Source organism: Pseudomonas sp. PvP089, assembly GCF_017875165.1.
GTDB classification, from domain to species: domain Bacteria; phylum Pseudomonadota; class Gammaproteobacteria; order Pseudomonadales; family Pseudomonadaceae; genus Aquipseudomonas; species Aquipseudomonas fortuita.
Genome location: NZ_JAGGME010000001.1, coordinates 393,938 through 451,608 on the forward strand (window position 1 = coordinate 393,938; position 57,671 = coordinate 451,608).

Consider the following 57,671-nt stretch of genomic DNA (forward strand, 5'->3'; position numbering starts at 1 on the left):
ATGATCCTGCTCACCCAGGTGGCCATGCGCCGCAGCATGAGCCGTGAAGAAGTGGCCCAGCTCAAGTTCCCGGTACCCTTCTGGCCTTATGGCCCAGCCATGGCCATTGCGTTCATGGTGTTCATCTTTGGCGTGCTCGGCTACTTCCCGGATACCCAGGCGGCATTGATCGTCGGCGTGATATGGGTGGTGTTCCTGGTGGCGTCCTACCTGCTGTGGTGCAAGCCGCGCGCAGGGCAGGGCCAGCCAGTAGCAGAGCCGGTCGAGCTGCACCGCTAGCAAAGGAGATTGTGCATGAGAACCCTCTGGCAGCATTGCCATGTGGCAACCATGGCCGAGGGCCGTTATTCGGCCATCGAAGACGCGGCTATCGTCACCAGCGCCGGCCTGATCGAATGGATCGGCCCACGCGCCGAGCTGGCAGCGGTTGACGCTGACCGCACGGTGGACCTGGGCGGCGCCTGGGTCACCCCCGGGCTGATCGACTGCCACACCCACGCGGTGTTCGGTGGCAACCGCAGCGGCGAGTTCGAGCAGCGCCTGCAAGGCGTCAGCTACGCTGAAATTGCCGCGCAGGGCGGCGGTATCGCCAGCACCGTGCGGGCCACCCGTGCGGCCAGCGAGGACGAGTTGTTCGCCAGTGCCCGCCAGCGGGTGCAGGCGCTGATGCGCGATGGCGTAACCACCCTTGAGGTCAAGTCCGGCTACGGCCTGGACCTGGCCAACGAGCGCAAGATGCTGCGCGTGGCCCGGCGCCTGGCAGACGAGCTGCCATTGGCGGTGCGCGCCACCTGCCTGGCTGCGCATGCCCTGCCGCCGGAGTATGCCGGCCGGGCCGACGACTACATCGCGCACATCTGTGACGAGATGCTGCCGGCCCTGGCCGCCGAAGGCCTGGTGGACGCGGTGGATGCCTTCTGCGAACACCTGGCGTTCTCCCCGGCCCAGGTCGAGCGGCTGTTCATCAAGGCCCGCGAACTGGGCCTGCCCGTCAAGCTGCACGCCGAACAGCTGTCGTCGCTGCATGGCTCCAGCCTGGCGGCCCGCTACCAGGCGCTGTCGGCCGACCACCTGGAGTTCATGACCGAGGAGGACGCCATTGCCATGGCTGCAGCCGGCACGGTCGCCGTGCTGCTGCCGGGCGCCTTCTATTTCCTGCGCGAAACCCAGTTGCCACCCATGGATGCACTGCGCCGCCACGGGGTGAAAATTGCCCTGGCCAGCGATCTCAACCCCGGTACTTCGCCAGGGCTGTCGCTGCGGCTGATGTTGAACATGGGCTGCACCTGTTTCCGCATGACCCCGGAAGAAGCTTTGGCCGGCGTCACTGTGCATGCCGCCACGGCGTTGGGCCTGGGGGACAGCCACGGCTCGCTGGAAGTGGGCAAGGTAGCCGACTTCGTCGCCTGGCAAATCGAACGCCCCGCCGACCTGGCCTACTGGCTGGGTGGCGACCTGCCCAAGCGCGTGGTGCGCAAGGGCCACGAAATCTCCAACTGAGCGAGGCACGATGGACAAGGTTCTGAGTTTTCACCAAGGCCGCTTGCCGCTGTTGATCAGCATGCCGCACGCCGGCCTGAAACTGACTCCCGCCGTGGACGAGGGGCTGGTCGATGCGGCGCGCAGCTTGCCCGACACCGACTGGCACATCCCGCGTCTGTACGATTTTGCCTGGGAACTGGGTGCGAGCGTGGTGGCGGCGGAGTATTCGCGCTTTGTAATCGACCTGAACCGGCCTGAAGATGACCAACCGCTGTATGTCGGCGCGACCACCGGGCTGTACCCGGCCACGCTGTTCGACGGCGAGCCGTTGTTCAAGGAGGGCAAGGCACCCTCGGCAGCCGAGCGCGCGAGCTATCTGGAACGTATCTGGCGGCCGTACCACGACACCCTTCATGAAGAGCTGCTGCGCCTGCGTGATCAGTTCGGTTATGCACTGCTATGGGACGCCCACTCGATCCGCTCCCAGATCCCGCACCTGTTCGAGGGCAAGTTGCCGGACTTCAACCTCGGTACGTTCAATGGCGCCAGTTGCGATGCGCGACTGGCAGAGCAACTGCAAGGCGTTTGCGCCGAGGCGGTGGATTTCAGCCATGTGCTGAACGGGCGCTTCAAGGGCGGCTACATCACCCGTCATTACGGCCAGCCATGCGACGGCATCCACGCCGTGCAGCTGGAGCTGGCGCAAAGCACCTATATGCAAGAGCGCGAGCCGTTCGCCTATTGCGAACAGCTTGCGCACCAAACCCAGGGTGTGCTGCGCAAACTGCTCGAAACCATGCTGGCATGGAAGCCGGCCGCTTAGGGCCTTGAACCAGGTCACTCGCTCGAGGAACGAGGCCTGCGATCAGGGTCGGCCCAGGCGGTGAGTTCGCGGATCAAGTGTAATTCGCGAGCCTGCCGTCTTCTTTCCAGTGCGTTGAACTCATCCGCCAGGGTGTCCAGTGACCGTTCTGGATAACGATCCTGCAATTCGATCACCTGGCCCCGGTAGCTGTCTTCGATTTGCGCGAAGCGCTCCGGGTAGGCCTCGCGCAAATGCTGGACCCACACTTCATTGGCGGAGGCAAAGCGCAGGAGGTCCTCCCCGAGCTCGCCGCGCTGAACCTGCACCTCGGCATCGATCAATTCGTCGATACTGGGGTTGATCGCATAGCGCAGCCTGTCGACAGGCAGGCCTAGCTGCAGGGGCGCATTCAGTTCACGCAGGTAAGTCAGGCGCACTTCGGCTATATCCCGGTCCCCGGCTTCGCGGGTCGCCAGTTCATCCACCGCATGCACGCGGTACAGCCGGCGCACTTCACGGTAGAGGTTGGCCTGGTTGTCCGCGCCTTCGAACTGCAGGTACTCACTGGCGATGTAGAACTCGATGTTCTTGAATGTCAGCAGTGCACCGTCGTGACAGGTTCGGCTGCCATTTTCCTGCGTCAGGGCTTCACTGGCCTGGATGTTGAACAGTGCCCGCTCGTCCGGGTTGAGCAACGCCCTGACCAGCACCTGTCGCACCCGCTTGCAGAACGCCACGCGGGTTTCGTTATTCTGGTAGGTGGAGGTGTTTTTCAACCGGCCTATCAGGGCAAGCAGGTCCTGGGCGTCGCCCGACGCCTGAAGTTGCTCCCAAATGTCGCGCAGGGCTTCGTTTTCAGGCTCCGAGGCCTGGAGCCAGTCCGTGAGCACGGGGGCGTCGTCGATGACCTGTCCGCCAAAGTTGCGGAAAAATTCGTCAAGCAAGTCTTGGTCCCATTCGTCTGGGGCATCGTACCTCAGGGTGAAGCTGCCTTCGCTCTCCGATATCCCTCGTGCGCGGTGAACCGCTTGCTCCGACAATGGATTGCCGCCCAGGTCGATCGTGCTGACGAGCACGTTGTTGTGAAGGTTTTCCTGAATGTGCTGTGGCAGCTCCCTGATATGGTTATGGCGTAGGTCCAGCACCTCCAGGGGCAACAGACGATCCACCCAGGCGGGCCACTGCTCGAGGTCCGCCCGGGAAAGATCAAGGCGTCGCAGCGACCCCAGCGCAGGTGGCGCACTGACGATCGTGCCCAAGCGGTTGTTGCTGAGGTCCAGCACTTCGAGTCTTTGCAGGGGTGCCAAGGCATCCATGAAACGCTGATCGATCTCCAGCCCGACATTGTTCAAGGACAGAGAATGAAGTTCAGAGGACCGCTGCAGTGCCATCGGCAGGTCTTGTTGAGCCCGGACGAAATTATCTGCAGTCAAGCGGACCAAGTGCGGGAATCGACCAAGCAGGTCTTGCAACTGTGCTGTGGTGCCGCTGACATTGTTCAGGTAGAGGGTATGTACGCGTTCGTTGAGGAATGTGGGCAGACGAGTCGGGAACAGCTCCAGTGCAATGCCTGACAGGTACAGCGCGGGGCTGTACTGACGCGTCTCCTGAGCAATCCAGAACTGATTCAAGGCATTCTCGATGCGCATTCTGCCCGCCAATACAGCCTGGCTGACCACTGTGGTGGAGGAGGAAGCGTTGACATAGTTGTCCAGAAGGTCGTGCAACTGTTGACGCATCTGCAGGTGCTGGTCAAGGAGCTCACGAAAATCGGCTGGCTGGTCCCACTCGAAACGTGTCTGAAATTCGTCTCGGCGGAGCATCACGGTCAGCATGTCGTCATAGCTGATCGGGTTGCCTTGCAGAAAGAGCTGGGGATGTCGGGTAATACCGACAATGTGTTGCAGCAGGAAATGGGGCAGTAAGGTGATCCGGTTGTTGCGCAGGGAGATTTCGCGGATTTCGTGGGCAACGTGCCAGCCAAGCCCGTTGGGCCAATGCTCCAGCTGCATGTTATCGAGGCCGAGATGAGTCAGCTCCAGGCGGTTGAAATCGGGCGGCGAGTCGTCGGAAAAGCGATTTCCGCTGAGGTCCAGGCGGCGCAGCTCGCCCAAGGCCGTAAGGCTGTCGATATCGGAGGTGGCAATTACCATATTCTGGTTGATCAGGCTCAGCGATTGCAGTGAGGGCAGATGCTCTGCGATCAGGGGCAAGCTGGACTGGAACGGCGAAGGAGGCGCCTCAGGCCGGTAGGCGCGGCTGATCTCCAGCGTTGTGAGATTGGCGAATTGCCGCAGCAGGCTGTTCAGGCGTGAGGTGTGTTCGCCTAAGCCTTCAAAGCGCTCGGGCTGGGTCTCGAGCAATTGCAGCTCACGTACGCCTGCGGTGAAGAACGTCGGTAACTCAAGGGGGAAATCCAACAGGGACAGGCGCTGCAGCCGTAACGGATTGCCCGGATCGGGGCTTGCTGCGAAGGCTCGATCATACCAGTGCTGCAAAATGCTACCTGCCAACTGCTCGAATTCGTTCGCACTCTGGTGGGTCAGCGCTTCGCCCCTCTGCCGCCAGTTGTCAAGGCTCGACTGCAACTGGTGGCGTTGCTCCAGGAGCGTGTCGAGCAGGTCGTTGATCGCACTGCGGTCCAGGTTACGGCTTTCCAGCGTTGCCAGCGTCTGTTCGGCGGGGTGGGGCAGGGGGAGGTACAGGCCGATCTGCCTGATTCTGTTGAGCAGTGTATGCCGTGAAAAACTGGTGGCGCGCGGGCGGGCTCCGCCCAGCGGGTAGCCGAGACGGCCATCGGCCAGGCGCATGGGCGAACGGAATTCAGGCTTTATCGGCTGCATGCCCAATACCTGCCTCAGTGCTGGGCGTGGCAGCCACTGGGCGTGTACCACCAATGCCTTGAGTGCCGCCTCATCGTCGATCCCCAGCGCCGTGCGCTGTGCTTCGCTGAGGGCTTCGAACAGGGCGCCATACAAGGTGGCATGGGCATTCAAGGGGGCATCGGGTGTTTCGCTGTGCATCAGCAAGTAGCCAGCCCGGGCACTGATGATCGTCGGATTCTGCGCCGCATCAACGGGACCGATCCGGGCGCTCTGGTTGGGCGAGTGCATGCGCTGTTCCAGGGTGATGCCGGTATCCGCCGGCCAGTCGGGCAATCGCGCAAGGGTATGCAGGACCAGGCAATCGGTGTCCCAGTTGCGCAACTGCTCAAGGTACAACCCTTCGTAAGCACGGTTGAGCCTGAGCTGTTGCTGGAGCAGGCGAACTTCGTCGGCCAGGCGCCTGGGGATCTTGCCATCGCCCAGGTCGGCCAGTTCGCTGGCGGTAGCATTGTGTAGCAGCTCTTCGATGACCGGGGAAGGGAGCTGCCGATAGCGGGTGCGCAGCAGGTCTGCCCCCGGCGCCTGGCTGGCAGGAAGGCGCTGGTACTGCTGGTAAAAGTCGCGTTGAATCTGACCGGGTAATGCCTGGGCGTTCGCCTGCTCAATGGCCCGGTACAATTTGAAGCGGGTGAAGGTATCTTCCAGCTGTCCAGGCAGGCGCTGGCTGTCGCACAGCACCTTGCGCAGCACATCCTCGCTGATGCCGCTGACCCGCAAGATGCGCTGCGCGGTGTCGTCGTCAAACCCTTCGTTGGCTGTTCCGGAGCGACGCAACAATTGCTGTTCCTGCCATTGTTCGGGATGTTCCAGTGGGTGCAGCCAGATGTCGGCGCCGTTGTGACGCAGTGGTGGCTGGTAGGCATTCGCCCGGGTTGGGTGTTCGATGCGATATCCATCGCCCTGGGGTGAGCGCCTGACCGCGTAGGTCTGGCCGTCCAGCTTCAGCCAGGTTCTACCTTGGTGATGATGCAGGCCCAGCTCGTCTGGTCCGAGTGTGTCGGGTATGTTGATGGGCTGGGCATAGGGCGCCAAGTCGGGTTTCCAGAGCTTGATCTGGCCCTCGGGGAGTTCTACATCGTCGAGCTCTTCGATGAAAGAAGGGGTCTCAACGGGCATTGGCTCTGGTAACACCGTTGGCTCGCCCGGCCCGCCAGCAGCGGCCCTCACGCCGCCCTCGGCCGCTTTGATGGCCAGGCTGAATGCGGCCATCTGCGCAACGTTTTGCACCACGTCCAGCAGGTACTGGTAAGCCTGCTGCTTATCGTCGTGGGCCCAGCTTTCGATACCTTCATAAACCTCGTAAGCCAGTTGCAGTGCGCAGATCCCCAGCATGACCTCGCCGATCGCAGGCACGAAGAACCCGGCAATGTTGAGCGTGGTCAGTGCTTTTTGCAGCAGGTGCTCGCGGTGGCTTACCGCACTGATGGTATCCATGAGCGTTGTGGGCAGGGCATGGAAGGCGACGTCTTCTTCATGGCGAAACACCTTTTCCGTCACCAGCCCCTGTAACAGGGAGCCACTGAGCTGGCGTGCCTGCAACAACACCTTGGCATGTGGGTCTGCGGTGCGCTCATGGGCGCCCGTTACCGTCAGCGTCAACGGCATCAGTCGGTCGAGCAGCCGGACCCTCAGGTGGGCCTTGTCTCGTTCTTTCATGCAGTGGTCGAGGTAGTGAATGTCGCCAAGCAGGCGATCGCGCAGCCATTGCTCGCATTCTGTCTGCGACGCAAATTCCTTGAGCGGTGTTTCAGGATCGTCCGGAATGTAAAGCGCCACTGATGGGTGCCCGTCCGTTGCCTGGTAATCGAACAGGCGCAGTCGGGTCAGCTGCACATCCCACAGCGAAAGTGCACTGAACGTCAGGCTGGAGGACTGCACTGGAACATCCAGGGGCAGCGCCAGAGCGGTTTCATAGAGAGCCTGGCTGATGTCATTCTGCAGCCGGGCGAGGTGCAGGCTTTGCGTGAAAGTGCAGCGTTCGAGCTCGGCGAGCTTGTCGAAGGTTGCCGGGTTGCTCGCACCGGTCTTGATGTCGCTGTAGTAGATTGCCTGCAACTTTGCCTGGTACTGGCCACCGATATCCAGCTCGCGGCACAGACGGGCGAAGCGTTCGGGTGCGATGTCGAGGGAATTGGGGATGGGCACTGTGCCCATGAAACCTTTGTGGTCAAGGATCACCGATTTCTTCAGAAGGGCATTATCGTTGTCCATGCCACCGGGCTCTGCTGCGCTGGCCTCGAAGTTGTGCAGCGCACTTTCCAGCAATGTATGGGTGGCATGTTTGTAAGCTTCCAGCGCTTGTCCGGGTTGCTTGTCGAGGTGACGGACGTCCAGCAGATAGCTGTTGCAGACGTCTACCTCAAACCCGAAGGTTTGCTTGATGGCTGTGCTCAATTGTTCGCTGGCGAATGCTTCCAGGTTCGGCAAGGCACGATACAGCGCCTGCACCTCGGCCATGGCCGCCTGCAGCCGCGCATGCTCGCTTGTCAGCGCGCTGGCGATGGCCGGTTGGGTCTGGCATGCCTGCTCCAGTGCAGTTGCACGGGTGCTCATGACCTGCTTCATGAGGGCGTGGGTCGATGGCGCCGCGGTTTTCAACCAGTTGGGGGTTTTACCTGCGATCAGCGCATACGGGAGGCGGGTGTCTTGTTCCATGGTCATATGAACCTGTGTGCAGTGAAAGGCTCAGCGACTATGGCTACATGGCCAGGGAGAATGTGGTAGATATTCGTACGGTGGTCCTCGAACTTTCATGTTCGAGGGTACGAGAACATGCTCAAAGCGCAATTCAGGTTTATGATGCCCAACGGCAGTCAATATCCTCACACGGAGTGCGCAATGCAGACCCTCTACCCGCAGATCAAACCCTACGCCCGGCACGATCTGGCCGTGGAAGCGCCGCATGTGCTGTATGTCGACGAAAGTGGCTCGCCCGAAGGTCTGCCCGTGGTGTTCATCCATGGAGGCCCGGGTGCTGGCTGCGACGCCCAGAGCCGCTGCTACTTTGACCCCAACCTGTACCGCATCATCACCTTCGACCAGCGTGGCTGTGGTCGCTCCACGCCCCATGCGAGCCTGGAAAACAACACCACCTGGCACCTGGTCGAGGACCTGGAGCGCATTCGCGAGCACCTTGGCATCGACAAATGGGTGCTGTTTGGCGGCTCGTGGGGCTCGACCCTGGCCCTGGCCTACGCCCAGACCCATCCCGAGCGTGTCCATGGGCTGATCCTGCGTGGCATCTTCCTGTGCCGGCCGCAGGAGATCGAGTGGTTCTACCAGGAGGGTGCGAGCCGCTTGTTCCCCGACTACTGGCAAGACTACATCGCACCGATTCCGCCGGAAGAGCGCGGGGACCTGGTCAAGGCCTTCCACAAGCGCCTGACCGGCAATGACCAGATTGCCCAGATGCACGCTGCCAAGGCCTGGTCAACCTGGGAGGGCCGTACCGCCACCCTGCGCCCGAACCCGCTGGTGGTCGACCGCTTCTCCGAGCCGCAGCGGGCGCTGTCGATTGCGCGTATCGAGTGCCACTACTTCATGAACAACGCCTTCCTCGAACCGGACCAGCTGATCCGCGACCTGCCGAAGATCGCCCATCTGCCAGCGGTGATCGTGCACGGTCGCTATGACGTGATCTGCCCGCTGGATAACGCCTGGGCCCTGCACCAGGCCTGGCCGAACAGCGAACTCAAGGTCATTCGTGACGCTGGCCACGCTGCGTCCGAGCCGGGCATCACCGATGCGCTGGTGCGTGCCGCCGACCAGATGGCCCGCCGCCTGCTTGACCTGCCCCTGGAAGAAGCATGAGGGGCTTGCTGCAGCGCGTGCGCGGTGCGCGGGTTGAAGTGGCGGGGGAGGTTGTCGGCGCCATCGACCAGGGTTTGCTGGTGCTGGTGGCAGTCGAGCCTGAAGATTCCCGCGAGCAGGCCGACAAACTGTTGCACAAGCTGCTGAACTACCGTGTGTTCAGCGATGAGCAGGGCAAGATGAACCTGTCGTTGAAGGACGTCGGGGGTGATTTGCTGCTGGTGTCGCAGTTCACCTTGGCCGCAGACACCCGCAACGGCATGCGCCCGAGCTTCTCGACGGCAGCGCCGCCGGCCCTCGGAGCTGAATTGTTCGACTATCTTTTGCAGCGAGCGAAGAGCCAGCATGCCAACGTGGCGAGCGGGCAGTTCGGTGCGGACATGCAGGTGCATCTGGTCAATGATGGCCCCGTAACATTTATGTTACAAATATGAGGTCAAAAACCCTTTGTTTATAAGAAAACAAGGGGTTTTGTACGATAAATAGTTGGTTCAGCCTGATGCGTTGTCACGCGACCTGCTGGATAATCGCGCGCTGCATGGACCTGCGTTCGCAGGTTCGTTTCACTCTGACTCGAGCATTGTCTGGATCCGTTTGGGGAATCATTACGCCCTCACGGGGTCCGAACAGTGCTCGCCAACCCGGCATTTGTCGCTGGCCGTTGGTTTCATGATCTGTTTTCGGCGAGGGTTGCTCGTGATTGTTAGTCCCCAAAAAGCATCAAGAATCCCCGGCATCCGGCTACGCAAGGCCCTGATGGCCAGTGTGGCACTGGTCGGCCTGATGAGCGCGGGCCAGCTGTGGGCATTCAATCTTGACGATGTTGCAGCCAAGGCAAAGGATCTGGCCGGCCAGAAGTACGACGTACCCAAAAGCAACCTGCCGGCGGTGTTCCGCGACATGAAGTTCGCGGACTACCAGAAAATCCATTTCCTGCAGGAAAAGGCCGAGTGGGCCAAGGACAAGACCCCGTTCAAACTGTCGTTCTACCACCAGGGCATGCACTTCGACACCCCGGTGAAAATCAACGAAGTCACCGCTACCAAGGTCGAGGAAATCAAGTACGACCCGAGCCGCTTCGAGTTCGGTGACGTGCCCCACGACCCGGAAACCACCAAGAACCTGGGTTACGCCGGTTTCCGCGTGCTGTACCCGATCAACAAGGCCGACAAGCAGGACGAGATCATGACCCTGCTTGGCGCCAGCTATTTCCGCGTGGTCGGCAAGGGCCATGTCTATGGCCTGTCGGCCCGTGGCCTGGCCATCGACACCGCGCTGCCGTCGGGCGAGGAATTCCCGCGCTTCACCGAGTTCTGGGTCGAGAAGCCCAAGCCGGCCGACAAGCATCTGGTGATCTACGCCCTGCTGGATTCGCCGCGCTCTACCGGCGCCTACAAGCTGACCCTGCGCCCGGGCAACGACACCGTGGTCGACGTGCAGTCCCGCGTGTTCCTGCGTGACCAGGTCAGCCGCCTGGGCATTGCCCCGCTGACCAGCATGTTCCTGTTCGGCCCCAACCAGCCGTCCAAGGTCCTCAACTACCGTCCGGCCCTGCACGACTCCGAAGGCCTGTCGATTCACGCCGGCAATGGCGAGTGGCTGTGGCGCCCGCTGAACAACCCTAAACACCTGGCCGTGAGCAACTTCAGCGTCGAGAACCCGCGTGGTTTCGGCCTGATGCAGCGCCAGCGCGCGTTCAGCGACTACGAAGACCTCGACGACAACTACCAGAAGCGCCCAAGCGCCTGGATCGAGCCGAAGGGCGACTGGGGCAAGGGCACCGTCGACCTGGTCGAAATTCCGACCGCCGACGAGACCAACGACAACATCGTAGCCTTCTGGAGCCCGGAGAAACTGCCGGAGCCAGGCAAGCCGTTCGAGTACGCTTACCGCCTGCACTGGACCATCGACGAGGCGAAGTTCCAGGCCCCTGAGCTGGGCTCGGTCAAGCAGACCCTGCGTTCCACCGGTGACGTGAAACAGTCCAACCTGATCCGCCAGCCAGACGGCAGCGTGGCCTTCCTGGTCGACTTCGCCGGGCCGGCCCTGGCCGCATTGCCGGAAGACACCGCGGTGCGCAGCCAGATCAGCGTTGGCGACAATGCCGAGGTGGTCGAGAACAATCTGCGCTATAACCCTGAGACCAAGGGCTGGCGCCTGACCCTGCGCCTGAAGATCAAGGAAGCTAACAAGTCGACCGAAATGCGTGCCGCGCTGGTGCGTGATGTGCCGGCCGAAACCGCCAAGCCTGCCCAGGACGCCAAGCAGGACAAGGCCGCAGCCAAGCATGCCAAGGCCGAGAAAGCCGTCAAGGCTGAGCAACCTGCCAAGGCCGAACAACCTGCCGCCGATGCGGCGCCCACCAACGGGACCCCGGCCACCACCGAGAAGGTGCTGACCGAGACCTGGAGCTATCAGTTGCCTGCCGATGAGTAACTCAAACGCAAGGCCAGTATCGCTTGGCGAGTACCTGGCTCACCTACCACTGAGTGACGAGCAACGGGCGGAACTCGCCAGCTGCACGTCGTTCAGTGAGCTGCACCAACGCTTGGCGGCCAACCCGGCCGCCAACGCTGCCGAGGCCGTGCAGGCCTCGGTGGGCCCGCGCCTGACCGTGGGCAGCGCCGCCGAGCTGGAAGAGGCCGAAATGCTCGGCGTCGACGGCAGCGGCCGCCTTTGCCTGAAGATCGCCCCGCCGATCAAACGCACCAAAGTTGTGCCCGAGCCTTGGCGCACCAACGTGCTGATCCGCATGTGGCGGCGCATGACCGGCCGCACCAACGCGCCGCAGCCGCCCAAGCGCGAGCTGCCGCCGGCACGCTGGCGCACGGTGGGCTCTATCCGCCGTTACATCCTGCTGACCCTGATGATCGGCCAGACCATCATCGCCGGTTGGTACATGAAGGGCATCCTGCCGTACCAGGGCTGGTCGTTCGTCGACCTTGACGAAGTCCTCAGCCAGCCGCTGTGGGATACCGTGGTGCAGGTGTGGCCGTATGCCTTGCAAACTTCCATCCTGATCCTCTTCGGTATCCTGTTCTGCTGGGTGTCGGCGGGCTTCTGGACCGCGCTGATGGGCTTCCTTGAGCTGCTTACCGGGCGCGACAAATACAAGATTTCGGGCAGCAGCGCCGGCAACGAGCCGATTGCACCCGAGGCGCGTACCGCACTGGTGATGCCGATCTGCAACGAAGACGTGCCTCGCGTGTTCGCCGGTCTGCGCGCAACGTTCGAGTCGGTGGCCGCCAGCGGCAACCTCGACCGCTTCGACTTCTTCGTGCTCAGCGACACCAACGACACCGACATTGCCGTGGCCGAACAACAAGCCTGGCTGGACGTGTGCCGCGAAACCAAAGGCTTCGGCCGCATCTTCTACCGCCGCCGTCGGCGCCGTGTGAAGCGCAAGAGCGGTAACCTCGACGACTTCTGCCGTCGCTGGGGGGGCGAGTACAAGTACATGGTCGTGCTGGACGCAGACAGCGTCATGAGCGGTGAGTGCCTGAGCAGCCTGGTGCGCCTGATGGAGGCCAACCCGGACGCCGGCATCATCCAGACCGGGCCTAGAGCCTCGGGCATGGACACCCTGTATGCACGCATGCAGCAGTTTGCCACCCGCGTGTACGGCCCGCTGTTCACCGCTGGCCTGCACTTCTGGCAGCTGGGCGAGTCGCACTACTGGGGCCACAACGCGATCATCCGCATGAAGCCGTTCATCGAGCACTGCGCCCTGGCGCCGTTGCCGGGCAAGGGGGCGTTTGCCGGTGCGATTCTCTCCCACGACTTTGTCGAAGCTGCGCTGATGCGCCGTGCCGGCTGGGGCGTGTGGATCGCCTACGACCTGCCGGGCAGTTACGAAGAGCTGCCGCCCAACCTGCTCGACGAGCTCAAGCGCGACCGGCGCTGGTGCCACGGCAACCTGATGAACTTCCGCCTGTTCCTGGTCAAGGGCATGCACCCAGTGCACCGTGCGGTGTTCCTCACCGGGGTGATGTCGTACCTGTCGGCGCCGCTGTGGTTCCTGTTCCTGGTGCTGTCGACGGCGTTGCTGGCCACCAACACCCTGATGGAGCCGCAGTACTTCATCGAGCCGTACCAGCTCTACCCGCTTTGGCCACAGTGGCACCCGGAGAAGGCCGTGGCGCTGTTCTCCACCACCATCGTGCTGCTGTTCCTGCCCAAGCTGCTCAGCATCATCCTGATCTGGGCCAAGGGCGCCGTCGAGTTTGGCGGGCGGATCAAGGTCACCCTGTCGATGCTGATGGAGATGCTGTTCTCCATGCTGCTGGCACCGGTGCGCATGATCTTCCACACCCGCTTCGTGCTGGCCGCGTTCCTCGGCTGGGCGGCGACCTGGAACTCGCCACAGCGTGACGACGACTCCACGCCGTGGAGCGAGGCTGTGCGTCGCCATGGTCCGCAAACCCTGCTGGGTATTGCCTGGGCCGCGCTGGTGGCGTGGTTGAACCCGAGCTTCCTGTGGTGGCTGGCGCCAATCGTTGGCTCGCTGGTGCTGTCGATCCCGGTTTCGGTGATTTCCAGCCGCACTCGCCTGGGCCTTGCGGCCAAGGACGAGAAGCTGTTCCTCATCCCGGAGGAATACGCCACCCCACAAGAGTTGCTGGCCACCGACCAGTACACCCACGAAAACCGCTGGCATGCCCTGCATGACGGCTTTGTGCGGGCTGTGGTCGACCCCCGGCAGAACGCCCTGGCCTGTGCCATGGCCACTGCCCGTCATGGCCAGGCGGCGCCGATCGAAGCGCTGCGTGCCGAGCGCGTGGGCAAGGCCATGGAAGTCGGGCCGAAAGGGCTGGACCTCAATACTCGCCTGGCCCTGCTCAGCGACCCGGTTGCGCTGGCCCGCCTGCACGAGCAGGTATGGGCAGAGCACAACGCGGCGTGGATCGATGTGTGGCGCGCGTCGATCAAAAATGACCCGCACTCGCCGTTGTTGCCGCTGCATCCGGAGAATGAAGGCCAACCGGCACTCGTCGGCGCCTGATCCGTCCATTCGCGGGGCAAGCCCGCCCCCACAGGGACCTCACAGTTGTTGAATGCTGTGCGGTCCCTGTGGGGGCGGGCTTGCCCCGCGAAGCTTTTAACAGCCCATGCATTCGATTTTGGCCAACAAAGTCCCCCCCGGCGCTAGGTCCCCGAGCCGCCATGCGTTAGCATCCCATTCCGATACGACGCCTCGGCCAGTACGGCCGTGCCAACACAATAAGATTCGCTACTTTTCTTGCTAGGGGACTTGGTGATGATCAAGCAATACCTTTCGCGACTGCTGGTCGGTGTAACCGCCCTGGTCGCTGTAACTGCGGCCCAGGCAGGCGCCATTGATGACGCGGTCAAGCGCGGTACCCTGAAGGTGGGCATGGACCCGACCTACATGCCGTTCCAGATGACCAACAAGCGTGGCGAGATCATCGGCTTCGAAGTCGACATTCTCAAGGCCATGGCCAAGTCCATGGGCGTCAAGTTCGAGGCAGTGTCCACCGCCTATGACGGCATCATCCCGGCCCTGTTGACCGACAAGTTCGACATGATCGGCAGCGGCATGACCCTGACCCAGGAACGCAACCTGCGCCTGAACTTCAGCGAACCCTTCATCGTGGTTGGCCAGACCCTGCTGATCCGCAAGGAGCTGGCGGGCGAGATCAAGTCGTACAAGGACCTGAACAATGAGAAGTACCGCCTGACGTCCAAGCTGGGCACCACCGGCGAAATGGTCTCCAAGAAGCTGATCGGCAAAGCCAAGTACCACGGCTACGACAACGAACAGGAAGCGGTCATGGACGTGGTCAACGGCAAGGCTGACGCCTTCGTTTATGACGCGCCGTACAACGTGGTCGCCGTGGAGAAGGCCGGTGCCGGCAAGCTGCTGTTCCTCGAAGAGCCCTTCACCTACGAGCCGCTGGCCTTCGGCCTGAAGAAAGGCGACTACGACAGCATCAACTTCATCAACAACTTCCTGCACCAGATCAAGCATGACGGGACCTACGATCGTATTCACGACAAGTGGTTCAAGAACAAGGACTGGCTGAAGGACATGGAATAAGGCCCAGGCCACAAGCCCGGCTTTGACCCCGACGCGCAGGCAAACCCTGCGCGTTCGCATTTACGGAAGTACCCCACGTGATCAAACACAAGAAAGCCCAGTGGCCCTGGCACGGGCTGACCGCCCTGGTGCTGGTCGGCCTGGCGATCAGCCTGTACATGGCCACCTCGATGATGTCCTACGAGTGGCGCTGGAACCGTGTACCCCAGTACTTCGCCTACAAGGCCGAGGACGTACAGCGCGCCGCCGGTTACGGCACCGTGCAGGACATCGTCATTGCCGGCGATAACGCTCGCGTCACACTGAAGGACGAGCAAGGTGACGAGCAGGTGCTCGACGTGGCCAAGGACAGCCTGCAACTGAGCCGCGGCGACGATGTTGCCGAAGGCGACCAGATCGGTGTCACCCGCCACTGGGCAGCCGGCCCGCTGGCCTGGGGCCTGTGGACCACATTGTGGCTGTCGGTGGTGTCTGGCGCCCTGGGCCTGGTCATCGGCCTGTTCGCTGGGCTGTGCCGGTTGTCCAGCAACCCGACCCTGCGCGACCTTTCAACCGTCTATGTCGAATTGGTGCGTGGCACGCCGCTGCTGGTGCAGATCTTCATTTTCTACTTCTTCATCGGCACCGTCCTCAACCTGTCCCGCGAGTTTGCCGGGGTGGCCGCGCTGGCACTGTTCACGGGCGCCTACGTGGCGGAAATCGTCCGTGCTGGCGTGCAGTCCATCGCCAAGGGCCAGAACGAAGCCGCCCGCTCGCTGGGCCTGAACGCTGGCCAGTCAATGCGGCACGTGATCTTGCCGCAAGCCTTCAAACGCGTGCTGCCGCCGTTGGCTGGCCAGTTCATCAGCCTGGTCAAGGACACCTCGCTGGTCTCGGTGATTGCGATTACCGAACTGACCAAAAGCGGCCGCGAGGCCATCACCACCTCGTTCTCGACCTTCGAGATCTGGTTCTGCGTGGCAGGTCTGTACCTGCTGATCAACCTGCCGCTGTCGCACCTGGCCAGCCGGCTCGAGCGGAGGCTTGCGCAAAGTGATTGAAGTCCGTGACCTGCTGAAAGTGTTCGACACCCGTGGCCAAGTGGTCCGGGCTGTGGACAATGTCACCACCCAGGTCGCCAAGGGCGAAGTGGTGGTAGTGCTCGGCCCATCGGGCTCGGGCAAGTCGACCTTCCTGCGCTGCCTCAACGGCCTGGAGCATTTCGACGAAGGCCATGTGGCCATCGACGGCCTGCAGTTGGCCGACCCAAAGACCGACATCAACGCCTACCGCCGCGAAGTCGGCATGGTGTTCCAGCACTTCAACCTGTTCCCGCACATGACCGTGCTCGAAAACCTGTGCCTGGCGCAGAAGGTGGTGCGCAAGCGCAACAAGGCCGAGCGTGAAGCCAAGGCCCGGGCGTTGCTGGAGAAGGTGGGTATTTCGCAGAAGGCCAACGAGTACCCGTCGCGCCTGTCCGGCGGCCAGCAACAGCGGGTGGCAATTGCCCGCGCCCTGGCGATGGACCCGAAAGTGATGCTGTTCGACGAGCCGACCTCGGCGCTGGACCCGGAAATGGTCGGCGAGGTGCTGGACGTGATGAAGACCCTGGCCCAGGAAGGCATGACCATGGTCTGCGTCACCCACGAAATGGGGTTTGCCCGCGAAGTGGCGGACCGGGTGCTGTTCTTCGACCATGGCAAGCTGCTTGAAGATGCCGCGCCTGGGGCGTTCTTCGATGCGCCGAAGGACCCGCGCGCGCAGGCGTTCCTGCGCCAGGTGCTGTAACCGCACCGGCCTCTTCGCGGGACAAGCCCGCTTCCACAGGTGCCCGGCTGCTGTCAGGGTGCGTGATGCTTGTGGGAGCGGGCTTGTCCCGCGAATGGGCCGCAATGCGGCCCCGGCATTTCACAGGTTGAACCGCCCCACCATCCCCCGCAACTGCTGCCCCAGCTGCTCAAGCTCCCCGCTCGAAGCCGCCGTCTGCTCACTGGCCGCACTGGTCTGATCCGACACATCCCGCACATTGATCACGCTTCGGTTGATTTGCTCGGCCACCACGCTCTGTTCTTCGCTGGCCGTGGCAATCTGCTGGTTCATGCCCTGGATGCTCGACACTGTGTCGGTGATCTGGCTCAGCGCCTGCCCGGCCCTGCGGCTCAGCGCCACGCTCTGCTCGGTCAGGCGCTTGCTGCTGTCCAGCAAACGGGTCACGTCGTCCGTACCGTTGTGCAGGCTGTCGATCAGCTGGCCAATCTCCTCGGTCGCCGTCGAGGTACGCTGGGCCAAACCGCGTACTTCATCGGCCACCACGGCAAAGCCACGGCCGGCTTCGCCTGCACGGGCCGCCTCGATGGCGGCGTTCAGCGCCAGCAGGTTGGTCTGTTCGGACACCGACTTGATCACGTCAAGGATGCTGCCAATGCGCTGGCTTTCGCCCGCCAGGTGCTGCATGGCCGCCAGGCAATGATCCATCTGCCCGGCCAGTTGCTCGATACGGCCGATGGCTTCGGACACGACCTGGTCGCCCATCTGCGCCTGCTGGTCAGCGTTGGTCGCGGCCTGCGAGGCTTGTTCGGCATTCTGTGCCACTTCCTGCACGGTTGCGCTCATCTGGTTCATGGCGGTAGCCACCTGGTCGGTTTCCTCGCGCTGCTGGTTGATGCGCAGCTTGGTGTCCTCGCTGCTGGCCGCCAGTTGTGTAGCAGCCTGTGACAGCTGCCCGACCCCCTGGTCGATGCCGCCGATCAACTCGCGCAGGCTCAAGGTCATTTCGCGCATGCGGGTTTGCAGCTGGCCCATTTCATCACGGCGTTGCACTGCGTCAACCTGGCTCAGGTCACCCTTGGCGATACGTGCGGCTACGGCCAGCGTCTGGCGCAGCGGTTGGGTGATCTGCAAGGTGATCAGCCACGCAGCCAATACGCCCACCGCCAGTGCCAGCAGCGCCACACTGGTCAGCAGCGAGCGTGCGGCCAAGGCTTCGCTGTCACGTTGTTCGACCTTGCGTTTACCCAATTCGAGGCTGACCGCGCGCAGCTCATTGCCCATATTTTCCATATTGTTCTGCAGCTGCTCGACACGTATGGCGGCGTGGCGGTACTCGTCCAGGGCGGCGCGGTACTTGGCCAGCTCGACACCGGGCTGCTCGCTGACTGCGCGTGGCAAACCCAGCGGCGCAAGGCCGGCAAGCAGTTGCCCAAGGCTATTTTTGGCAGCATCCAGGGCGTTGTCGCCGACTTTTGCGAAATCCTCGACCGGAGTGAAGGTATAGGCTGGCACCAGGCTTTGCTGATTGGCCCCTTCGACCTGCCGGGTGAGGGTGTCCATCAGGCCCAGTACACCACTTTGCTGGCTGTCGGCTGGCATCCTCAGCAGGGCTTGGGTCTGCAGCTCGTCGATCGCATCATTAAGTGCCTGTTCCCGAGCCTGCATGGCTTCGCGCAGCGTGCTGCGGTTACCGGTGCTACGTTGCAATTCGCTGAAATCGCCGCGCAGGCGCTGTAACAGCGCCAGCTTTTCGGTCAGCAACTGTCTTGATTCATCGACGTTGCTGCGTTTTTGCAGGGTGGTCAGCATGTTGTTGAGTTGTTCGAGGATGCTGCTGATGCGCGCTTTGCTGGTGTCGTCGTTGAGCACGCGGTAGGTGATGCGTTCTGCCCGCAGGTCTTTGGTCAGGTCGTTGATCAGGCCTATTTCGCTGAGTTGCTGTGAGCGCACGATGGCGTCATCCAGGGCGCGCCACCCGCTGATGGTGGTGGCCAGTGTGAGCAGCAGCACTACGGCGAAGCCGAGGGCCAGCTTGGCAGCGACACTGATATTGCCAAGCTTGCGGTTGAGGTAGGCGAACATAGAGCGTCTCCGAGCGAATGAGAGGGAGGATGCAGGCGCATTGCTGGCATCACATCTCTGCCAATCGGCAGGGGAGCTGTAGGACTTGACCTGATAATCAGGTAGGAATAAGCACTGGCGACTGTAGGAAGAATCGCCCTGCGGCGCAGCCTCTACGGAGGCTGCCAGGCGTCGCAAAAAGGGCCGCAAAGCGGCCCCGGCAATAGGTGCGGCGAAGCTGAAATGGCGGGGTCAGAGTTTGAACCGCCCCACCAACCCCTGCAGGTGGGTCCCCAGCCGCGCCAGCTCCACACTGGAACTGGCCGTCTCTTCACTTGCCGCCGAGGTCTGGTCGGATATATCCCGCACATTCATCACGCTGCGGTTGATCTCCTCGGCAACGGCGGTCTGTTCCTCTGCAGCAGTTGCAATCTGCTGGTTCATCGCCTGGATCGACGACACCGTGCGGGTGATGGTTTCCAGAGAGGTACCGGCACGGCGGGTCAGCTCGACGCTGCTGTCGGTCAGCTGGCGGCTGTTGTCCATCACGCTGGCCACCCGTTGTGTGCCGCTTTGCAGGCCGGCGATAAGCTCTTCGATCTCTTCAGTCGACTGCTGGGTGCGCTGGGCCAGGCTGCGCACCTCGTCGGCGACCACGGCAAAACCACGCCCGGCCTCCCCAGCGCGGGCGGCTTCGATCGCGGCGTTCAGGGCCAGCAGGTTGGTTTGCTGGGCCACCGACTTGATCACGTCGAGCACACTGCCGATCTTGTCGCTTTCAGTCTTGAGCTGGTTCATCGCTTCGCTGGAGTTGATCACTTCACCCGCCAGCCGCTCTATCTGCGCCACGGCCTCGCCCACCACACGGTCGCCTTCGCGGGCCTGCTGGTCGGCCATCAAGGCAGCTTCCGAGGCCTGTTCGGCATTGCGTGCCACTTCGTGCACGGTGGCCGTCATCTGGTTCATGGCGGTCGCAACCTGGTCGGTTTCGACCTTCTGGTTGTTGACCCCGGCGCTGGTCTGCTCAGTCACCGCCGACAGCTCCTCTGCGGCACTGGCGATCTGAGTGACACCGTCACCGATGCCGCCGATCAGTTCGCGCAGGCCTTGGGTCATGCGCTGCATGCTCGCTTGCAACTGGCCCAGTTCGTCGCGGCGGTTTACCTGCAGGTTCTGGGTCAAGTCGCCACTGGCGACCCGCTCCGCGGCGCGCAGGGTCTGGCGCAGGGGAATGATGATCTGCCGGGTAATAGCCCATGCCGCCAGCAGGCCGAGGGCCAAGGCCAACCCGGTGGCCACGGCGAGCAGGGTCTTGGCCTGGGTGGCCCCGGCGTCACGCACGGCGGTCTGCGAGGTGGTCATCGCCTGGCTGGTCTGCAGCAGCAACGTACCTTGCTCGGCCATGTGCTGCAGGGCCTGCTCGCTGGCAGCCTGTGCATTGCCGAACTGGGTGACCGCATCACGGTAGCCGCCCATGGCGGTGGCGGCATCGTCGAGACCGGCGGCATGTTCGGCCGGCACTTTGGCTGGCAATGCACGCAGCTCGGCCAGGGCCTGGTCGATGGCCTTCAGCGCCGTTTGCTGGAAGTCGGTATTGCCGCTGTAGGTGTAGCCACGCACCTGGAAGCGCGCTTGTTGCAGCAGGGCGCTGACGTCTACCGCGTGCTGGTACTGGCTGATATCGCCAGCTTGCAGGAGGCCGCGCTGGACGCGCCCGATCAGCTCTGCCGCCTTGTCGGCGCTGTCGCCGAGCACGCTACGGCTGGCCTCGCGGCGCTGGCCCGCCTGCTTCAGCTCGTTGAACGCCTGCTGGTAGATGCGCACCGCCTCGCGCTGCTGCTCCAGGCGCTGGCGGTCGGCGGGGTGTTCGATCTGGCCGAGCATCAGCTGCACCTGGCGGTCGAGGTTGGCCAGTGCTTTCTCCAGCTCGGCCACCGATGCGTCATCACTGCGGCGCTCGTAATGCTGGCGGGCGATGCGCAGTTCCTGGGTGTACTGCTGGATGACCGAGATGTTACCCAGCTTGTCGCCGCGGTCGATGATGCTGTCCATGCCGTGCCAGCCGGCCAGGGTAATAGCCAGGGTCAACAGCAGCACCAGGCCGAAACCCAGCCCCAGTTTGCGATTCACGCTCACATTGCCCAGCGATTGGGCTAACCATTGATACATGTACGACTCCCCGGCGGCTTGGCAGCACAAATAGTTGTTGTGTTGCCAAGGCCATCGGCCCGGGGGAGGGAAACTTGATGGCCAAAAAAGTGGCGTTTGCGTCAGAAAATACGCGAAAGCAGCGCAGTCACGGCGGTCTCTACCCGCAGGATGCGATCACCCAGTTGCACCGGTGCCAGGCCAGCCTTGCCCAGCAGCTCGATTTCGTAGGGTATCCAGCCGCCCTCGGGGCCGATGGCCAGGGTTACGGGTTGTTCCACGGCACGCGGGCAGGCAGGGTAGGGGCCGGGGTGACCGACCAGGCCCAGGGTGCCCGCGGCGATGGCGGGCAGCCGATCTTCGACGAAAGGCTTGAACCGTTTCTCGATGATCACCTCGGGCAGCACCGTGTCACGCGCCTGTTCCAGGCCGAGGATCAGGTTTTCGCGAATGCTCTCGGGCTGCAGGAAAGGTGTTTGCCAGAAGCTTTTCTCGACCTTGTAGCTGTTCACCAGAATCAGCCGTGATACGCCGAGGGTCGCCACGGTCTGGAACAGCCGTCGCAGCATTTTTGGCCGCGGCACTGCCAGTACCAAGGTCAACGGCAGCTTGGCCGGTGGCTGCTGGTCGAAGGTCACTTCAAGTTCGGCTTCGTGCTTTTCCAGGCGCAGTACCGTGGCTTGGCCCATCAGGCCGTTGAGCCGGCCCACCCGCAGGTGGTCGCCCACCGCCACGCGGTGGATCTCCTGCATGTGGGTGAAGCGCCGGTCGGCGAGAACGACGCGGTCGGCCGAGACGAAGTCGGCCTCTTCGAGGAGCAACAGGTTCACGGTTGGGTCGCTGGTGGCTGGTCGTTGTGGTCGTTGGCTGCTTCGTCGTGGGCGCTACGCTTGCGGATCAGGCTGCCACATAGCACGCCGACCTCGAACAATAGCCACATAGGTACGGCCAGCAGGGTCTGGGAGAAAATGTCCGGCGGGGTGAGGATCATGCCGACCACGAAGCAGCCGATGATCACGTAAGGGCGGATCTTCTTCAGGTACTTCACGTCGACCACGCCTATCCACACCAGCAACACCACCGCCACCGGGATTTCGAAGGCAACGCCAAAGGCGAAGAACAGCGTCATCACGAAGTCGAGGTAGTTGGCGATGTCGGTCATCATTGCCACGCCTGCCGGGGTGGCGGCGGCAAAGAACTTGAACATCAGCGGGAACACGAGGAAATAGGCAAAGGCCATACCGGCGTAGAACAACAGAATGCTCGACACCAGCAGCGGAATGGCAATGCGTTTTTCATGGCGGTACAGGCCTGGCGCGATAAAGCCCCAGATCTGCTGGAGAATGAACGGAATGGCCAGGAACAGCGACACGATCATGGTCAGCTTGAACGGCGTAAGGAACGGCGAGGCCACGTCGGTGGCGATCATCGTCGCGTTGGCCGGCAAATGGTCGCGCAGCGGCGCCGAGACCAAGGTGTAAATCTGCTGGGCGAAGGAAAACAGCCCGGCAAAGATCAGGAAAATGACGGCAACGCAGCGCAGCAGGCGGGTGCGCAGTTCGGTCAGGTGCGAGACCAGCGGCATCGGCTGGTCGTGTTCCGGATTCTCGCTCATGGGGCTCGCGGCGGTTGAGGCGGTTCAGAGGGTACGGCCGGGGCAGCAGGTGCTTCGACCGGCCTGGCTTCGAGCCCGGCAGGTGGCTGCACGCTGGCCGTGGTTACCGGCGGCTGCGCGGGTGGCGTCATCGGGTTGAGGATGCGCTTGGCTTCCTCTTCCATCTGCAGGATGTGCTCGTTGTGCAGCTGGCGGCGGATGTCGTCGGCGCCAATTTCGCGCTCCACTTCCATCTTGATGCTGTTGAAGCTGCGTTTGAGCCGGCCAATCCACAGGCCTGCCGTGCGCGCGGCTCCGGGCAGGCGCTCGGGGCCGAGCACCAGCAGCGCGACCAGACCTACGAGTAGCAGCTCGCTGAAACTGATGCCGAACATGGGTCAGTCTTTCCGCTGCGGCTCTTGGACCGGTTGGGCCTGGCCTTCGATGGTGTGGCCTTGTTGCGGCTGGGCAGTGTTTTGCACCGGCGGCACCGGTTGGGCTGGCGGCGGCGTTTGCTCGGCCGGCTTGGTTTCTTCTTCGTTCATGGCCTTGCGGAAGCCCTTGATCGACTCGCCCAGGTCACTGCCGAAGTTTTTCAGCTTCTTGGTGCCGAACACCAGGACCACGACAACCAGCAGGACGATCCAGTGTTTCCAGTCAAAAATACCCATGGTGCTCTCCTAGAATGCGTTGTGCTCAAGCCGAAGGCTGTCGAGCGGCCTTTTCATCGTGCCCGGACAGCCCGAAACGGCGGTCCAGCTCATCCAGCACGGCTTGCGGATGCTGGCCCAGCGCGCTGAGCATCACCAGGCTATGAAACCACAGGTCGGCGGTTTCGTAGATGACATCGCTGTAATCCTTGCTGACGGCAGCATCCTTGGCGGCAATGATCGTTTCGACCGACTCTTCGCCGAGCTTTTCGAGGATCTTGTTCAGGCCTTTGTGGTACAGGCTGGCCACATAGGAGCTGTCAGGCGCCGCTTGCTTGCGTTCTTCAAGCACTTCGGCCAGGCGGTTGAGGGTGTCGCTCATGTCAGTGTCCTGCGCTGTAGATGGCATCCGGGTCCTTGAGGACCGGGTCGACGATTTTCCACTGGCCGTCTTCATGGACGCGGTAGAAGCAGCTTTCCCGACCGGTATGGCAAGCGATATGGCCCAGTTGCTCGACCATCAGGATGATCACGTCGGCGTCGCAGTCCAGGCGCATTTCATGCAGCTTCTGCACATGCCCGGACTCTTCGCCCTTGCGCCACAGCTTGCCTCGCGAACGCGACCAGTAGATGGCGCGCTGTTCGCTGGCGGTCAGCGACAGCGATTCGCGGTTCATCCAGGCCATCATCAGCACGCGTCCGGTCTTGTGGTCCTGGGCGATTGCCGGTACCAGGCCGTCGCTGTTCCACTTGATCTCGTCCAGCCAGTCTTTCATCGTCGACTCCAAAGCGGGCCCGCTCCTGTATCGGGCCCTTTGCGCTAGTGTGCCAGCCGCAGGCGCGGCTGGCTATTGGCGCACGATCAGGTAAAGGCCTGCGGCCAGCATCAGCCAGGCCGGCCAGGCTGCAGGGGCGGCCAGGCTGGCGGCCTCGGCGGCGCCAGCGGCCAGCACCGCGCCGCCACCGAGCAGGCCGGCGCCCAGCAGGCGCAGTGCCCAGCGATCACCCTGGCGGCGGCGTTCCGGCATTTGCGGATCGTGCAGGTGCGGTTGCGACAGGCGTTCGAGCAGGTCTCGGGCCATGTTGGTCAGGTGCGGCAACTGCTCCACCTGCCCATGAATGTTGCCGAGCACGGCCTTGGGGCTGTAGCGGTCGCGCATCCAGCGTTCGAGGTAGGGTTTGGCGGTGCTCCACAGGTCCAGGTCGGGGTACAGCTGGCGGCCCAGGCCCTCGATGTTGAGCAGGGTCTTTTGCAGCAGCACCAGTTGCGGCTGCACTTCCATGTTGAAGCGCCGCGCCGTCTGGAACAGGCGCATCAGCACCTGGCCGAAGGAAATATCCTTTAACGGTTTTTCGAAGATTGGTTCGCACACGGTGCGGATCGCCGCTTCGAATTCGTTGACCTTGGTATGCGCCGGCACCCAGCCGGAGTCGATATGCAACTCGGCAACGCGGCGGTAGTCACGCTTGAAGAAGGCAAACAGGTTGCGCGCTAGGTAATCCTGGTCCTCGGCGGTCAGGCTGCCGACGATGCCGCAGTCGATGGCGATGTACTGCGGGCTCCACGGCTTGACCGTACTGACAAAGATGTTGCCCGGGTGCATGTCGGCGTGGAAGAAGCTGTCGCGGAAAACCTGGGTGAAGAATACCTCCACCCCGCGCTCGGCCAGCAGCTTCATGTCAGTGCGCTGGTCGGCCAGGGTGGCCATGTCGGTCACCGGTACGCCGTAGATGCGCTCCATCACCAGCACTTTAGGGCGGCACAGGTCCCAGTAGACCTGGGGCACGTACATCAGCTCGGAGCCTTCGAAGTTGCGCCGCAGCTGGCTGGCGTTGGCAGCCTCGCGCAGCAGGTCGAGCTCGTCGTAAATGGTTTTTTCGTAGTCGCCTACGATTTCCACCGGGTGCAGGCGGCGGGCATCCGCCGAGGCGCGCTCGGCGGCCTTGGCAATCAGGAACAGCCAGGCCAGGTCCTGGGCGATCACCGGCTTCAGGCCCGGGCGCACGACCTTGACCACCACCTCTTCGCCCGTCTTGAGGCGTGCGGCGTGCACCTGGGCCACCGAGGCCGAGGCCAGCGGTTCGACGTCGAAGCGGCTGAACACCTCACCAACCTTCGCGCCCAGCTGCGCTTCAATCAGTGCCACGGCCTGTTTCGGGTCGAACGGCGGCACGCGGTCCTGCAGCAACATCAGCTCGTCGGCGATATCGGTGGGCAGCAGGTCGCGGCGGGTGGACAGCAGTTGGCCAAATTTGATGAAGATCGGGCCCAGGTCCTGCAACGCCAGGCGCAGGCGCGCGCCACGGCTGAGCTCAGTGGGCTTGCGTGGCAGCCAGCGCCACGGCATCAGCAGGCGCAGGCTGGCCAGCCACCAGGGCAGCAATGGCTGATCGAACAGCAGGTCATCGAGACGGTAGCGAATCACCACACGCTGGATGCGAAAAAGACGGCGGACGGCGAGCAGCTTCATGCGTTTTCGCTGGTATCAAGGGATCGGGAGAGGCGCTTGATGCGCGCCTCGAGGCGTTCTGTATCGAGCTTCAGGGCATCGAGTTCGCTGAAGGCGGCTTCGGCTTCGCGTTTGCCTACCAGGGCGCGGGACTCTTCGGCCAGGTACTCGGAAAGGTTCTGGCTGAAGCGCGCCAGGCCCTGCCGGGTCCAGCGTGCACGCAGGCGGATGTGGCCTGCCAGCAGCGCCGTGGCGACCGGGCCGAGCCAGCGTTGCAGTTCGTGCTCCCAGTCCAGTTCCAGGTCCTGCAGCACGCCGAACAGGTCAAGCAGCACGGCGCTGTCGCCATGCAGTTCGACCTGCGGGCTGTGCAGCACGGCGGTCTTGTCCCCGGCCAAGGCCAGTTGCGCCAGGCTGCCGGCCGGTGCGCGCAGGCTGCAGTCGACCTCGCCCTCCCAGTGGGCGGCGAGCATCAGGCCGTCTTCATCGGGCAGGATGAAGACCTGCAGGGCCGGTTGGCGGCAGTCTATCTCGATGACCTTGCCTTCCAGCGCGGCCAGCCGCGGCAGGGCCGTGCTGTCCATGCGCAGGACGCGGTTCAGGCCATGTTCGACGCTGGCGAGCAGCCCGGCCAGCAGCATCAGGGTTTGATCCCCCGGTGCACGGCAACGATGCCGCTGGTCATGTTGTGGTAGGTGACGCGGTCGAAACCGGCCTCGACCATCATACTCTTCAGGGTTTCCTGGTCCGGGTGCATGCGGATCGATTCGGCGAGGTAACGGTAGCTTTCGGCGTCGTTGGTGATCAGCTTGCCCGCCAGCGGCATGAAGGCGAACGAATAGGCGTCGTAGGCCTTGGACATCAGCTTGCTGGTCGGTTTGGAGAATTCCAGGATCAGCAGGCGGCCACCGGGCTTGAGCACGCGCAGCATCGAACGGATGGCTTCGTCCTTGTGGGTGACGTTGCGCAGGCCGAACGCGATGGTTACGCAGTCGAAATGGTTGTCCGGGAACGGCAGTTTTTCGGCGTCGGCCTGGACGAACTCGATGTTGCCGGCTACACCACGGTCCAGCAGGCGGTCACGGCCAACCTTGAGCATCGACTCGTTGATGTCGGCCAGCACCACCTGACCCGTCGGGCCGACCAGGCGCGAGAACTTGGCAGCCAGGTCACCGGTACCGCCGGCGATGTCCAGCACCCGGTTGCCGCTGCGCACGCCCGACAGCTCGATGGTAAAGCGCTTCCACAGGCGGTGCATGCCGCCGGAAAGCACATCGTTCATCAGGTCGTACTTGGCTGCCACCGAGTGGAACACTTCGGCGACTTTTTTCGCCTTCTGGCTTTCAGGTACGTCCTGGTAACCAAAGTGGGTGGTGGGTTCGGCGTGGTCGCCTTTGCGCTGGTCGTTCATATCGCTTCACCGGAAAAAATTACCGCCATTCTAGGGCGAACGGGCGGATTTGTCTTGGCGGGGTGTGCCAGTGGGCAGGGGCGGGCATAATGCCAATTATGTCTACATCTTCAGGAATGCCCGTATGACCCAGATCAGCGTTGAACGCAAACACTCCCTCGGCCGCGATGCTGCCCGCGCCAAGGCGCAAGCGCTGGTCGACAAGCTCAGCCGCGAATACGACCTCAAGGCCACCTGGAACGGTGACCGGGTCGATGTGGCGCGCAGCGGTGCCAACGGCAGCGTGCACATTGGCGAAGACATCATCCGTGTGGAGCTGAAACTGGGCATGATGCTGTCGATGATGAGCGGCACCATCAAGGGTGAAATCGAGCGGGCGCTGGACAAGGCGCTGGTCTGAGCCTGACGGGCCGACCGAGGTCGGCCCGTCCCACGATCAATCGGCAGGGAACGGTATGATGTCTGCCACATCTTCGCGCTTCAGATCGCCCCGGTAGATCTTGATCCGCTCGGCGGTTGTGGCCTGCTTGAGTTGTTCCTCTCGCTCCAGGCTCCGGGGCTCCCAGAACTTCAAGTGACCCTTGGCGAAGTCGAGGGCGCTGGCCTGCTTGCTGCGGTAATGAAAATGCGCCTCCCAAAGCACCGCTGCGGGGGCATGCGTGTCTCTGATCTCATACACGTCCAGAAAATCATCCGCGCGACGCGTCGGTTTTCTTGCCACGGTTGGCGTGATCTGCAGGCGCTGTTGTTCATGCAGGTAGCGCAATGCGGTGGCATCGGGGTGATGTGTGGTGAGGTAGGACTGGGTAAGCAGCCGTTGTTTCTCCGCCCGCACGTAGGCTACCGCTTCACGCAGTTCGCCAGTTAACGCGGCCAACCGGGGATCGTCCTTGATGCCCTTGATTTTGACGGCGATCTCGAGCATGTCTTCGATATGCCAGTCCATGAGGTTGGACAGGGCATTCGGCTCGTGGATATGGCGTGCGGCCTTGGCGATTCGCTCCTCACGGCTGGCGAGCAGGCTGGTGGCGCGCTGGCGCAGTTCGGAGGTGTCGAGGGCCACCGGTGGTTCCGCCGGTGCCAGCTCGAACCACTCGCCGTCGCGCTGCTCGAAGGTGCTGGCAGGTTGCTGAGTGACGGGGTCATGTTGAACCGCCCGGTTGCTGCCTTGCGCCCGGTCAACCAGTAACCTGCGACCTTGCGCCGTCCTGATCACCATGCTCTTGCGAGGATGTACACGGTACATCACTGGGGCGGGGGCGGGGCTTGCGCCGCTGTCGACGTTGACCAGGGCGCTGGCTAGTTGTGATTCCGTGATGTGCACCAGTACCGACAATTCCTCGATGTACGCTTGCAGTATGGTCTGGTCGATGGCCGGATGCTCGAAGGATTGTAGGTACTGGGCCTTGCCGAGCGTGGTCTCATACTCGCGCAATGCGTCGCCGAGCAACGCTGCCTGCTCTTCCTGGGGCAGGTTTGCAGTCGCGATCCCATCATGTGTCCAGACGGTTTGTGAGAACTGCCTGCTGTCCAGTGATTGCTGCACCGGTAGAAGATCGATGGCCACCTGTTCGGTCAGGCGCGTCTTGTCCAGCAACAGGTACGCCATGTCGCTCAGCTGCTGCGCACGAATGACCAGTGTTGAATAGGGCCGCAGCGCGATGGCCGCTTCGACCTTGGCTTTCTTGTCCTTGTTCGGGAACGTGATCAGCGGGTCCTCCAGCATTCGGGGCAAGAGGGTGTCAAGCCGCTCACTGACCGTGCGCAGGCGGCTGACGATGTCCAGCGTGTCACGCACTGCCTGGCGAAACGAAACATGGCGCTGTTTTTGCTCATCGGTCACAGGCACTTTTTTCAGGCCGACAGATTTTTGCTCAAGGCCCTGGTGGTCCGATTGTTCCAGCAGACGGCGAAGCAAGAGGATGTCGTTCTCGACCTGCGTTTCGGAAAGGACACCCAGGCTGCGTCGGGCGGTGCCTAGCGGGTCGAGCCTGGCGAACCTGGGCTCCATCAGCTGGCGCAGGAGGGAGGCATTGGTCTGCAGCAGTGACGCTTGTTTTTCCAGGCACAGCGATATCGTGCGAATCTGCGGCATAAGCTCGAGACGCCGGGCAGCCAGGTCCCGGTTCTGTTGCTGCAAGTGCTCGTCCATGGCTGCCTGGCCACCTGCCCTGGCCAGGGCCTTCCCGAAGGCGTTCGCCTCGGCATCGTAGTCGGTCATCAATTGCTGGTTGGCATCCAGCAGCGGCTTGATCTTTTTCAGGGCATTGTGATTGGCAGACACCGCTTGGTTCAAACTGTCGAACTGCTGTTGGTTTTGCGCAATGATCTGCTGCCGGCTTTTCGGCATGCCGCCTGCCAGGGCGAGGTCCAGTACCCAGGTATCGTTCCGGCGTGTCAGCCAGGGGCCGTAACTGCGTTGGCGGCCAACGATATGGTAGCCGTCCGGGTTGCCACCCCAGCGGGCTTGCCATTCATCCACGTTTTGCGGCGGGCCGATGATCCGCAGGCCTGTCTCGCTTTCCAGCACCTCGTAGGCGACCTCGTGCAACTTCACGTAGTAGCGGTCTTCGATGGCATACAGCCCTCGAAGCCTGCCTTGGCGCTGCACCGTGCGCCCCTGCAGGGAAATGTTGGCCTGCAGTTGACCCAGCGCTTGTCGGGTTGGCGCTGGAAGGTTGCCCAAGCGTTGGTTGTCGCCCCAGCTCAACAGCGTGACGTGGGTTTGGGTCGGAACCGGCGATTGCCAGGCGCCTTCGTCCGGTGCCTCCCGCCAGGCCGCAGCAGCTGACGGTCGGGCTTCCAGGCTTTCAAGCCGTGGCAGAGGGCCTTGCAGCCGGGCCGAAGGGGGCTCAGGTGTGACGCTGCCAACGTCATGAATCAACAACATGGCGACATTGGCCAGCAGGTCAGTGACTGCCAAGGCCTGCGCTTCGGGTGTGCCTTGAGTGAGGGCAGACAAATCGTCCTTCAATGCTGCCACTGCAGCCACCACCCAGGCCACGGCCGCCGCCGGGCCTCGCAGCAGTGGCGTGGTGGCGTTGAACAGCATCCAGCCAAGCTGCCAGGCCAGCGCCCAGCGCTGCTGTGAGTTCGAGACCGTCTGGCGCGAGGCAAGAAGCAATAGCGCCTGGACTCTCGCCTCGTGCAGCTTGATGTCCAGATCGCCCTGCCAAGGCTCATGCACCAGGGTAACCGGGGTCCGCAGCGACTCCAGCGCAGCATCTGTCCACGCTGTGCCACCGCCCAGCCAGTGCGCCAGTTTCGACATGCGCGGATGCAGGTGGGGCCGAAGGAAGCCGCCATTCTGATAGACGGCCCGGTTTTCGTCATCTACCCAGTCGAGCACGTTCTGTTGCAGTTGTGGATTGGTCTGGATCTGAGTCATCAGTGCATCCAGGCTGGCATGTTCTGCCAAGGGTTGTTCGGCAAACAACGGGCGGTAAAGCAAATAGCTGGCGCTGGCCTGGACGTGCAGCACAAACATGCCCTGCACAGTGTCGCCTTCAGGGGCACCCTTGAACGGTTGCAGCACCAGTGGCGAGAAGGTCAACGGTTCTGCTGGCAGCGCTTTGCCCAGGCAGAATTCGACAACAGCCAGGCAGGCGGTCTCGCCAATCTGGCCGTCAATTTTCGCCTTTAGGGCCGTGAACGCCAGATTGCCACGCCATTCTCGGGCGAAGCGCTGGACTTGTTCGGGGTCATGCTCGAATGCCTGCAACTGGGCCGCCACGTGCACCGGGTACTGGCCGCCGATGTCCACCTCGGTGACCAGTGCCTGGAGGTAATCAAGGGTCATCCAGGCTTGCTCCGGCTGGCGCCCCTGATAGGTCAGGCCAGATGCCACTTCGTTCAGGTCGGTGTGCAGGCGCACTACGGCCATCTCGGTCAGGGTTATGCGTTTGAGGTGCCGCAGCACGGCCGGCCCTGTCGAAGACACAGGAACCACGACGGAAATCTCTATCAGCAGCAGGTCAGGGTCGAGCGGCGCCTGGTCGGGGTGGTCGAGCTGCATGCGCTCGCGAAGGCGCCTTCTGGCATAGGTGTCCAGGGGTTCGATGTCGTCCAGCGAACCTTTGCTGCCCGCCTGCGCCTGGCGAGCGCATAGCCGCAGCACTGCGTCGCTGTACAGCAGGCGGTCACTGGCGGCCGCCGAAGCCAGCCAGGCCGGCAGGGCGATGTCTGGTTGGGCTTCGTTCACCAGCCACTGGCCGGAAATATCGGAGGCGGGGTCTGTAACGGCGTCGAGCGTCTGTTCCAGCTCCTCGACGGTGCTGAACGAGGCCAGGCTCAGGCGGCCGAGGCGCTCAAGAATGCTGTTGAGCATGGCGGTGGCCTGGTGTTCGAAGGGGTCGCCCAGCAAGGGGCGATGTGCCCAGCTGAACGCCTCGAAGCGATAGGCTTGCGCCAATTGGTCGCGCAGGGCGCTGGCAAAGGTGGTTGCATCCACGTAGCGGCGTACTTTGCCCGCAGGGCTGCACCACAGCACCTGATCGGGGCCGAACAATACAAGGTCCGCCAGGGTGAACGACTGGGTGTTGCCCGACATGCCCAGCGATATCTGCAGGCCGCTGACGGCGGGGGTGTCGGCCCCATTCTCCAGCAAGCGATAGAGCGTGCCTTTGGCGGTGTCATCCAGCCCTTGGCGTTCAACCCCGTTCAGCAGCGAAGCTTTCAGCAGATGTGCCAGCCAGCGCACGTTGGAGCGCTCGGAAATGCCGTCAGTGCCGGCCCAGAAGCTGATTTGGGCCTGCTCGAACGCATCGCCCAGAGCGGCCAGCAGTGTGTCGAAATCCTGGTTGAGCATTGCCATATCAAGCGTGATTCGCGGCTGACTGGCAGGGTTTGCACCTTGCTCCTGGGGGTAGAAGGGTTGCGGTGGTGCGATGCTGAGCTGATCCGCCGCCCCCAGGTCCATGGGGCGGCCGTTCAGGTAGTGCTCGAGCAGCAGGGGTACCAGTGGCTGTACTGGCGGCTCGGAAGGTGCTGCCCTGAGCACGGTGAAACGCTCGAGGCCTTCAAGGTCCGGATAGTTGCGAACGATCCACGGGTAGCGATCGGCAAGCACGCTGAAGCCTTCGCTAGCCAGCAGCTGACGTAGCGTGGGGCGTTTGGCGAAGCGGCTGGCCACCAGCTGCCGATAGGTGGTTGTCGAGGAGGAAACAGCCATGCGATTCGAGCTCCGGTTAGTCAATGAGCGCGAACGGTAGAAGCTGCATGGGTACCGGGTGAGGTAGATAGGTCGTGATGCGTGTTCTTAGGGTGTGGTTTCTAATTTTGTTCCCTACCTTAGGCGTCAGCCCAGCATTCATGGGCGCATCCTCCTCCACTGATGAACATGAGGCACTGAGCATGGCCAAAGTGACTGTGAAGAAAAAGGAAGACGCCCAGGGCACGCTGGGTGAGGTGCGCGGCTACGCGCGCAAGATCTGGCTAGCAGGTATCGGCGCTTATGCCCGCGTCGGCCAGGAAGGTTCCGAGTATTTCAGCGAGCTGGTCAAGGCCGGCGAAGGTGTTGAAAAACGTGGCAAGAAACGCATCGACAAAGAGCTCGATGCTGCAAACCACCAGATCGACGACGCCGCTGAAGAAGTCAGCCGCGTACGCGGCAAGGTCGAAATTCAACTCGACAAGATCGAAAAAGCTTTCGACGCGCGGGTAGGACGCGCCTTGAATCGCCTCGGCATTCCGTCTAAACATGACGTTGAGGCGTTGTCGGTGAAGCTTGAACAGCTGCACGAGCTGCTTGAGCGCGTCGCGCACAAACCATAAGGAGAGCAGGATGGCTGGCAAGAAGAATTCCGATAAAGAAAGCAGCTCCTGGGTCGGCGGGATCGAGAAGTACTCCCGCAAGATCTGGCTGGCGGGGCTGGGTATCTATTCGAAGATCGACCAGGACGGCCCTAAGCTGTTCGACTCGCTGGTGAAGGATGGCGAGAAGGCTGAGAAACAGGCGAAGAAGACCGCTGAAGATGTGGCCGACACCGCCAAGGCTTCGACCACCTCGCGTGTGTCTGGTGTGAAAGACCGTGCGCTGGGCAAATGGAGCGAGCTCGAAGAAGCCTTCGACAAGCGCCTGAACAGCGCCATATCGCGTTTGGGTGTGCCAAGCCGCAACGAGATCAAGGCCCTGCACCAGCAGGTGGACAGCCTGACCAAGCAGATCGAGAAACTGACCGGTGCTTCGGTTACGCCGGTTTCGTCGCGCGCTGCGGCGGCCAAACCGGCTGCGAGCAAGGCAGCGGCCAAGCCACTGGCCAAGGCAGCAGCGGCCAAGCCTGCGGCGAAAACCGCGGCAGCCAAACCTGCCGCTAAAACGGCAGCGGCCAAACCTGCTGCCAAGCCGGCGGCCAAACCTGCCGCCGCCAAGGCTGCGGCGGCCAAGCCAGCGGCAGCGAAGAAACCTGCGGTGAAGAAAGCACCGGCCAAGCCGGCAGCCGCGAAACCGGCAGCCCCAGCGGCCAGCGCGGCCCCGGCCGCTACCACAGCACCGACACCTGCCACCGCCCCGGCCAGCAGCGCCCCGTCGGCACCAAACGGCACCGGTACCTTGATCTGATACCGCATCGCCTTCTTCGCGGGCTTGCCCGCTCGCACAGGGACAGCGCCGATCAACGGGTCAGCGCAGGCCCTGTGGGAGCGGGCATGCCCGCGAAGGCCCCAGCGCCGAAACAGCAGGCCTACCCCTCCAGGTAGCGCACAGCCAACTGCTCCGCCGCCGCCCGCGCCTGTGCCTGCAGATGCGGCGCCACCAGCATCATCACCTGGTACACCACGATCCCCACATCCCCCTCGCGCCCCAGCACACGCTGGTAATCCAGCGAGAACAGCAGCGTCATCGTGATCTGCTCCACCAGCTGCCCCAGCGCCTGCGTACCACTCTCTACCAGCCCCTGGCCCTTGAGGCTGGCCAACAGCGCCGCCAACGTGCGCTTGAGGGCATTGATCAGGCTGCGCATGCCGCGTGCCAGCTTTGGCAGGCGGCCAGTGAGGTTGGAGAGGTCCTGAAACAGGAAGCGGTACTGCGACATGTGCTCGACAATCAGGTGCAGGAACAGCCAGTAGTCCTCGGCGTCCAGGCGCACTTCCAGGGGTGGGTCAAGCAAGGGCATCAGCGCGTCCTCGAAGCGCTCGAACAGGCCCAGCACCAAGGGTTCCTTGCCGTGGAAGTGGTAATACAGGTTGCCCGGGCTGATGCCCAGTTCGTTGGCAATCTCCAAGGTGGATACGTTCGGTTCGCCCTGCTGGTTGAACAGCTGCAGGGCGCATTCCAGGATACGGTCGCGGGTCTTCATCCGGTCGTCGGGCTCATCGGGTCAGGACATAGGTGCCTGGCGCCGGGCCGAGCGGTGGGTAGGTACTGTTGCCCAGCTCGGTACGGGGAGCCTTGAGCGGACCAGAGCGCGGTGTGATCCATTCCAGCCACAACGGCCACCAACTGCCGTCGCTGCGTTTGGCCTCGTAGAACCAGGCGCGCGGATCGCTCGCAAGCTTGGGGTTTTCCAGGTAGTAGGCCTTGGGGTTGCCCGGTGGGTTGATGATGCTTTGAATGTGCCCGCTGTTGGCCAGCACGAAACGCCGGTCGCCACCGAGCAGCAGGGCAGAGCGATACACGGCGTCCCACGGGGTGATGTGATCGTTGCTGCCGGCCACGGTAAAACTGTCCAGGTCGACCTGCTTGAGGTCGATGGGCGTGCCGCATACTTCAAGGCCGGCCGGGTGGGTGAGCGGGTTGTGCTTGAAAAAGTCCAGCAAGTCGCCGTGCAGTGCCGCCGGCAGCCGTGTGTTATCGGCGTTCCAGTAGAGGATGTCGAACGCGGGTGGGGCTTTGCCAAGCAGGTAGTTGTTGACCCAGTAGTTCCAGATCAGGTCGTTGGGGCGCATCCAGGCGAAAATCCTCGCCACCTCGCCGCCGTCCAGTACACCCCGTTGATAGGAACGGCGCTTGGCCGCCTCGACGGTCTGCTCGTCGGCGAACAGGCTGGCCGGGCTGTCGAACTTGCTGTCGAGCAGGCTGACCAGGTAAGTGGCGCTGCGGATCTTGCGCAGCTGATGTCTGGCCTGCAGGTGGCCCTGCAGTGCAGCCATGGTCAGGCCGCCGGCACAGGCACCCATCAGGTTGGGGTCGCGGTTGCCGCTGATGCTGCGGCAGGCGTTCAGCGCTTCTTCCAACGCCTGAACGTACGAGGACAAGCCCCATTCGCGGTGGCGCGGGTCGGGGTTGCGCCAGCTGATCATGAACACCTGCAGGCCGTTCTTGAGCATGTACTGGACGAAGCTATTGTGGGCCTGCATGTCGAAGATATAGAACTTGTTGATTTGCGGTGGTACCACCAGCAGGGGCCTGGCGTGCTGTTTTTCACTCATCGGCTTGTACTGGATCAGCTCCAGCAGCTCGTTGCGAAACACCACCGCACCGGGTGTCGCCGCCAGGCTGCCACCCACCTCGAAAGCGCGTTCGTCCACTTGGCGCGGCAGGCCGTCATTGTGACGCAGGTCGTCCAGCAAGTGGGCCAGGCCACGCACCAGGCTTTGCCCGCCGGTGTTCAGCAGCTCTTTGACGGCCAGCGGGTTGAGCAGCGAATTGCTCGGCGCCAGGGCGTCGTTGATCATGCCGAACAGGAAGTGGGCGCGTGCCCGATCATCGTCATCCAGGTGGCTTTCGTCGATCCACTGGCGCGTCTGCTTCTGCCAGGCCAGATAGGCCTGCAGGCCCCGGCGGTAAAACGGGTTCTGGCTCCAGGTAGGGTCGTTGAAGCGGCTGTCGCGAGGGTTGGGCTGATAGGGCGTGTCGCCCAGCATCACGCGGCCCAGTTGGCCGCCGAGCGCCAACAGGTGCCGCGCAGTGTGCAGCGGGTTGGTCAAGCCGTGGCGGCCAACCCTGCGCAGGGTCGACACCAGGTCGCGCCCACGCAGGCCAAGCATGGCGTTATGCACGTTCATGCTGGTGGCGGGCAGCGGTTGCGTTCCTTTGGCCGGTTTGTCTGTCATGGCAACACTCCCTCGTCTTCCCGATGCTTGGGCAGCGACAATCAACCGCCAGAGGCGGGGCGCGGGTGCATGACCGCGCGCTGACGTTCTTCCTGGAGAAACTTCATGATGATCGGTGCGACGGCCTCGGCCCGGGTAATCAGGAACAGGTGGCCATCGTCGATTATGTGTAGCTGGGCATTGGGAATCCGCCAGGCCAGCAGGCGCATGTTGACCAGCGGGATCAGCGGGTCGTCGTCACCGGCCAGTACCAGCGTCGGCTGATGGATCTTGTGCAGCCAGTGGATGCTGGTCCAGCCCAGGCCGGCGAATAATTGCCAGTAGTAGCCCAGCTTGCCGCCCGAGCGCACCTTGGATGCATGATGCATGGCCAGGTCCGGGTCGCGGCGGAAGGCACCGCCGTAGATCAGCGGTGCAATACGGATCACATGGGAGGGCTGCACGTAGCGCCGTGGACTGGCCATCATCCACAACACCTTGGGTTTGCCCGGCACCATTACCGCGCCGGCGGCAGTGGCGGCCAGCACCAGTTTTTTGCAGCGTTCCGGATAGTCGTGGGCGAACTGCTGGGCCAGGGCGCCGCCCCAGGACACACCGATGGCGTTGACTTGGCCGTAGTCCAGGTAATCGAGCATGCGCGCTGTGAGCTTGGCCAGGCCAGGAAAACGATAAGGGTGGCGCGGTGTGGATGATCCACCCACGCCGGGTACATCGAAGGCAATGACCTCCAGGTCCGGGTCCAGCGCCTCGATGAACGGGAACACCAGCTCCAGGTTGGCGCCGATGCCGTTGAAGATCAGCAACGGGGTCAGGTGCGGCTTGCCTGGGCGGACGGCGGTGCGAATGGACTGGTCGTCCAGCTCGACGGTCCTGAAGATATAGGGTTCCGGCATGCGTTCGACTCTTTCGTGAAAAAAGTGCCGTGGCGCGCTCATGGCTGCCACGGCAATGCAACTCAACGCTCGTGAACGTAGGTGCCTGGGGCGGCTTCGCCAGCTGCATAGGCACGGTTGCCCAGGCGGGTTGGCGCTTTTTTCAGCTCCCCGGCCCGCTCGATCAGCCAGCTTTGCCAGTGCAGCCACCAGGAGTCGGCGTGCTTGGTGGCGTTTTCCTGCCAGGCCACCGGGTCACCCGGGCGATCAGCCCCGGTCATGAAGCGTGCCTTGGGGTTGCCCGGCGGGTTGAGGATGCTCTGTATGTGGCCGCTGTTGGACAGCACGAACTCGATCTTGCCGCCGAACAAGTGCGCCGAGCGGTAGCACGATTGCCACGGGGTGATGTGGTCGGCGGTGCCGGCAACGCTGAAGATGTCGCAGTGCACATTCTTCAGGTCGATCGGGGTGCCGCACACTTCCAGTGCGTTCGGGCGGATCAAAGGGTTGCTTTTGAACATCTCGATCAAATCGCCGTGGAAGGCGGCCGGCAGACGCGTGGTGTCGTTGTTCCAGAACAGGATGTCGAACACCGGCGGCTCGTTGCCGAGCAGGTAGTTGTTGACCCAGTAGTTCCAGATCAGGTCGTTGGGGCGCATCCAGGCGAACACCTTGGCCATTTCGCTGCCTTCCAGCACGCCAGCCTGGTACGAGTGGCGCTTGGCGGCTTCCAGGGTCTGTTCGTCGACGAACAATGCGACCTGGTTGTCCATGGTGGTGTCCAGCACGCTGACCAGCAGGGTCAGGGCATTGACCTTGTTTTCGCCAATGGCGGCGTAGTGGCCCACCAGCGCAGTACAGGTGATGCCGCCAGAGCAGGCGCCGAGCATGTTCAAGTCTTTGCTGCCGGTAATCGCCAGTACGGCGTCAACGGCTTCCTTGAGTGCATCGATGTAGGTGGACAGGCCCCATTCCCGCTGGGCCTTGGTCGGGTTGCGCCAGCTGATGATGAAGGTTTGCTGCTGCGAGCGCAGGCAGTAGCGCGCCAGGCTCTTTTCCGGGCTCAGGTCGAACACGTAGAACTTGTTGATCTGCGGTGGCACCACCAGCAGCGGGCGAGCATGCACCTGTTCGGTGATGGGGCTGTACTGGATCAGCTCCAGCACATCGTTGCGGTACACCACCGCGCCTTCACTGGTGCCCAGGTTCTTGCCCACTTCAAAGGCGTCCATGTTCACCTGGCTGGGCATGCCGCCATTGTTGACCATGTCCTTGGCCAGGTTGGACAGGCCATCGAGCAGGCTCTTGCCGCCGGTTTCGAAGAAGCGCTTGACCGCTGCCGGGTTGGACAAGGTATTGGTCGGCGCCATGGCTTCGGTCATCAGGTTGATGACGAACTGGCCGCGGCTGATGTCCTGGGGTGGCAGGTCGCTGTTGCCGATCCAGTCCTGCAACTCGTTGCGCCAGGCCAGATAGGTTTGCAGGTAGCGGCGGTACAGCGGGTTGTTGCTCCAGGCCGGGTCGTTGAAACGGCGGTCGTCGCTTTCCGGGGCCAGGCTGGACTTGCCCAGCAGCACGTTTTTCAGTTCCAGGCCAAAGTGGGCCACATGCTTGGCGCTGTGCAGCGGTTGGCGCACGGCCTGGCGCAGCACGGTGCGTGCCGAGCTCAACAGGTCCTTGCGGCGAATGCCGATGACCGGGTTCAGCCCCAAGGTGTTCTCCGAGGCCTGCCGCTGCAGCTCATCGTTGTTCTTGTTACTCATCTACGACGCTCCGTTGTCCTGAGACGAGTACCGGTTGCTGTGGCGGGGGCACAGCCCTGAGCCCGGAACTGCTACTCGGGTGACCAGTGATAAGGAACAGCGGTGCTGCGGGGGTTCTGACTGCCTGCAAAGTGATGCAGGGAACTTGCCACACCCATTGGTTACCCGACTTTCATGTAATGCGCAAGACAGCCCTTCACTGGCCTGTCTGTAAGTCATTCAAACAGATGAATTTAGAAAATGCGCTCTAAACCCTGAAGACCTTGCGCTAGAGCATGAGTTTGACCACCGATTCGGCCGGGTCGCGGGATTTTCCGGCCTTGTGCAGCTCGTCGAGGTATTCGGCCCACAGCTGTTCCTGGCGCAGACACAGCTGTTCCAGGTATTCCCAGGTGAACAGGCCGCTGTCATGGCCGTCGTCGAAGGTCAGTTTCAGTGCATATTGGCCGGCAGGCTCCAGGCCGACCAAGCCGACGTTGATCTTGCCGAACTGCAGGATGGGGTTGCCGTGGCCCTGGACCTCGGCGGAGGGGGAGTGCACGCGCAGGAGTTCGGCGGGCAGGTGGTAGACCTCGCCGGGGGCGTAGGTGAGGGTGAGGGTTTTCGAGGCTTTGTGCAGGTTGATGGCAGTGGGCAGGCGGGCCATGGGCAGAATCTCTCGGGAGCTGATGATGCACAGCTTCGGGACATTCTGGGGATTGTGCAAGGGGGCTGCTTTGCAGCCCAGTCGCCGGCAAGCCAGCGCCCACAGGTACTCCACAGCATTCAGGATTGTGATAATCCTGTGGGGGCTGGCTTGCTGGCGATTGGGCCGCACAGCGGCCCCCTGCGGTCTTACAGAATGTAACGCGACAGGTCTTCGTTCTGCGCCAGTTCACCCAGGTGGCTGTTCACATACGCAGCGTCGATCTGGATCGGCGTTTCGTCATGTGCGCTGGCCAGGTCGCCGGCGCTGAACGACACTTCTTCGAGCAAACGCTCAAGCAGTGTGTGCAGGCGACGGGCACCGATGTTTTCGGTCTTTTCGTTGACCTGGTAGGCAATCTCGGCCAGGCGCTTGATGCCGTCGGCGATGAACTCGATGTTCAGGCCTTCGGTTTTCAACAGGGCCTGGTACTGCTCGGTCAGCGAAGCGTGCGGCTCTTGCAGGATGCGCTCGAAGTCTTCCGGGGTCAGTGCCTTGAGTTCGACACGGATCGGCAGGCGGCCTTGCAGCTCGGGCACCAGGTCGCTCGGCTTGCTCAGGTGGAACGCACCCGAGGCAATGAACAGGATATGGTCGGTCTTGACCATGCCCAGCTTGGTGTTGACGGTGCAGCCTTCGATCAGCGGCAGCAGGTCGCGCTGTACGCCTTCACGGGACACATCGGCGCCGCCAACATTGCCGCGTTTGGCAACCTTGTCGATTTCGTCGATGAACACGATACCGTGCTGCTCGACTGCTTCCAGGGCCTTGGCCTTGAGCTCTTCCTCATTGACCAGGCGGCTCGCTTCTTCATCGCGAACCATCTTCAGCGCCTCTTTCACCTTCAGCTTGCGCGCCTTGCGCTTGCCTTTGCCCATGTTGGCAAACAGGCTCTGCAGCTGATTGGTCATTTCTTCCATGCCGGGCGGCGCGGCAATTTCGACGCCCACGGCATCGGCCACTTCGATTTCGATTTCCTTGTCGTCCAGCTGGCCTTCACGCAGGCGCTTGCGGAACAGCTGGCGGGTGTTGGAATCGCTGCTGGTCTGCGCGGCTTCCTCGCTGAAGCTGGTCACCCGCGCCTGCGGCAGCAGGGCATCGAGGATACGGTCTTCGGCGGCGTCTTCGGCGCGGTGGCGCACGCGGATGATTTCCTGCTCGCGCAGCATCTTCAGCGCGGCGTCGGCCAAGTCACGGATGATCGACTCGACGTCGCGGCCCACGTAGCCCACTTCAGTGAACTTGGTGGCTTCGACCTTGAGGAATGGTGCGTTGGCCAGCTTGGCCAGACGACGGGCGATTTCGGTCTTGCCGACACCGGTAGGGCCGATCATCAGGATGTTCTTGGGGGTCACTTCGGCACGCAGCTCGACAGGCAGCTGCATCCGGCGCCAGCGGTTGCGCAGGGCAATGGCCACGGCGCGCTTGGCGTCGTCCTGGCCGATGATGTGGCGGTTGAGTTCGTGGACGATCTCGCGGGGGGTCATGGACATGATCAATAGGGTCCTTGGGCAGATGAGTCAGCGTGGAAAAGCCCCTTCACCGGGAAGAGGCGCCAGAGCAGCTGAATCAGTCGGCCAGGTCCTGCTCCTCGATGGTCAGGTTGTGGTTGGTGAACACGCAGATGTCGCCGGCGATGTTCAGGGCGGTTTCAGCGATTTCACGGGCCGAGAGGTCGGTCTTGTTCAGCAGGGCGCGGGCTGCGGCCTGGGCATAGGCGCCGCCGGAACCCATGGCGATCAGGCCATCTTCGGGTTCGACCACGTCACCGTTACCGGTGATGATCAGGGAGGCATCCTTGTTGGCCACGGCCAGCATGGCTTCCAGGCGGCTCAGGGAGCGGTCGGTACGCCATTCCTTGGCCAGCTCGACGGCAGCGCGGACCAGGTGGCCCTGGTGTTTCTCCAGCTGGCCTTCGAAGCGCTCGAACAGGGTGAACGCATCGGCAGTGGCACCGGCGAAGCCGGCGATGACCTGGCCGTGGTACAGGCGGCGCACTTTCTTGGCGTTGCCTTTCATCACGGTATTGCCGAGGGAAACCTGGCCGTCGCCGCCCATGACGACTTTGCCGTTACGGCGGACAGAAACGATGGTGGTCAAGGGGAGAGTCTCCACGCAGCGGGGCGAAAGTGCCTGATGCAGACTCATATGGGGGTGGGGTGAAAGATTTCAACCGGGGGGGATGAATGGTTAATGCTCTCCAGCACAGGCCTGATCGCCAGCAAGCCAGCTCCCACAGGTCATCACAGGGCTTGAGGGCAGTGATTTCCTGTGGGAGCTGGCTTGCCGGCGATGGGGCCTGTGAGGGTTACTCAGGCCTCGTGGCAGATGTGGCCATCGACCAAGGTATAACGCACCGCACCCGGCAGGCAGTGGCCGATGAACGGGCAGTTCTCGCCCCGCGACAACCACTGCTCGCCAGCCACTGTCGAGGCTTGTGGGTCGAACAGCACCAGGTCAGCTGCGCCACCCACCTTCAGCTCGCCCGCGGGCAGGCGCAGGGCGGCTGCCGGGCCGCTGCTTAGGCGGGCCAGCAAAGTTGGCAGGTCGAGCAGGCCGTCCTGCACCAGGGTCATGGCCAGTGGCAGCAACAGCTCGACGCTGCTGATACCCGGCTCGGTGGCACCGAACGGTGCCAGCTTGGCGTCGCGCTCGTGCGGCTGGTGATGGCTGGAAATCGCCTGGATCACGCCCGATTTGACTGCGGCGCGCAGGCCATCCCGGTCTTTGGCAGTGCGCAGCGGTGGCTGCACGTGGTACAGGCTGGAAAACTCGCGCAGCGACTCATCGGTGAGTATCAGCTGGTACAGCGCCACATCGGCGGTCACCGGCAGGCCGAGCTCCTGCGCCTGGGCAATCAGCTGTGCACCACGGGCGCTGGTGATCTGGCTGAAGTGCGCACGCACACCGGTCTGTTCCACCAGCAGCAGGTTGCGCGCCAGGGCCACGGTTTCTGCGGTTTCCGGGATGCCCGGCAGGCCGAGGAAACTGGCCATGGCACCTTCATGGGCCAGGCCGCCTTGGGCCAGGTCACGGTCCTGGGAGTGGAACACCACGGTCAGGTCGAAGGTGGCGGCGTACTCCAGGGCGCGGGCCAGGGTCCGGTTGTTGGGGATTTGTTTCAGGCCGTTGCCGAAGGCCACGCAACCGGTATCGCGCAGGGCCACCAGCTCGGCCAGTTGCTCACCTTCAAGGCCTTTGGTCAGGGCGCCAATCGGGTACACCTTGCTGTTGGCGGCCTCACGGGCGCGGTCCAGGATCAGTTCGGCCACCGCCGAGGTGTCCAGCACCGGCTTGGTCTGCGGCGGGCAGCACAGGCTGGTGACACCGCCGGCAACGGCAGCGCGGGTTTCGCTGGCGATGTTGCCTTTGCGGCTGTAACCCGGCTCACGCAGGGACACGCCCAGGTCGACCAGGCCCGGTGCGGCGACCAGGCCATCGGCCTGTATCGTACGGCTGGCGCTGAAACCGGCCGGTGCGGCGCCAATGGCGGCAATGCGGCCACCGTCCAGGTGCAGGTCGGTCACCTGATCCAGGCCGGTCGTGGGATCGATGACCCGGGCGCCAAGAATGCTGATGGTCACTGGGCGTTCTCCTGGTCGAATTGACGTTGTGCGTTCTGCCCGCTCATGGCCATGGACAGCACGGCCATGCGCACGGCGATGCCGTAGGTGACCTGGTTGAGGATCACCGAGTGTTTGCCGTCGGCCACCGCTGATTCGATTTCCACGCCCCGGTTGATCGGGCCCGGGTGCATGACGATGGCATCAGGCTTGGCCCCGGCCAGGCGCGCGGTGGTCAGGCCGAACAGGCGGTAGAACTCGCCTTCGCTGGGCAGCAGGCCGCCGGCCATGCGCTCACGCTGCAGGCGCAGCATGATCACCACGTCGACATCCTTCAGGCCTTCGGCCAAGTCGGTGTAGACCTTCACGCCGTACTGTTCGATGCCGATCGGGATCAGGGTTTTCGGGCCGATCACGCGGATGTCCGGGCAACCCAGCGCTTTGAGCGCCAGCATGTCGGAGCGCGCCACGCGCGAGTGCAGAATGTCGCCGACGATGGCCACCGAGAGGTTTTCGAAGCTGCCTTTGTGGCGGCGAATGGTCAGCATGTCGAGCATGCCCTGGGTCGGGTGCGCGTGGCGGCCATCACCGCCATTGATCACGGCGACATCCGGGCACACGTGCTCGGCGATGAAGTGCGCGGCGCCGGAGTCGGAATGGCGCACCACGAACATGTCGGCCGCCATGGCCTCGAGGTTGCGCAGGGTGTCGAACAGTGTCTCGCCCTTGCTGGTCGAGGAGGTCGACACGTTCAGGCTGATCACGTCGGCCGACAGGCGCTGGGCTGCCAGTTCGAAGGTGGTGCGGGTGCGGGTCGAGTTCTCGAAGAACACGTTGCAAACGGTCTTGCCGCGCAGCAACGGGACTTTCTTCACGGCCCGGGCACCGACTTCCAGGAAGGAGTCGGCGGTGTCGAGGATCTCGGTGAGCAGTTCGCGGGGCAAACCGTCGAGCGAGAGGAAGTGGCGCAGCTGGCCCTGATCATTGAGCTGCAGCGGGCGCTTGGCGTCGATTGGCGTCATCGCGGGGGACTCTTAAAGGGCGGAAGCGGAGGCGAGGTCCTGGCGCTCGAGGGCGAGCGGTGCGGGTCCGGTCAATTTTACCCGTTCATGGGCGGCCAGCGACAGGGTGGCACCGAGCACATTCGGACGGATCGGCAATTCGCCGGCGTCCAGGTCCAGCAGGCAGACCAGGGTGACGCTGGCCGGGCGGCCGTAATCGAACAGTTCGTTGAGCGCCGCGCGGATGGTGCGACCGCTCATCAGTACATCATCCACCAGCACCAGGTGCTGGCCCTCGACCTCGAACGGCAGCTCGGACGGGCGCACTTGTGGGTGCAGGCCGTTCTGGCTGAAGTCGTCGCGGTAGAAGGAGACGTCCAGGGTGCCCATCGGGCTGCTGTCGCCCATGGCTTCCTGCAGGGCCTGGGCAACCCAGACACCGCCGGTGCGGATACCGATGTAACGGGGCTCGGTGATTGCCCGGCGCGCCAGGTGGGCACGAAGGTCGACAGCCATCTGCCGAATCAGGTCGGCGGGATTGGGTAGGCTCATTGCGGGCTCCTCGGAAGGGGGCGCCGGGCGGGCCCGGCGGCAAAGATGATCAGGTATTGGCCTCCAGCCAGCCTTGCAGCAACAGGGCGGCGGCGATGGCATCGACCGGGTTGTCGCGGTAGCTGCCGCGCTGGCCGCCACGGGCCATGCGTTCGCCTTTGGCTTCGAAGGTGGTCAGGCGTTCGTCGTGGGTATGAACCGGCAGGTTGAAACGGCCGTTAAGGCGGCGGGCGAACTTCTCGGCGCGGGCGCTCATTTCGCTGGGTGTGCCGTCCATGTTCAACGGCAGGCCGACGACAATGGCATCGGGTTTCCACTCATTGATGAGCTTTTCCACCTGAGCCCAGTCCGGCACGCCGTTCTGCGCCTTCAGGGTGCACAGCTCGCGTGCCTGCCCGGTGATCACCTGGCCGACGGCCACGCCAATCTGTTTGCTGCCGTAGTCGAAACCCAGCAAGAGGCGTAGTTCGGCCATCAGGCGTGGCCCGCCTGGCTGGTCAGCAAGTGCAGGTTGATCCCCAGGCTGGCGGCCGCTGCTTCAAGGCGCAGGTCGCTGGCCCGGTCAAAGATGATTTGCGCGTCGAACGGGCAGTTGAGCCAGGCGTTGTCGGCCAGTTCCGCTTCCAGCTGGCCCGCCTCCCAGCCGGCATAACCCAGTGTGATCAGGCTCTGTTTCGGGCCTACCCCTGCGGCAATCGCAAGCAACACATCCTGCGATGTGCTCAGTGACAGCCCTTCCAGGGCCACGGTGGCCTGGAAGCTGCATTCGCTGCTGTGCAGCACGAAGCCGCGATCGGTCTGCACCGGGCCGCCCTGGTAGATCGGCACCTGCAGGGTGCTGGCCGGCGGCGTTTCGTCCGGGCGCAGCTGCTCGAGGATGTCGGCCAGGCTCAGTTCCTGCGGCCGGTTGACCACCAGGCCCATGGCGCCATGTTCATTGTGCTCGACAATGTACGTGAGGGTCTGGGCGAAGTTCGGATCGGCCATGTGCGGCATGGCGATCAGGAACTGGTGCTTGAGATAGCTCGGGGCGAGGGTTTTCATGGGGATAGTGTGGCGCCAGGCGGCGAGGCTGACAAGGTGCGGATTTGTGTCGCTTGGTTGGCGGCTGTCTTGAGGTTTTTGGCGCTTATGAGATCGAGCGCCACCGCATATAGCGAGCCCTACACCGAGGCCCTGAGTCAGTTGCTGGACAAACGGTCCCCCCGGGCAAAGCGCCAGGTGCGGATGATCTCCAGCCGGTCAAACTCGGCCAAATCCCCGGTGAACGGTGCAAACGGCGCTGCCAGCCGCACGATGCGTTGCGCTGCCTGGTCCAGCACCTGCTGCCCGGACGATTCCAGTACCAGCACTTCGTACAGCGATCCATCGCGGTTGATCGACACCATCATGCGCAAGTTGCCGTAGATCTGTTGCCGACGTGCTTCGTCGGGGTAGTTCAGGTTGCCCACCCGTTCGACCTTCTTGCGCCACTCTTCCTTGTACCAGGCGCCCTTGTCGCGCATGGTCGAGGCGGCGTTCAGGCGGTGGATGCGCGGGCGCTTGGCGTACATCTGCTGTTCGTTGGACAGCTCCGCCTCCAGGCTGGCGATCTGGCTGGACAGCTGCGAGCTGTCGAAGTCTGGCGCGGGCGCCGCCGGCTTGGGCTGTGCCTTGCTTTCCTTGGGCTTGGGTTCGACCTTCTGCGGCTTGGGCGCAGTCGTCACTACCGCCGACTTTTGTGGGGTAGGGGGGGGTACCACCTCGGGCCTGGCGGCGGGTGGCGGGGTGATCTTGTTGATCTTGCTGTCCTGGAACGGCGCCAGTTCGGTGGTGGTGGGCACCGCTTTCTTGTCCAGCGTGCCGCTGCCCTGCTGGTTTTCCTGAGCCTGGAAATCGGCCTTCTCGGGCGCTTTCTCGCTCTTGAAGGTGGCCAGGGTGATGTCCATGGTGTGGCGGATTTCGGCAGGCTTGACCACGGTAAAGCCGACGCCAAGAATCAGCGCCAGGTGCACCAGGGCAGCCAGGAACAGGGTAAAGCCGAGCCGGTCCACCGGGCGAACACGGGGCGGCAGCAGGTCGGCGGGGATGTCAGCGGGCAGCGTCATCAGGTATCCAGCAACTGCAGGGCGGGGCAGCAGCTCAGTCGATTAGGACCGGCATCATACCCCACTCTGCGGTTTAGCTTCGCGTTGGCTGTCAGCGCGCCTTGAGCTTGCGATCAATGGCATCCATCAATTTGCCACCGATATCGGTGTTGTAGGCAGCATCGATCTCGCGGATGCAGGTGGGGCTGGTGACGTTGATTTCGGTGAGGTAGTCGCCGATCACGTCCAGGCCCACGAACAACAGGCCCTTCTCGCGCAGGGTCGGGCCGACCTGGGCGGCAATCCAGCGGTCGCGCTCGGTCAGCGGGCGCGCTTCGCCACGCCCGCCAGCGGCCAGGTTGCCACGGGTTTCGCCGCTGGCCGGAATACGCGCCAGGCAGTAGTCCACCGGCTCGCCATCAATCATCAGGATGCGTTTGTCGCCGTCCTTGATCGCCGGCAGGTAGGCCTGGGCCATGATCTGCTGGGTGCCCAGCGCGGTCAGGGTTTCCAGGATCACCGACAGGTTGGGGTCGCCAGCCCGGTGGCGGAAGATCGACGTGCCGCCCATGCCATCCAGTGGCTTGAGGATCACGTCAACATGCTTGGCCGCGAATTCGCGAATGATGTCCGGGCGGCGGCTGACCAGGGTTGGGGTGGTGCACTGCGGGAACAGCGTGGCGAACATTTTTTCGTTGCAGTCGCGCAGGCTCTGCGGGCGGTTGACCACCAGCACCCCTTCATTCTCGGCCTGCTCCAGCAGGTAGGTGCTGTAGACGAACTCCATGTCGAAGGGCGGGTCCTTGCGCATCAGGATCACGTCCAGCTCGGCCAGCGGGCTGTCCTGCTCCTCGCCCAGCTCGAACCAGTGCGCCGGGTCGGCAAACACCTTCAGCGGGCGCATGCGGGCGCGGGCCTTGCTTTCGCCCTGGTACAGGTCTTGCTGTTCCATGTAGAACAGGCTCCAGCCGCGTGCCTGGGCGGCCAGCAGCATGGCCAGCGAACTGTCCTTCTTGTAGGAGATGGACGCGATGGGGTCCATGACAATGCCGAGGCGAACGCTCATGGGGTGGTTCCTCTTGGCGGCAGGTGGCCGCGATGGCGAAAGAAAAGTGGCTCAGGGTGGCGCCGCGAACGCCGCCGGTCAAGGGGCGGCGCAGATGGAATGGCCACCCGGAGTATGCTAAAAGTGCAGCTAATTTCCATTGGTAGGCGTCTATGGAACAACCCCTGAAGGTGATGGTGATCGACGATTCGCGCACGATCCGCCGCACCGCCCAGATGTTGCTCGGTGAAGCGGGCTGCGAGGTGATCACCGCCAGCGATGGCTTCGATGCCCTGGCCAAGATCGTCGACCACCAGCCCAGCATCATCTTCGTTGATGTGCTGATGCCGCGCCTGGACGGCTACCAGACCTGCGCCGTGATCAAGCACAACAGTGCTTTCAAGGACACCCCGGTGATCCTGCTGTCGTCGCGCGATGGCCTGTTCGACAAGGCCCGCGGCCGGGTGGTCGGCTCTGATCAGTTCCTGACCAAACCGTTCAGCAAGGAAGAGCTGCTCGACGCGATCCGCGCCCACGTGCCTGGGTTTACCGCGCCTCCACAACACGCACCCTGACCGCGCCCCGCCATGGCACGGCCTTACTTTCCTGATGGGGAAACAGCATGGCCCGAGTTCTGATTGTCGACGACTCGCCGACAGAGATGTACAAATTGGCCGGATGGCTTGAAAAGCACGGTCATGAGGTGCTCAAAGCCAGCAACGGTGCCGATGGCGTGGCGCTGGCGCGTCAGGCAAAGCCCGATGCAGTGTTGATGGATATCGTCATGCCTGTTCTCAACGGCTTTCAGGCCACCCGGCAATTGAGCAAGGACCCCGAGACCAGCGCCATTCCAGTATTGGTCGTTACCACCAAAGACCAGGAAACCGATCGCATCTGGGCAAAACGCCAGGGTGCGAGGGGTTTCGTGACCAAGCCCGTGGAAGAAGACGACCTGATCGCCAAGCTCAAAGAAGTGCTGGGCGCTTGACCACCCGCCCGCAAGGCGCGTCGCTGACCGCCTTCGAGCTGTTGCTGGACATTGACCGGCGCTGCCGCCTGCTGGTTGCCGACCAACCGCCGCAAGACAACCGCCTGCAACAGTGGAGCGGTATCGGTTTTCGCATTGCCGGGCAGTGGTTTGTCGCGCCCATGGGCGAGGTGGCCGAGGTGCTGCGTGAACCGCGCAGCAGCCGCGTCCCCGGTGTGCAGCCATGGGTGTGCGGGGTAGCCAACCTGCGCGGCCGGTTGTTGCCGGTGATGGACCTGAGCAGCTTCTTCGGCCTGGGCCACGCCGCCCCGGGCAAGCAACGGCGGGTACTGGTGCTGGACCACGAGGCCCTGTTCGTCGGCCTGCTGGTGGACGAGGTACTGGGCTTGCAGCACTTTGACCTGGACAGCCTGCAGCTGTCGCCGCCGCAGCCACTGCTGCGCGCCGCTGCACGTTTTGTGCAGGGGCATTTCCCGCGTGAACGCAATTGGGCGATCTTCAGCCCCTTCGCCCTGGCCCAGGCGCCGGGCTTTCTCGATGTGGCGTTATAGGACCTGCGAACGTGAACAAGCCTGCCACCTCCGTTACCGCGACCACCGTGAGCCCGCGTACCCGCAGCATCGCGCAGATCACTGTGCTGTTTTTGATCCTGATCCTGTCGATCATCCTGTTGTTCGCCAACTTCGCGTACCTGAACACCCAATCCAATTACGACAAGCAGTACATCGGCCATGCCGGGGAACTGCGGGTGCTGTCGCAACGCATCGCCAAGAACGCCACTGAAGCCGCCACCGGCAAGGCCCTTGCATTCAAGCTGCTGTCGGATGCGCGCAACGATTTTGAGCGGCGCTGGGGCTACCTGCGCCAGGGTGACAAGTCCACCGGGCTGCCGCCCGCGCCGCCCACGGTGCGTGACGAGATGGAATCGGTACGCCGCGACTGGGAAAACCTGCGCAAGAACACCGACACCATCCTGGCCAGCGAGCAGACCGTGCTGTCGCTGCACCAGGTGGCGGCGACGCTGGCCGAAACCGTGCCGCAGTTGCAGGTGGAATACGAGAAGGTGGTTGAGATCCTGCTGCAAAGCGGCGCCCCGGCCAACCAGGTGGCGGTGGCCCAGCGCCAGTTGTTGCTGGCCGAGCGCATCCTCGGTTCGGTCAACACTGTGCTGGCCGGTGACGATGCCGCAGCCCAGGCGGCCGACGCTTTTGGCCGTGATGCCGGCCGCTTTGGCCAGGTGCTGGAGGGCATGCTCAGCGGCAACGCGGCAATCCAGATAACCCGCGTCGAAGACGCCGACGCCCGCGCGCGGCTGGCGGAAATCGCCGAACTGTTCCAGTTCGTCGCCGGTTCTGTGGATGAAATCCTCGAAACCTCGCCCGAACTGTTCCGCGTGCGCGAAGCTGCCGGCAACATCTTCAGCCTGTCGCAAACCCTGCTCGACGAAGCGTCGCACCTGGCCAACGGTTTCGAGAACCTGGCCGGCGGGCGCACCCTCGATACTGTGGGCGGCTATGCCCTGGGCGTGCTGGCGCTGGCCTCGATCATTCTCATCGGCCTGGTCATGGTGCGCACCACCAACCGCCAGCTGCGCGAAACGGCGGAAAAGAACGAACGCAACCAGCAGGCGATCATGCGCCTGCTCGACGAAATCGAAGAGCTGGCCGATGGCGACCTGACCGTGACCGTATCGGTAACCGAAGACTTTACCGGCGCCATTGCCGACTCGATCAACTATTCCGTAGACCAGCTGCGCGACCTTGTGGCCACCATCAACCACAGCGCCGTGCAGGTGGCCGCAGCCGTGCAGGACACGCAAAACACCGCTCGCCAGCTGGCCAAGGCCTCCGAGCACCAGGCCGAGCAGATCAGCGAGGCCTCCGAAGCCGTCGGCGACATGGTCGAGTCGATCGACCGGGTATCCGCGCATGCCTACGAATCGGCCAAGGTGGCCGAACGCTCGGTGGCCATCGCCAACAAGGGTAACGAGGTGGTCCACAACACCATCAATGGCATGGACAACATTCGCGAGCAGATCCAGGACACCGCCAAGCGGATCAAGCGCCTGGGTGAGTCTTCTCAGGAAATCGGCGACATTGTCAGCCTGATCGACGACATTGCCGACCAGACCAACATCCTTGCCCTTAACGCGGCGATCCAGGCCTCGCTGGCCGGTGAGGCCGGCCGTGGGTTTGCCGTGGTCGCCGACGAGGTGCAGCGCCTGGCCGAACGCTCATCATCGGCTACCCGCCAGATAGAGGCGCTGGTGCGCACCATCCAGGCCGACACCAACGAGGCCGTGATCTCCATGGAGCAGACCACCGCCGAAGTGGTGCGCGGCGCCCGCCTGGCCCAGGATGCCGGGGTGGCGCTGGCCGAAATCGAAGGCGTATCGCAGAACCTGGCCGACCTGATCCACAGCATCTCCGACGCTGCCCAGTTGCAGACCTCGTCGGCCGGGCAGATCTCACACACCATGGCGGTCATCCAGCAGATTACCGCGCAGACCTCCGCCGGCTCCGGGGCCACTGCCGACAGCATCCGCCACCTGGCCCGCATGGCCAGCGAGATGCGCCGTTCGGTGTCCGGCTTCACCCTGCCGCCACCTGCCGAGCCCAAGTGAAGCGCCGCGTTGAGGAAGTGACAATGGCATCTGTTGCTGTAAGCCCCGAGCGCCACGACACGGTGGCGCTGGCCTGGACCAAGGCAGCCATCCTCGACTGCCTGGGCCAGGCGCGTCAGGCGCTGGAGCGTTTCGCCGGCGAGCCAGGCGACCTGTCGATACTCGCCTTTGTGGTCGACAACCTGCACCAGGTGCATGGCTGCCTGCGCATGCTCGAGCTGCGAGGTGCGACGCGTCTGGCCGAAGAACTGGAGCTGTTCGCCAAGGCCATGGCCGACGGCCAGGTGAGCCCACGGGGTGATTGCCTGGGTGCGCTGTTCCGGGGCCTGGAGCAGTTGCCCTCATACCTTGAGCGCTTGCGCGGTGCCCGCCACGACCTGCCATTGGTGATGCTGCCGCTGCTCAACCAGCTGCGCGCCTGCCGTGGCATCGAGCCGCTGGCCCAGGCCAGCCTGATCAGCGGTGCTGCGCAGCGCTTTGCCGGCTCTGACGACCTGGCCAACCTCGACCTCTCGCTGGGCAACTGGCGCGAACAGTTGCAGGCCGGGCCGGGCCGCGATGCCCTGCGCTCGGTGGTGACCGCACTGTGCGACGACCTTATGCGCATCAAGGAGCGCCTGGACCAGTTCGTGCGCAGCGACCGCCAGCACAGCGAGCAGCTTGATGCCCTGCTGGCGCCGCTGCGCCACGTGGCTGATACGCTGGCTGTACTGGGCTTCCAGCAACCACGGCGGGTGATCATCGACCAGGTGTTGGCGCTGCAGGCCCTGGCTCAGGGCGAACGAGCCGTGGACGACGCGGTGTTGATGGATGTAGCGGGCGCCTTGTTGTATGTGGAAGCCTCCCTGAATGGCATGGTCGGCCCACTGGAGGAAAACGGCCAGGCCGGCCTGCCAGGCTCGGACCTGGCCGAGATACGCCAGCTGGTGCTGAACGAATCGCTGAACGTGTTGCAGCAGGCCAAGGACCTGATCGGTGACTATGTGGAGTCCGACTGGCCCCGGCAGCGCCTGCAGCCCTTGCCAGGGCTGTTGCAGCAGGTTCGCGGGGCCTTGGCCATGTTGATGCTGCCCGCCGTGGCCGAGCTGCTTGCCGGCTGTGCAAGCTATGTGCAGCGTTGGTTGCAGCACCTGGAGGAGGAGCCGCCTGCCGACGAGCTGACCCACCTGGCCGAGGCCCTCAGCGCCGCTGAATGCTACCTGCAGTGGCGGGTGGCCGACCCGCTGGCGGATGGCCAGCCGTTCATCGACATGGCGTGTGCCAGCCTGGCGGCGTTGGGTGTGCACTGTGCGCAGGCGGATGCCCGAGCGGGCCTGGATGCCAATGGCGATGGCATCGATGACGAACTGCGCGAGGTGTTTCTCGAGGAAGCGGGCGAGTTGCTGCCGGAAATCGAGCGCCACTGGCTGCGCTGGCGTGCCGATAACCAGCAGCGCGGGGCGCTGGGGGAAGTGCGCCGTGCGCTGCATACCCTCAAAGGCAGTGGCCGCATGGTGCATGCCGAGGCGGTGGCCGAACTTGCCTGGGGCGCCGAGCACCTGCTGAACCGGGTGCTGGAGGGCCGCAGCGCGCTCAGCCCGGAAGGCGTGGTGGCCCTGCAACAGGTGTTCGTCCATTTGCCCGATCTGCTGGCGGACTTTGCCACCGGCCAGCTGCCGCAATTGACCGAAATCGAACAACTGGCCGGGCACCTGCATGCCCTGGCTGAAAACGATGCACCGGCGGCCAGTATCGATGGCCTTGAGCCACAGTTGCTGGATATCTTCCGCAGTGAGGCGCAGGGCCACCTGGCCAGCCTTGATGATTTCCTGCAGGGCGCCGACGGCCACGACACGCCGGTCAGCGATGGCCTGCAACGTGCCCTGCACACGCTCAAGGGCAGTGCCGCCATGGCCGGGGTGATGCCGATCGCTGAGCTGGCCACCGCCTTCGACCGCCTGGCCCGTGAATACAAGGGCCATCAGTTGCCACTGCAAATGGCCGAGATCGAATGGCTGGAAGCCGCGCGCTCGCTGTTCCATCTGGGCCTGGCGCAACTCGACAGCACACCACTGGCCGCCATCCCTGGCGCCGCGGAGCTGATCGAAGCGGTTGGCCAGGCAGTCGATAGCCGCCTGGCCAGCGGGCATGACGACCCGCAGCATGCCCGGCGTAGCAAGCGCGACCCGCAGCTGGTTGCCAGTTTTCTGGCCCAGGCCATGGACATTCTGCTTGATGCCGAGTCGTTGTTGTCGCGCTGGCAGCAACAGCCCGGCCAGCGCGACGCGCTGGATACCCTGCTCGACCAGATGACCAGCCTGGGCCATGCCGCGCACCTGGCCGACTTGTGGCAGATGGATGACGTGTGCGAGGCCTTGCTCGATCTGTATGGCGCCGTGGAAGAGGGCAGCCTGCCAGCCGATGCACGCTTTTTCGCCCACACGCAGCGGGCCCATGAGGCACTGCTGGACATGCTCGACGAAGTAGCGGCGGGGCAGGACATCGTGTCACGCCCGGAACTGGTCGATGGCCTGCGCACGCTGCTGGACCAGGCATTGGCACCGGATGCCACCGGCCTGGTGGGCATCGACAAGGTGACACCGCTGCACCCGGACATGGACCTGAGCGGTACTTTGGGGCTGTCGCATGACCCTTCGCTGCCAGAGGTGGGTGAGCCACTGCCAGACGAGCCGGAAAGCCCAGGCGAAGAGTTGCTGGAAGTGTTCCTCGAAGAAAGCTCGGACATTGTCGAGAGCGCCGCTGCCGCCCTGGCGCGCTGGCAGGCCGACCCGCGTAGCAGCGTCGAGGTGGACAACCTGATGCGCGACCTGCACACCCTGAAGGGTGTGGCGCGCATGGTTGAAATTGCCCCCATCGGTGACCTGGCACACGAACTGGAATTTCTGTACGAGCTGCTGGCTGCCGGGCGTTTGCCGCCGAGCCCGCCACTGTTCGCGCTGTTGCAGAATTGCCATGATCGCCTGGCGCACATGCTGGATGCCGTACGCCTGGGGCAGCCGTTGCATGCGGCCACGGCACTGATCGACTATATCCGTAACTTCAGCAGCGCGGCCCTGACCGACAGTGCGGCCGGCCAAGGGCCTGTCGAGGCAGCCGCCAGCGAGTTGCCGGCGGCAGCGCCAGAGCGGGCCGCAGGCGACATGGTCAAGGTTGATGCCGAGTTGCTCGATGACCTGGGCAACCTGGCTGGCGAGCACTCGATCATTCGTGGGCGCATCGAGCAGCAGGTCAACGATGCGCAGTTCGCCCTCAACGAGATGGAAACCACCCTGGAGCGCATGCGCGACCAGTTGCTGCGCCTGGATAACGAGACCCAGGGGCGGATCTCCAGCCGGCAGCCGTTCGAAGGCGATGCCTACGACGACTTCGATCCCCTGGAAATGGACCGCCATTCGCAGTTGCAGCAATTGTCGCGGGCCTTGTTCGAGTCTGCCTCGGACTTGCTCGACCTGAAGGAAACCCTGGCCCAACGCGCCCAGGAGGCCTACAGCCTTCTGCAGCAGCAGGCCAGGGTGAACAGCCAGTTGCAGGAAGGCCTGACCGCCACTTTGATGGTGCCCTTCGAACGCCTAGTGCCACGCCTGCAGCGTGTGGTGCGGCAGGTGGCCAGCGAACTGGGCAAGCAGGTGGAACTGGTGGTCGGCAACGCCGAGGGCGAACTGGACCGCAGTGTGCTCGAGCGCATGGTCGCACCGCTGGAGCACATGCTGCGCAACGCTGTCGACCATGGCCTGGAAAGCCGCGAAGCACGGCTGGCCGCTGGCAAACCGGAGCAGGGCACCATCCACCTGAATTTGCTGCACGAAGGTGCCGATATCGTTATCGAAATGACTGACGACGGTGCCGGTGTGCCACTCGACGCGGTACGGCGCAAGGCCATCAAGCGCGGCCTGCTGGATCCGCACGCAGACTTGAGCGATCACGAGATCCTGCAGTTCATTCTGCGCCCGGGGTTTTCCACCGCCGAGAAGATCACCCAGATTTCCGGGCGCGGTCTGGGCATGGACGTGGTGCACGAGGAGGTCAAGCAGCTCGGTGGCTCGATGAGCATCGAGTCGGCCCAGGGCAAGGGTGCACGCTTCTTGATCCGGCTGCCGTTCACCGTATCGATCAACCGTGCGCTGATGGTGCACCTGGGCGAAGAGCAGTACGCCATCCCGCTCAATACCATCGAGGGCATTGTCCGCGTGCCGCCGGCAGAGCTCGCAGCGTGCTATCAGCTGGACACGCCGCGCTATGTCTACGGCGGCCACGAATACGAGCTGCGTTACCTGGGCGAGTTGCTGCAAGGTGTGCCCCGCCCCGCGCTGCTGGGGCAGAGCGTGCCGTTGCCAGTGCTGCTGGTGCATTCCAAGGAGCAGTCGTTCGCCATCCAGGCCGACAGCCTGTCGCCCAGCCGCGAGATCGTGGTGAAGAGCCTGGGGCCACAGTTTGCTGCGGTGGCCGGGTTATCGGGGGCGACATTGCTGGGTGACGGGCGGGTCGTGCTGATTCTCGACCTGCTCGGCCAGCTGCGCGGCCAGCAGCGGCGCCTGGCACGTTTGCCCGGTGGCGAAGCCCAGCGCCAACTGCTCGGCCCGGCGCCGCGGCGTGCGTTGCTGGTGATGGTGGTGGATGACTCGGTGACCGTGCGCAAAGTCACCAGCCGCCTGCTGGAACGCCACGGCATGAGCGTGCTGACGGCCAAGGACGGGGTTGATGCCATGGCCCTGCTGGAAGACCACCGCCCCGACGTGTTGCTGCTGGACATCGAAATGCCGCGCATGGACGGCTTCGAGGTGGCCACACGCATTCGCCGTGACGAGCGGCTGAAAGACCTGCCCATCATCATGATCACCTCGCGCACCGGGCAGAAGCACCGCGACCGTGCCATGGCCATCGGCGTCAACGAATACCTGGGCAAACCGTACCAGGAGTCGCTGCTGTTGCAGAGTATCGCCCATTGGAGCCAGCCCCATGCTTGAACTGATTTCCGGCCAGCGCAGCAGCCTGACCGGGCTGTTGCTGCCTTTGGGTGATCGCACCCTGGTGCTGCCCAACGTGGCGGTGGCTGAGTTGAGCGGGCAGCGCAACCTGGTGTGCCAGCCCGGCGACCCCGCCTGGCACCTGGGCTGGATCGACTGGCGGCAGCAGCGCCTGCCGCTGATCGGCTTCGAGGCGGCGTGTGGGGGTGAAACCCCGTGCGGTGAGCGGGCCCGGGTAGTCGTGCTCAACGCACTGGGTGATACCGGCCTGCGCTACCTGGCGCTGTTGCTGCAAGACATCCCGCGCTCGTGCAAGCTCGACAGCCAGCTGAACTACGTGGACGTGGCGCTGGGCAGGCTGGAGCTGGCGGCGGTGCAGGTGGGCGAGCAGGTGGCTCGGGTGCCGGACCTGGTTGCACTGGAAAGGCTGGTGCGTGACGCGGATCTGCAACCTGACCTTGGCTAGGATGATGCTTGTGCGGGCCTCTTCGCGGGCAAGCCCGCTCCCACAGGTACACCACTGACCTTGAGTCCTGTGCATTACCTGTGGGAGCGGGCATGCCCGCGAAGAGGCCATCAGCATCACATCAGGAACCCAGCCCACCTGAAGAGGTCTGTGTTTGCATGTATTACGGTGAACGCTTCAATGCCTGGACCCACCTGGTCGGTGCTGTCCTGGCCTGTATCGGTGCCATCTGGCTGATCGTGGTCGCGGGCCTGCAAGGGGACCCGTGGAAGATCGTCAGTTTCTCCATCTACGGCAGCACCCTGCTGTTGCTGTACAGCATTTCCACCCTGTACCACAGCACCCGCGGGCGGGCCAAGGTAATCATGCGCAAGCTCGATCACCTTTCTATCTACCTGCTGATCGCTGGCAGTTACACGCCATTCTGCCTGGTCAGCCTGCGCGGCCCCTGGGGCTGGAGCCTGTTCGGCGTGGTCTGGGGGCTGGCGGTGATCGGTATGCTGCAAGAGATCAAGCCGCGTTCCGAGGCGCGGATCCTGTCGATCATCATTTATGCCGTGATGGGCTGGATCGTGCTAGTGGCAGTGAAACCGTTGCAGCAATCGCTGGGCAGCGCCGGCTTTGCCTGGTTGGCCGCCGGCGGGGTGTTCTACACCGTGGGCATCATCTTCTTCGCGCTCGACAGCCGCTTGCGCCACGCTCACGGCATCTGGCACCTGTTCGTGATTACCGGCAGCCTGCTGCATTTCGTGGCGGTGTCGTTCTACGTGCTCTAGTCAAAAGTCGCCCCACAGTTGCTGTGCCACCGACAGCGCCACAACGGGCGCAGTTTCAGTGCGCAGCACGCGCGGGCCGAGGCGGGCGGCGTGGAAGCCGGACGCTTTGGCCTGCTCGACTTCGGCCTCGCTCAGGCCGCCTTCGGGGCCGATCAGAAACGCCAGGGTCGCAGGTTTTTCGTGGCTGGTAAGCGGCTCGGCCACCGGGTGCAG

48 protein-coding genes (2 of these 48 running past the window's edge) are annotated in these 57,671 nt (G+C 63.4%); 20 read left to right on the plus strand and 28 right to left on the minus strand.

Translation table 11 applies throughout. The features are described 5' to 3' along the window. The 3 genes in view from J3A71_RS01815 to hutG are tightly spaced (at most 15 nt apart) and all read left to right on the plus strand, a layout consistent with a single transcriptional unit that may run on beyond the window. Window positions 1-279, plus strand: partial view of an amino acid permease gene (locus tag J3A71_RS01815; RefSeq protein WP_016489580.1) — the final stretch only. Its footprint begins 1,125 nt before the window's first position; 279 of the gene's 1,404 nt are visible here — the last part of the coding sequence; its start codon lies off the left edge, out of view; it ends in the stop codon at window positions 277-279. 15 nt (window positions 280-294) lie between these two features. Then, entirely contained in the window at window positions 295-1,500 is a 1,206-nt protein-coding gene (gene hutI, locus J3A71_RS01820; protein ID WP_060516896.1) for an imidazolonepropionase, read from the plus strand. A gap of 10 nt (window positions 1,501-1,510) precedes the next feature. Continuing rightward, window positions 1,511-2,305: an N-formylglutamate deformylase gene (gene hutG, locus J3A71_RS01825; protein WP_096426867.1), complete on the plus strand. Its 795-nt coding sequence runs from the start codon at window positions 1,511-1,513 to the stop codon at window positions 2,303-2,305. A gap of 14 nt (window positions 2,306-2,319) precedes the next feature. Here the strand turns inward: hutG and J3A71_RS01830 are convergent, their stop codons facing one another. Beyond that, window positions 2,320-7,827, minus strand: a complete 5,508-nt coding sequence (locus J3A71_RS01830) for a DUF6543 domain-containing protein (protein WP_157754423.1) — start codon at window positions 7,825-7,827, stop codon at window positions 2,320-2,322. Between the two features lie 183 nt (window positions 7,828-8,010). Between J3A71_RS01830 and pip the strand changes: the two genes are divergently transcribed. The 7 genes from pip (at window position 8,011) to J3A71_RS01865 (ending at window position 16,807) form a co-directional block, all read left to right on the plus strand. Beyond that, the gene (gene pip / locus J3A71_RS01835; RefSeq protein ID WP_016489576.1) at window positions 8,011-8,982 is read left to right on the plus strand and encodes a prolyl aminopeptidase; all 972 of its coding nucleotides are present in this window, start codon (window positions 8,011-8,013) and stop codon (window positions 8,980-8,982) included. After that, on the plus strand, window positions 8,979-9,416 hold the full coding sequence (gene dtd / locus J3A71_RS01840) for a D-aminoacyl-tRNA deacylase (RefSeq protein WP_016489575.1): 438 nt from the start codon (window positions 8,979-8,981) through the stop codon (window positions 9,414-9,416). The genes pip and dtd overlap by 4 nt, the downstream gene beginning before the upstream one ends. 262 nt (window positions 9,417-9,678) lie before the next feature. After that, the gene (locus tag J3A71_RS01845; RefSeq protein WP_033734161.1) at window positions 9,679-11,418 is read left to right on the plus strand and encodes a glucan biosynthesis protein G; all 1,740 of its coding nucleotides are present in this window, start codon (window positions 9,679-9,681) and stop codon (window positions 11,416-11,418) included. Continuing rightward, a complete protein-coding gene (gene mdoH, locus J3A71_RS01850) occupies window positions 11,411-13,984 on the plus strand; it encodes a glucans biosynthesis glucosyltransferase MdoH (protein WP_096426865.1) in 2,574 nt (857 codons plus the stop codon). The genes J3A71_RS01845 and mdoH overlap by 8 nt, the downstream gene beginning before the upstream one ends. 258 nt (window positions 13,985-14,242) lie before the next feature. Further along, the gene (locus J3A71_RS01855) at window positions 14,243-15,040 is read left to right on the plus strand and encodes a transporter substrate-binding domain-containing protein (protein ID WP_024717349.1); all 798 of its coding nucleotides are present in this window, start codon (window positions 14,243-14,245) and stop codon (window positions 15,038-15,040) included. Window positions 15,041-15,117: 77 nt separating this feature from the next. Next, window positions 15,118-16,080, plus strand: coding sequence for an amino acid ABC transporter permease (locus tag J3A71_RS01860; protein WP_019472583.1), 963 nt, complete (start codon window positions 15,118-15,120; stop codon window positions 16,078-16,080). After that, entirely contained in the window at window positions 16,073-16,807 is a 735-nt protein-coding gene (locus J3A71_RS01865) for an amino acid ABC transporter ATP-binding protein (RefSeq protein WP_024717350.1), read from the plus strand. Before J3A71_RS01860 ends, J3A71_RS01865 begins: the two co-directional genes overlap by 8 nt. Before the next feature lie 120 nt (window positions 16,808-16,927). Here J3A71_RS01865 and J3A71_RS01870 read toward each other — a convergent pair whose 3' ends face one another. From J3A71_RS01870 to ubiE, 11 genes are all read right to left on the minus strand, one after another. Beyond that, on the minus strand, window positions 16,928-18,871 hold the full coding sequence (locus J3A71_RS01870) for a methyl-accepting chemotaxis protein (protein WP_016489569.1): 1,944 nt from the start codon (window positions 18,869-18,871) through the stop codon (window positions 16,928-16,930). A gap of 231 nt (window positions 18,872-19,102) precedes the next feature. Then, entirely contained in the window at window positions 19,103-21,019 is a 1,917-nt protein-coding gene (locus tag J3A71_RS01875) for a methyl-accepting chemotaxis protein (protein WP_016489568.1), read from the minus strand. A gap of 101 nt (window positions 21,020-21,120) precedes the next feature. Continuing rightward, window positions 21,121-21,828, minus strand: coding sequence for a 16S rRNA (uracil(1498)-N(3))-methyltransferase (locus tag J3A71_RS01880; RefSeq protein ID WP_016489567.1), 708 nt, complete (start codon window positions 21,826-21,828; stop codon window positions 21,121-21,123). Beyond that, complete coding sequence (tatC, locus tag J3A71_RS01885; protein WP_023047997.1) at window positions 21,825-22,613, minus strand: twin-arginine translocase subunit TatC; 789 nt, start codon at window positions 22,611-22,613, stop codon at window positions 21,825-21,827. The genes J3A71_RS01880 and tatC overlap by 4 nt, the downstream gene beginning before the upstream one ends. Further along, window positions 22,610-22,987, minus strand: coding sequence for a Sec-independent protein translocase protein TatB (tatB, locus tag J3A71_RS01890; RefSeq protein ID WP_016489565.1), 378 nt, complete (start codon window positions 22,985-22,987; stop codon window positions 22,610-22,612). The genes tatC and tatB overlap by 4 nt, the downstream gene beginning before the upstream one ends. 3 nt (window positions 22,988-22,990) lie before the next feature. Next, window positions 22,991-23,263: a twin-arginine translocase TatA/TatE family subunit gene (locus J3A71_RS01895; RefSeq protein ID WP_016489564.1), complete on the minus strand. Its 273-nt coding sequence runs from the start codon at window positions 23,261-23,263 to the stop codon at window positions 22,991-22,993. A gap of 25 nt (window positions 23,264-23,288) precedes the next feature. Continuing rightward, entirely contained in the window at window positions 23,289-23,624 is a 336-nt protein-coding gene (locus J3A71_RS01900; protein ID WP_016489563.1) for a phosphoribosyl-ATP diphosphatase, read from the minus strand. Window position 23,625: 1 nt separating this feature from the next. Continuing rightward, complete coding sequence (gene hisI / locus J3A71_RS01905; RefSeq protein ID WP_016489562.1) at window positions 23,626-24,018, minus strand: phosphoribosyl-AMP cyclohydrolase; 393 nt, start codon at window positions 24,016-24,018, stop codon at window positions 23,626-23,628. Window positions 24,019-24,090: 72 nt separating this feature from the next. Further along, window positions 24,091-25,713 (minus strand): ubiquinone biosynthesis regulatory protein kinase UbiB, encoded by a 1,623-nt coding sequence (gene ubiB, locus J3A71_RS01910; RefSeq protein ID WP_016489561.1) that lies wholly within the window; start codon window positions 25,711-25,713, stop codon window positions 24,091-24,093. Next, window positions 25,710-26,333 carry an SCP2 sterol-binding domain-containing protein gene (locus J3A71_RS01915; protein WP_016489560.1) on the minus strand — a complete coding sequence of 208 codons (624 nt, stop codon included), beginning with the start codon at window positions 26,331-26,333 and terminating at the stop codon, window positions 25,710-25,712. The genes ubiB and J3A71_RS01915 overlap by 4 nt, the downstream gene beginning before the upstream one ends. Continuing rightward, window positions 26,333-27,103, minus strand: coding sequence for a bifunctional demethylmenaquinone methyltransferase/2-methoxy-6-polyprenyl-1,4-benzoquinol methylase UbiE (gene ubiE / locus J3A71_RS01920; RefSeq protein WP_016489559.1), 771 nt, complete (start codon window positions 27,101-27,103; stop codon window positions 26,333-26,335). Before ubiE ends, J3A71_RS01915 begins: the two co-directional genes overlap by 1 nt. Before the next feature lie 124 nt (window positions 27,104-27,227). Between ubiE and J3A71_RS01925 the strand changes: the two genes are divergently transcribed. Then, complete coding sequence (locus J3A71_RS01925) at window positions 27,228-27,503, plus strand: polyhydroxyalkanoic acid system family protein (protein ID WP_016489558.1); 276 nt, start codon at window positions 27,228-27,230, stop codon at window positions 27,501-27,503. A gap of 36 nt (window positions 27,504-27,539) precedes the next feature. Here the strand turns inward: J3A71_RS01925 and J3A71_RS01930 are convergent, their stop codons facing one another. Then, window positions 27,540-32,273 carry a DUF6543 domain-containing protein gene (locus J3A71_RS01930; protein ID WP_096426863.1) on the minus strand — a complete coding sequence of 1,578 codons (4,734 nt, stop codon included), beginning with the start codon at window positions 32,271-32,273 and terminating at the stop codon, window positions 27,540-27,542. A 182-nt stretch (window positions 32,274-32,455) separates the two neighbouring features. Between J3A71_RS01930 and J3A71_RS01935 the strand changes: the two genes are divergently transcribed. Next, a complete protein-coding gene (locus tag J3A71_RS01935) occupies window positions 32,456-32,875 on the plus strand; it encodes a phasin family protein (RefSeq protein ID WP_016489556.1) in 420 nt (139 codons plus the stop codon). Between the two features lie 10 nt (window positions 32,876-32,885). Continuing rightward, window positions 32,886-33,662, plus strand: a complete 777-nt coding sequence (locus J3A71_RS01940) for a phasin family protein (RefSeq protein ID WP_096426862.1) — start codon at window positions 32,886-32,888, stop codon at window positions 33,660-33,662. Window positions 33,663-33,783: 121 nt separating this feature from the next. On the opposite strand, the gene J3A71_RS01945 is transcribed toward J3A71_RS01940, so the two are convergent. The 14 genes from J3A71_RS01945 to gshB all read right to left on the minus strand — a co-directional run bounded on the left by J3A71_RS01945 (window position 33,784) and on the right by gshB (window position 47,662). Continuing rightward, the gene (locus J3A71_RS01945) at window positions 33,784-34,398 is read right to left on the minus strand and encodes a TetR/AcrR family transcriptional regulator (protein ID WP_016489554.1); all 615 of its coding nucleotides are present in this window, start codon (window positions 34,396-34,398) and stop codon (window positions 33,784-33,786) included. Window positions 34,399-34,411: 13 nt separating this feature from the next. Continuing rightward, window positions 34,412-36,094, minus strand: coding sequence for a class II poly(R)-hydroxyalkanoic acid synthase (gene phaC / locus J3A71_RS01950; protein ID WP_096426861.1), 1,683 nt, complete (start codon window positions 36,092-36,094; stop codon window positions 34,412-34,414). A 41-nt stretch (window positions 36,095-36,135) separates the two neighbouring features. Beyond that, window positions 36,136-36,987, minus strand: a complete 852-nt coding sequence (gene phaZ / locus J3A71_RS01955) for a poly(3-hydroxyalkanoate) depolymerase (protein ID WP_016489552.1) — start codon at window positions 36,985-36,987, stop codon at window positions 36,136-36,138. A gap of 62 nt (window positions 36,988-37,049) precedes the next feature. Then, window positions 37,050-38,729, minus strand: a complete 1,680-nt coding sequence (phaC, locus tag J3A71_RS01960) for a class II poly(R)-hydroxyalkanoic acid synthase (protein ID WP_096426860.1) — start codon at window positions 38,727-38,729, stop codon at window positions 37,050-37,052. Between the two features lie 268 nt (window positions 38,730-38,997). Further along, entirely contained in the window at window positions 38,998-39,375 is a 378-nt protein-coding gene (locus J3A71_RS01965) for a DUF971 domain-containing protein (protein WP_016489550.1), read from the minus strand. A gap of 188 nt (window positions 39,376-39,563) precedes the next feature. Further along, complete coding sequence (gene hslU / locus J3A71_RS01970; RefSeq protein WP_016489549.1) at window positions 39,564-40,907, minus strand: ATP-dependent protease ATPase subunit HslU; 1,344 nt, start codon at window positions 40,905-40,907, stop codon at window positions 39,564-39,566. A gap of 76 nt (window positions 40,908-40,983) precedes the next feature. Beyond that, window positions 40,984-41,514, minus strand: coding sequence for an ATP-dependent protease subunit HslV (hslV, locus tag J3A71_RS01975; RefSeq protein WP_003249309.1), 531 nt, complete (start codon window positions 41,512-41,514; stop codon window positions 40,984-40,986). 212 nt (window positions 41,515-41,726) lie between these two features. Next, entirely contained in the window at window positions 41,727-42,998 is a 1,272-nt protein-coding gene (locus tag J3A71_RS01980; protein WP_016489548.1) for a dihydroorotase, read from the minus strand. Further along, entirely contained in the window at window positions 42,995-43,999 is a 1,005-nt protein-coding gene (locus J3A71_RS01985; protein ID WP_008099987.1) for an aspartate carbamoyltransferase catalytic subunit, read from the minus strand. The genes J3A71_RS01980 and J3A71_RS01985 overlap by 4 nt, the downstream gene beginning before the upstream one ends. A 12-nt stretch (window positions 44,000-44,011) precedes the next feature. Next, window positions 44,012-44,530, minus strand: a complete 519-nt coding sequence (gene pyrR, locus J3A71_RS01990; protein WP_016489547.1) for a bifunctional pyr operon transcriptional regulator/uracil phosphoribosyltransferase PyrR — start codon at window positions 44,528-44,530, stop codon at window positions 44,012-44,014. A 49-nt stretch (window positions 44,531-44,579) separates the two neighbouring features. Then, window positions 44,580-45,005: a Holliday junction resolvase RuvX gene (gene ruvX / locus J3A71_RS01995; protein WP_016489546.1), complete on the minus strand. Its 426-nt coding sequence runs from the start codon at window positions 45,003-45,005 to the stop codon at window positions 44,580-44,582. Beyond that, the gene (locus J3A71_RS02000) at window positions 45,005-45,574 is read right to left on the minus strand and encodes a YqgE/AlgH family protein (RefSeq protein WP_016489545.1); all 570 of its coding nucleotides are present in this window, start codon (window positions 45,572-45,574) and stop codon (window positions 45,005-45,007) included. Before J3A71_RS02000 ends, ruvX begins: the two co-directional genes overlap by 1 nt. Window positions 45,575-45,711: 137 nt before the next feature. Then, window positions 45,712-46,617: an energy transducer TonB gene (locus J3A71_RS02005; RefSeq protein WP_043198277.1), complete on the minus strand. Its 906-nt coding sequence runs from the start codon at window positions 46,615-46,617 to the stop codon at window positions 45,712-45,714. Window positions 46,618-46,708: 91 nt separating this feature from the next. Beyond that, complete coding sequence (gene gshB, locus J3A71_RS02010) at window positions 46,709-47,662, minus strand: glutathione synthase (protein ID WP_060516883.1); 954 nt, start codon at window positions 47,660-47,662, stop codon at window positions 46,709-46,711. A gap of 152 nt (window positions 47,663-47,814) precedes the next feature. On the opposite strand from gshB, the gene J3A71_RS02015 reads away from it, so the two are divergent. The 7 genes from J3A71_RS02015 (at window position 47,815) to J3A71_RS02045 (ending at window position 57,458) form a co-directional block, all read left to right on the plus strand. After that, on the plus strand, window positions 47,815-48,216 hold the full coding sequence (locus J3A71_RS02015) for a response regulator (protein WP_016501972.1): 402 nt from the start codon (window positions 47,815-47,817) through the stop codon (window positions 48,214-48,216). A gap of 47 nt (window positions 48,217-48,263) precedes the next feature. Then, window positions 48,264-48,629, plus strand: coding sequence for a twitching motility response regulator PilH (gene pilH, locus J3A71_RS02020; RefSeq protein ID WP_016489541.1), 366 nt, complete (start codon window positions 48,264-48,266; stop codon window positions 48,627-48,629). Then, on the plus strand, window positions 48,626-49,180 hold the full coding sequence (locus tag J3A71_RS02025) for a chemotaxis protein CheW (protein ID WP_016489540.1): 555 nt from the start codon (window positions 48,626-48,628) through the stop codon (window positions 49,178-49,180). The genes pilH and J3A71_RS02025 overlap by 4 nt, the downstream gene beginning before the upstream one ends. Before the next feature lie 47 nt (window positions 49,181-49,227). After that, on the plus strand, window positions 49,228-51,252 hold the full coding sequence (locus J3A71_RS02030) for a methyl-accepting chemotaxis protein (protein ID WP_224372594.1): 2,025 nt from the start codon (window positions 49,228-49,230) through the stop codon (window positions 51,250-51,252). 23 nt (window positions 51,253-51,275) lie between these two features. Continuing rightward, complete coding sequence (locus tag J3A71_RS02035) at window positions 51,276-56,216, plus strand: Hpt domain-containing protein (protein ID WP_070086475.1); 4,941 nt, start codon at window positions 51,276-51,278, stop codon at window positions 56,214-56,216. Continuing rightward, window positions 56,209-56,682 (plus strand): chemotaxis protein CheW, encoded by a 474-nt coding sequence (locus J3A71_RS02040; RefSeq protein ID WP_016489537.1) that lies wholly within the window; start codon window positions 56,209-56,211, stop codon window positions 56,680-56,682. The genes J3A71_RS02035 and J3A71_RS02040 overlap by 8 nt, the downstream gene beginning before the upstream one ends. Before the next feature lie 158 nt (window positions 56,683-56,840). After that, window positions 56,841-57,458 (plus strand): hemolysin III family protein, encoded by a 618-nt coding sequence (locus tag J3A71_RS02045; protein WP_209953621.1) that lies wholly within the window; start codon window positions 56,841-56,843, stop codon window positions 57,456-57,458. On the opposite strand, the gene J3A71_RS02050 is transcribed toward J3A71_RS02045, so the two are convergent. Further along, window positions 57,459-57,671: the end of a 16S rRNA (uracil(1498)-N(3))-methyltransferase gene (locus tag J3A71_RS02050; protein ID WP_096426859.1), read on the minus strand. 507 nt of this gene lie beyond the right edge of the window; 213 of the gene's 720 nt are visible here — the last part of the coding sequence; its start codon lies beyond the right edge, outside the window; the stop codon is at window positions 57,459-57,461.

What these genes read in the sequence shown, in the direction of transcription:
- J3A71_RS01870 (WP_016489569.1), bottom strand. Translation starts at nt 18,871, where the DNA reads ATGTTCGCCTACCTCAACCGCAAGCTTGGCAATATCAGTGTCGCTGCC.
- phaZ (WP_016489552.1), bottom strand. Translation starts at nt 36,987, where the DNA reads ATGCCGGAACCCTATATCTTCAGGACCGTCGAGCTGGACGACCAGTCC.
- tatB (WP_016489565.1), bottom strand. Translation starts at nt 22,987, where the DNA reads ATGTTCGGCATCAGTTTCAGCGAGCTGCTACTCGTAGGTCTGGTCGCG.
- pyrR (WP_016489547.1), bottom strand. Translation starts at nt 44,530, where the DNA reads ATGAGCCTACCCAATCCCGCCGACCTGATTCGGCAGATGGCTGTCGAC.
- J3A71_RS02045 (WP_209953621.1), top strand. Translation starts at nt 56,841, where the DNA reads ATGTATTACGGTGAACGCTTCAATGCCTGGACCCACCTGGTCGGTGCT.
- J3A71_RS01830 (WP_157754423.1), bottom strand. Translation starts at nt 7,827, where the DNA reads ATGGAACAAGACACCCGCCTCCCGTATGCGCTGATCGCAGGTAAAACC.
- J3A71_RS01985 (WP_008099987.1), bottom strand. Translation starts at nt 43,999, where the DNA reads ATGACGCCAATCGACGCCAAGCGCCCGCTGCAGCTCAATGATCAGGGC.
- ruvX (WP_016489546.1), bottom strand. Translation starts at nt 45,005, where the DNA reads ATGGCCGAACTACGCCTCTTGCTGGGTTTCGACTACGGCAGCAAACAG.
- ubiE (WP_016489559.1), bottom strand. Translation starts at nt 27,103, where the DNA reads ATGAACGACCAGCGCAAAGGCGACCACGCCGAACCCACCACCCACTTT.
- J3A71_RS01945 (WP_016489554.1), bottom strand. Translation starts at nt 34,398, where the DNA reads ATGAAGACCCGCGACCGTATCCTGGAATGCGCCCTGCAGCTGTTCAAC.
- ubiB (WP_016489561.1), bottom strand. Translation starts at nt 25,713, where the DNA reads ATGAAGCTGCTCGCCGTCCGCCGTCTTTTTCGCATCCAGCGTGTGGTG.
- J3A71_RS02040 (WP_016489537.1), top strand. Translation starts at nt 56,209, where the DNA reads ATGCTTGAACTGATTTCCGGCCAGCGCAGCAGCCTGACCGGGCTGTTG.
- J3A71_RS01940 (WP_096426862.1), top strand. Translation starts at nt 32,886, where the DNA reads ATGGCTGGCAAGAAGAATTCCGATAAAGAAAGCAGCTCCTGGGTCGGC.
- mdoH (WP_096426865.1), top strand. Translation starts at nt 11,411, where the DNA reads ATGAGTAACTCAAACGCAAGGCCAGTATCGCTTGGCGAGTACCTGGCT.
- pip (WP_016489576.1), top strand. Translation starts at nt 8,011, where the DNA reads ATGCAGACCCTCTACCCGCAGATCAAACCCTACGCCCGGCACGATCTG.
- J3A71_RS01925 (WP_016489558.1), top strand. Translation starts at nt 27,228, where the DNA reads ATGACCCAGATCAGCGTTGAACGCAAACACTCCCTCGGCCGCGATGCT.
- tatC (WP_023047997.1), bottom strand. Translation starts at nt 22,613, where the DNA reads ATGAGCGAGAATCCGGAACACGACCAGCCGATGCCGCTGGTCTCGCAC.
- J3A71_RS02015 (WP_016501972.1), top strand. Translation starts at nt 47,815, where the DNA reads ATGGAACAACCCCTGAAGGTGATGGTGATCGACGATTCGCGCACGATC.
- pilH (WP_016489541.1), top strand. Translation starts at nt 48,264, where the DNA reads ATGGCCCGAGTTCTGATTGTCGACGACTCGCCGACAGAGATGTACAAA.
- J3A71_RS02035 (WP_070086475.1), top strand. Translation starts at nt 51,276, where the DNA reads ATGGCATCTGTTGCTGTAAGCCCCGAGCGCCACGACACGGTGGCGCTG.
- J3A71_RS01900 (WP_016489563.1), bottom strand. Translation starts at nt 23,624, where the DNA reads ATGAGCGACACCCTCAACCGCCTGGCCGAAGTGCTTGAAGAACGCAAG.
- hutI (WP_060516896.1), top strand. Translation starts at nt 295, where the DNA reads ATGAGAACCCTCTGGCAGCATTGCCATGTGGCAACCATGGCCGAGGGC.
- dtd (WP_016489575.1), top strand. Translation starts at nt 8,979, where the DNA reads ATGAGGGGCTTGCTGCAGCGCGTGCGCGGTGCGCGGGTTGAAGTGGCG.
- J3A71_RS01930 (WP_096426863.1), bottom strand. Translation starts at nt 32,273, where the DNA reads ATGGCTGTTTCCTCCTCGACAACCACCTATCGGCAGCTGGTGGCCAGC.
- phaC (WP_096426860.1), bottom strand. Translation starts at nt 38,729, where the DNA reads ATGAGTAACAAGAACAACGATGAGCTGCAGCGGCAGGCCTCGGAGAAC.
- hisI (WP_016489562.1), bottom strand. Translation starts at nt 24,018, where the DNA reads ATGAAAGACTGGCTGGACGAGATCAAGTGGAACAGCGACGGCCTGGTA.
- phaC (WP_096426861.1), bottom strand. Translation starts at nt 36,094, where the DNA reads ATGACAGACAAACCGGCCAAAGGAACGCAACCGCTGCCCGCCACCAGC.
- hslU (WP_016489549.1), bottom strand. Translation starts at nt 40,907, where the DNA reads ATGTCCATGACCCCCCGCGAGATCGTCCACGAACTCAACCGCCACATC.
- J3A71_RS02005 (WP_043198277.1), bottom strand. Translation starts at nt 46,617, where the DNA reads ATGACGCTGCCCGCTGACATCCCCGCCGACCTGCTGCCGCCCCGTGTT.
- hutG (WP_096426867.1), top strand. Translation starts at nt 1,511, where the DNA reads ATGGACAAGGTTCTGAGTTTTCACCAAGGCCGCTTGCCGCTGTTGATC.
- J3A71_RS01965 (WP_016489550.1), bottom strand. Translation starts at nt 39,375, where the DNA reads ATGGCCCGCCTGCCCACTGCCATCAACCTGCACAAAGCCTCGAAAACC.
- J3A71_RS01895 (WP_016489564.1), bottom strand. Translation starts at nt 23,263, where the DNA reads ATGGGTATTTTTGACTGGAAACACTGGATCGTCCTGCTGGTTGTCGTG.
- J3A71_RS01935 (WP_016489556.1), top strand. Translation starts at nt 32,456, where the DNA reads ATGGCCAAAGTGACTGTGAAGAAAAAGGAAGACGCCCAGGGCACGCTG.
- J3A71_RS01875 (WP_016489568.1), bottom strand. Translation starts at nt 21,019, where the DNA reads ATGTATCAATGGTTAGCCCAATCGCTGGGCAATGTGAGCGTGAATCGC.
- gshB (WP_060516883.1), bottom strand. Translation starts at nt 47,662, where the DNA reads ATGAGCGTTCGCCTCGGCATTGTCATGGACCCCATCGCGTCCATCTCC.
- J3A71_RS01915 (WP_016489560.1), bottom strand. Translation starts at nt 26,333, where the DNA reads ATGCTGCTGGCCGGGCTGCTCGCCAGCGTCGAACATGGCCTGAACCGC.
- J3A71_RS02000 (WP_016489545.1), bottom strand. Translation starts at nt 45,574, where the DNA reads ATGAAAACCCTCGCCCCGAGCTATCTCAAGCACCAGTTCCTGATCGCC.